This window comes from Colwellia sp. 6_MG-2023, assembly GCF_030547765.1.
GTDB lineage: Bacteria > Pseudomonadota > Gammaproteobacteria > Enterobacterales > Alteromonadaceae > Colwellia.
Map to the genome: position 1 here is coordinate 115,343 of NZ_JAUOPP010000003.1, position 57,671 is coordinate 173,013.

A 57,671-nucleotide genomic window follows, 5' to 3' on the forward strand; every position below is an offset into this window, starting at 1 on the left:
AGCCCCTTAGTTAACTTAATCTCGAACCCTGACATTATGCCTGTGCTAGGTGATGATCCTCGTCATTTAAATAAACAAAAAATATTCTCAGCCGCACCAATCTATCGTGGTGATAATTTACAAGGATATTTATATATTATTATAGGCGGAGAAATATACGACTCTATTTTTAGCCAAGTGAAAAGTGATGAACATTTACAGCAGTTTGGTGCAATTTTTATTGGTTCCTTATTACTGCTTCTACTTATTCTTTTAGCAGTATTTCGTTACTTCACAGCACCAATAAAACAACTAGCAAATGAGATGAAAGCCATTAACGAAGTTAAATTTGATCAATCTAAGGTTAAATTAACACATTGGAAAAAACCTCAAAGCAATGAAGTTCATATGCTTGGGTCAAGCTTTAATGCCATGGTTAATCAAATTAACCAACAACTATCACAACTTACTGAAAATGATCGTGTTAGAAGTGAGCTATTAGCCCATTTATCTCATGACTTGCGTACACCATTAGCGACTATGCAAGGATATATAGAAACAATAGTCATAAAGGGTGACAAATTAACAGAATCTGCTCGTGCTGATTATATGGCAACAGCTCAACGAAATGGTATGCAATTAAAACGCTTGATTGATCAAATCTTTGAATTAGCACATTTAGAAGATGGTCAAGTAACCGTGAGTCTTGAGACCTTTGCTGTTGGTGAATTACTACATGACATTATTGCTAAGTTCTCACTCAAAGCACAAGAGAAAGGTATTCGTTTAAGCCTGCAGCCGCAACAATGCCGTTTTGTAGTTTATTCTGATATCGCCAAACTTGAACGTATAATCACAAACTTATTGGAAAACGCGATAAGACATACTACAGAGAATGGAGAAGTTGCAATTATTGTTAATCAGTTAGCAGACAAAATAAAAATTGCAGTAACCGATAACGGCTCGGGCATTAGTAAAGAAGATATTGCCTATATTTTTGATGCTAGGTATCGAGCAAGTAATGCTATTGAAGATAATACAACGCATGCCGGCTTAGGCTTAGCCATTAGTCAAAAACTGAGCAAGATATTAAATTCTGAACTAGTTGTTGAGAGTGAATTAGGCCAAGGCAGCTGTTTTTCTTTGTCTTTACAGCAAGTACATCATTCATAATAAACGGCTAGCAATATCAGGGCAAAGGGACGCTAGCTCCCTTTGCCTTCCAAAACTTATTTTTTAATCCATTGTCCTGAAGTATTTTTTATAAAATGACCAGGCTTTGTTTTAGCTAATGCTTTCTTTCCCGCCAACGTCGTCACTTGCTCCATAGTAATTTTATTTTTACGTGCTAAATCCATATAAATTTGTTTACGTTTTTGATTAACACTATTAACTAAGCTTTTAGCTTCAGGGCTATTCACAACAACACCTAAATAACCATTAGACATTTCACCCACTAAACCTTGCTGCTTTGCTGCACCTAGCGATATAGCCCAAGCAGAGAAAGTGATTGTTGAAATAAAAAGAACACCACTTAATTTTTTTATTAATTTTTTCGTTACATTATTCATAATATCTCCCTAAAAAACATCGCTTTCATCACTAAAAATGTCATCTAATTCTTTATCTACTTTGACTTTTATTTCATGATCTATTTTTAAATTTAAATTTATAGTAATTGGCTCTTTTGCGCTAACTTCTACTTTATGTGTACAAGCACTCATAGTGAAAACAATGGATACTGCTATTAGTATTTTACGCATACTTACTCCTTATTTTTTTGTAAACCTTTGATAATTATTTCTTCAAAACGTTGTGTTATTGACAAGGATTCAAGCAAGCCTAACAAGTCGTAAGTTAAATTCAAATTCAAGTTTACATCGTTATCAATATCAGGATTTCGACCTTTTATTATTGTATCTAACTGCATATAACCATCATCTAACATTGAAACTGTAGAGGAAAGCTGATGATAATGCAGGTTTTGCAGTGCATCAAATGCTAATTGTAACTGACTATTATTAGCTTTTAACTCTGCTACTGCAGGATTGTTAATCACTTGTATTAAGCCATTACTAACATTGTATAGTTCGCCTGCTTCAATAATGAGTTTATCACCATCAAACATAACAGGAATTTGCCCTGAAATATCACCTGTAACAACAATACCTTGCTTTTTATCTAATGCCAACACTTGCGCTAAGTCTATACTATCTAGCTGAACATTAGCTGAATGCCCTTTGACAAAAGGCCAGTGCATATCAGGAACAAAAATGCTTCCGCTAAAAGCATCAGCTTTAAGATTGTTAACAGCAAGTTTGAAGTTATTATCACTAAACGACCAACGAGTATTAACAGAAAGATTTGAAATAGGCGTAAATGACTCAATTAACGCTATCGTTATATTCTCTTTATCATTAGCGTTTGTAGTTATATTTCCTGATTCTATGGTGAATTGTTGCTGCCAATTTAGGTCCTGTAGCCAAATACCATCAACTTCGCCACTAAGTGATTTAATACCTACATTGGCATCAAAGTGAGTTTGAGTAATATGATTTAAGTCTGGTAGTTGACCCGATACATTGTAGTTTAATGTCCCCTCAATAAGCTCAACACTAATAGGCAATTTAATATTTAATGAGAGTAAATCAGTCAGCGGTAAACCTGTTCCGATTACTTCTATTGCCGGCGATTGTACTGTGCCAGTAATAAAAATATTACCCAAATCCACACCATCAGCATTAGTACTGGTTTTAATACTTATATCATCCAAAGAGCCTTTTACCTCACTAAACAACTCAAAAGAGTTCACTTGTATGGCCTTAGGTACATTCATTTGTTTCGCTTTATTTAGAACGGATATATTCATATGAAGCTTATTATCTTCTAACAATGCCACATGTCCCTTCAGTTCTGTTGATAATGCTTTTACACTGAATAATGTTTGACTACCTTGTTCTGAGTTCCCTACCACCTTTATATTGTTAAGCTCGATCACAGAGTTTTCCGCTAAGTTTAGCCTTGCTTGATTATTTAGTGACTGCAATGACCCTGCCAAATGTATATTAATTGGCGTAGTTGTTAGCTTTGCTATACTAGGTATACTTATCAAGTTAACTTCACTATCAAGAACAAAATCTTCAACAGTAAATGCATTAAACCTTTCGGTGTTAGCCAAGGCTACTGCACTATTATCTAATACAACTTGATGTGTGACTTCATCATTACCCGCATTCATTTCTAGATAGCTAAGCTTTAGTTCATCTTTGATAAAGTTAACTACTGCATCGCCTTGGAGCTTAAGTGCTAATCGCGGTATTGGGTTATCTTTCATTACCGACATGATTATTGGAGAAACTTGAATTCTTTCGAGTAGCGCCAACAGCGATACTTGCTGATACTCCAACAGTAATTCATTTTGTTCTATAAATTGGAGAGTCAGTGCCTCATTATTGTTATTCGATGATGTATTATTATTCTTTTTAAAGGTTTCATTGTTTTTACTGTTCACCTCGTTGGAATCTAAATCAAACTGATTATTAAAATTAAGCTCCCCTGAGAGTTTAAATGCACCACTATCACCTATACCAGTAGCGGAGTTTAATACAAAGCCGGTAATATGATTTTCCATACTGAGCTTATCAGCTTGATACTTTATTAATGAACTAATACTTCCTGTGACTTCATGAGCATTTAAATCCTGTTGTAATCTAGTGCTGATCGGTAACCGGTGCTCACTAACAAATGTTTTTAATGGCTCTAACTCACTTGAAAACGTAATAGAAAAACCTGCTAACTCATGAACTAATGTAAGGTTCGCAAAGGCAATATTGTCTTGGTTTTTCAATGAAAATAACCAGGTATTATCTAGGCTTGAGATCTGAGCAATATAAGGTGATTGAGCTTTTTCTAAAGTCACCCCTTTTGCTATTGTAGTTTTATCTTGTGCAGTAAAAGGTAAATAAGAAATTTGTTCCACATTCAAGTTTAACGGCAATTGAAGTTGCTTAATCTGCTCGACATACGTTCTTAGTGTCGTCGATAATAAGTCGTTAATACTTTCATTAGTAGTACTTTCTTTCTTATTTAAAGAAACCTGATTGATATTTGAAAAAAAATGCTCTTTAGCGTTTATTTCAAGCAGATTCACATCAATATTAGTGATATTAAAAGGAGAGTACTGCCACTGAATAATGGTATCAACAATGTTTATATCCGCCTTTGGGCTTTGTAAACATAAATTATCCACAGCAATTGACAGATCACTTGTCAGACTAAATTCAAAACATGTAGCTTTTACGGGAACTAAACTAAATTGGTTTTGTGCGATGTTATTTATAATTGAAATGCGAGCATTATAAATACCGGCAAAAATGACAGTAACAATGATAAATAAGGAAACAAGCGTTATCGTAATCAACTTGAAAAATCGCACTTACGTTTCCTTACTCTAAATATCGCCTATTTAATTAATAAGAATACACTAATTAGTAATAAAAGGCTTTAAAATCAGTGATACGTTATGAATAACTCACCGAGACAGGGATCGTTAACACCTTACGTCCCTTATGTTTAAGCCAAAAATATATCCCAGTAAAACTCAGTAATACAGCAATAATATAGAGGCTGGCAATTAAAGGCGCAGCGAAAAAGTTTCCGACTTGAAAACATAAAGTTGCTATTAAATAAGCCAAGGTAAAACTCCACAGGCCGGCAAAACCTGCCCAACGGCTTCCAACTTCATTTTTTATTGCTCCCATTGCAGCAACACAGGGCGTATATAAAAGAATAAAGAGTAAATAACTAAATGCTCCTAACTGACCAACAAATGCAGCTTGCATTACTTGATAAGTACTTAACTCTACTCCTTGCTCTTGAGCAACAGCTTCTATATCCGTCAAGTCACCTACATTAATACCTAAAGGATCATCTGGCGCAATACCTAGCAGGTTTTCTTTAATACTGGCTGTTGCTGCTTGCCAACTCGCCTCAAAAGAAGGTTCACCTTTATCCGGCACATTTTGTGGGGAATATAAACTATTAAAGGTGGCAACAAGTACTTCTTTTGCGAAAATACCAGTAATAATACCAACGCCAGCTTGCCAATTTTCTTCTTCAATTCCCATAGGAGCTAATACGGGCATCACTACTTGTGCACTTCGGCTTAAAATAGATTGCTCGCTATCTTGATGACCAAAGCTACCATCAGTACCAATAGAGTTAAAAAAGGTTAATAAACACACAACAATAACAATTGTTTTACCAGCCCCAGTAACAAAACTATAAGTTCGTTGCCATACGCGTTTACTAATAGCACGAATATGCGGAACTTCGTATGGTGGTAGCTCCATAATATTAAGTGAACTGGTACCCGACAACACCGTTTTTTTCAGTAAAAAACCTGTAAAAATAGCAGCGGCGATACCAATTAAATATAAAAGAAATACCAAGTTTTGACCACTATCAGGGAAGAAAGCTGCGGCAAATAAAGCATAGACAGGCAAACGAGCCCCACATGACATAAAAGGGGACATCATAACCGTAGTGATACGCTCTCTTTCACTATCCAGCACTCTAGCCGACATCACTGCAGGGACAGTACAACCAAAGCCAACAATTAGTGGTACAAACGCTTTACCCGGCAAACCAATTTTTTGCATTACGCTATCAACCACAAAAGCAGCCCGCGCTAAATAGCCTGAATTTTCAAGTAAAGATAAACCAATAAATAAGCAAGCGATAACAGGAATAAAAGTAGCAACCGTTTGCATACCACTTCCCACCCCTTCAATGATAGTTAAAATCCATGGCGGTAAATTTAAAGGCTCAAGGAGATGGAGCGGGTAAGTAACAAAAACGGTACCACTAAGAATATCAAAAAAATCAATAAACGCACTTCCTACATTAATAGCAAACATAAAAAGTAAATACATCATACCTAAAAATATTGGTACACCAGTAAGTGGATGTAATGCAACATTATCTAAGTAATCAGAAAAGCTTGCGCCACCACCAGTTACACTAACTCTAGCGATGATATCAGATGCAAAATCTTGCCTCGCCTGAATTGATGATAAACTTTCTGGTTGAAGACTTTCTTGACTTGGTGCTGATTTTTCTTGTGTAGAGCAAACAAGTAGTTTTCTTTCTATAATATCAAATGTGCTTTTATTTTGAGCGCTTACAGCAACAACAGGACAGCCTAATTCTTCACTTAACTTATCAATATCAACCCAAGCATGCTTTTTTCTATCGGTTTTATTTAATACAAGCATCATGGGTATACCCAATTCAAGCAATTGGGTAGTAAGGTACAGCTGTCGGCTTAATTGATTAATATCAACAACATTAATAATGCAATCGATATCTTTTTGCTGAATAAATTGCTGTGAGATAGATAAATCTTTACCTTGTTCGCCACGTTGAGAAAGTGAACTTAAACCAGGTAAATCAGAAAGGTAAGCATCAACATTATTTAATTGTAGTGAGGCTTTTTTAGCAGATACTGTAATACCAGAAAAATTACCAACGTTTTGCTTAGACGATTTATTATGGCGAGATGTTAAAAGGTTAAATAACGTACTTTTACCTGAATTAGCAAAACCAACCAAAGCGTAATGTAGATCTTTAGAGGGTGATACCTCCTCGGAACAGGATGAAGAATTAGAACAACAACTCATGAAAAAAAACTCATATAAGATTTACTGAAAACAGTTTTATTTAAAACTGATAACCCTAAGTTTAATTAGATAGACTTAAACGGCAGTAACTTGAATTTGTGCAGCTACAGAACGTTGAATACATATTTTGGTGTTGTGTAAACGATAAGCTAATGGGCCATTAAAAGGTGCTTTATGAGCTAAAGCCACTTCAGTTCGTAACGTAAAACCTTGCTCTAAAAGTTGAGCGGATAATGTTTCATCAAGTGGGAGTGCACTAATTTTAACTACTTGGTTTCTTGCTACATCAACTAAAGTCATTGGTTATGCCTTATAGCTACACTTATCACACAAACTATAAAATAAAGTGATCAGTAAGGTAAAAATGGAATATTCTCTGCTTTTAGATATGCGTTAAGCACAGTGAAAATATCTAAAACTAAACTTAAGATTAAGGTTAATGAGAATTACTATTGTTAAAATGATACTCCTAAATCAGAGATTAAACAATGAAAACAATTGTTATTTACACTTTAGTTAATTGCGCTTAAATAAAGCTTTTAAGAGAGATCCTCCCCCCTTAAAAGCTTTATTTACTATGGCTATTCTGTTGGTGTGCTATCGTTATTATTATCAGGCTCTAACGCTGATTCTTGTACAAGATTAGCATTAACAGGTTCAATTTCTACATAATCAACTCGTTGTAAACCTCGTGGCAGCTTATTACCTCGACGCCCTCTTTCACCACGATAATGATCAATATCAATTGATTTTAAAGTTAACTTACGACGACCAGCATGAATTGTTACCGAAGCGCCATCTGGCACTATTGCCAATACCGTTACAAACTCTTCTCTAGATTTTGCTCTAGCAGTTGGAATATTTATAATTTTATTCCCCTTACCTTTACTCAGTATCGGTAGATTTTGTACAGGAAAGACTAACATTCGTCCTTCGGTTGTAATAGCAAGACATGAATCACTATCAATATTTTCAATTAATTGTGGTGCTAATACTTTTGCCGCTTGCGGTAAGGAGATCATCGCTTTACCATTTTTATTACGACTAATCATATCACTAAAGCTACTAACAAAACCGTAACCAGCATCACTCACTAATAAATATTTAGCGTCATCTTCAGCCATAACACAATGAACGAAGTTTTCGCCTGCCGCCAAACTAAACCGTCCAGTTAGTGGTTCACCTTGGCTTCGCGCTGTCGGTAATGTATGAGCATCCGTAGTAAAAGCTCGTCCTGACGAGTCAATAAAGGCAACAGGTCGATTACTCCGTCCCTTAGCTGAACATAAATAAGAATCACCCGATTTATAACTTAACGCAGTAGCATCTATGTCATGGCCTTTGGCACAACGAGCCCAACCTTTATCTGACACAACAACAGTTACAGCTTCACTTGGCACAAGATCTTTCTCAGTTAATGCTTTTGATTCACTGCGCTCTACTAATTTAGAACGGCGATCATCACCATATTCTTTAGACGCGGCTAATATTTCTTTTTTCATTAACGTATTCATACGTGCTTTTGAGTTAAGAATTTTTTCTAAATAATCTTGCTCTTTACGTAACTCGTCTTGCTCTGCACGAATTTTTACTTCTTCTAATTTAGCTAATTGTCTTAATTTAATTTCTAAAATAGCATGTGCTTGTATTTCAGATAGCGCAAAGCGTGACATTAATTCTGCTTTGGGATCATCATAACCACGGATGATCTCAATCACTTCATCAATATTCAAATAAGCAACGAGTAAGCCATCTAAGATATGTAACCGTGCAAGTACTTTGTCTAAACGGTATTGTAAGCGTCGGCGTACTGTTTCCCGGCGATACTCAAGCCACTCAGATAATATTTCCCTTAGGTTTTTAACTGCTGGACGGTTATCTAAGCCAATCATGTTGATATTAACACGATAACTTTTTTCTAAATCTGTGCTGGCAAATAGGTGCTGCATTAATTGTTCAATATCAACTCGGTTTGAGCGAGGAACAATAACCAAACGAACAGGATTTTCATGATCAGACTCATCACGAAGATCAATAACCATAGGCAATTTCTTCGCCGTCATTTGTCCTGCTATTTGTTCTAATATTTTGCCGCCTGATGCTTGGTGAGGTAAAGCTGTAATAACAACTTCTCCATGCTCAATATCATAAACGGCTCGCATTTTGATACTACCTCGCCCAGTTTGATATATTTTTTCAATATCAGCCTTAGGTGTTATGATTTCAGCATCTGTCGGGTAATCAGGGCCTTTAACAAAGGTTAATAAATCTGAGACTTCAGCTTTAGGCTCATCAATTAAATGCACACAAGCATCCGCTATTTCACGTACATTATGCGGTGGAATATCTGTCGCCATACCAACGGCAATACCTGTTATACCGTTAAGCATAATATGTGGTAAACGAGCAGGCAAAGTTTTAGGCTCTTCCATAGTGCCATCAAAGTTTGGCACCCAGTCAACCGTTCCTTGCCCTAATTCAGCCAGTAAAATTTCACTAAAGCGTGATAAACGAGATTCTGTATAACGCATTGCCGCGAATGATTTAGGATCATCTGGCGCCCCCCAGTTCCCTTGACCATCAACCAACGGATAACGATAAGAAAATGGTTGGGCCATTAACACCATAGCTTCATAGCAGGCGCTATCACCATGCGGGTGAAATTTACCTAGTACATCACCAACAGTACGCGCAGATTTTTTATACTTTGCCGTCGCCGATAAACCAAGCTCTGACATCGCATAAACAATACGACGTTGTACTGGCTTTAAGCCATCACCGATATGCGGTAAGGCTCTATCCATAATAACGTACATTGAGTAGTTTAAATAAGCTTCTTCTGTAAAACGTCGTAGAGGAACTTGTTCTACCCCGTCTGGACTATATTCGAGCACATCAGACATGAAATGATTTTCCTATTCCCATAAACATTAGTATCGCAAAAGTTAATGCGATTAATTTCTCTTGTAACAATTAATAAACGCCAATATTAACTACAGCTTATATGATTTTGATAGCCAAGTGAATTCAAATAGTTAGTCTAATTGTTAGAACGCCTTTCTCTGTCCCTAACAATAGCTTCATAACTAACCATTTGGTTTCTTCCTTCGGCTTTTGCTTGATACATAGCTAAATCAGCTGCATGTAAAATATCATCAAATTCAGGGTTAGTATCTTTCAGATTAGCCACACCGATACTTACCGTTATATTCTCGTTAACGCCTAGTTCATTAAAATTATATTGTGCTATTTTCTCTATTACACGCATAGCAATTGCTTTGGCATGATCAAGATTAGTATTAGGTAAAAGAGAAACAAACTCTTCTCCCCCTAAACGAGAAAAAACGTCTCGGGCTCTCATGGTTTCACTTACAAGGCTGGCTATTTTTTCTAACACTAAATCGCCAACAGAGTGACCATATTTATCATTTATCAATTTAAAATGATCAATATCTAACAGTAATACACTCAGCTCTAAACCTTGCTCTTTGGTGTCTTGAACTAGTTTATGCCCCTGATTAAATAGCTCGGTTCTATTCAATAAGCCGGTAAGACTGTCTGTTTTCGCTAATACTAACAGTTTCTTTCTAACTTTAAGTTTCCTTAACAGTAATAAAATAAACAATAAAATAGCACAAAAAATGAACAAAAATCGTCTTTGTTGATCTTCTTGCTGGGCATGTACATCGGCAATACGCAATTCTTTTAACTTGTTTTGATTTGCCAGTAATTTATTTTCTGATATTTTTTGTGCAACTTCAGAGTTCTCAGTTAATTTCTCAATATTTTTTTGGCGTGTCTTATCGCGATACTCGTTATATTTATCGACAAAAATCTTCTTGTTTTTATAAGCATTATCATAATCTTTAACTTCAGCGTAGCTATCAGCGAGAACCAAATAAGCGTTTGCAAAGAGCGGGCGAATTAACTGCTCTTTAGTAATATATTTTGATAATAATTTAGCTTGTTCTATTAACAAAATCGCCTCGTTATGTTGCTGAGCTTGTTGCTTTACCTTTGCTTTAATCAATAAAATCAAATACTGTTCAGCATAGTTAACAGCACTATTTAATATTGATATATCATTCAATAAAGCACTTACATTCTCCGGTAAAGGGACGGATTGTTCAGCTAAATCGACAATATCCTTACGAAGTTTAAACTCTTTAGCTGGTATCACTTTATTATGCTCACCTGGTAAGCCTTCTGCCGCCACAGCAGCATTTAACAAAATAGATGCAATAAAAAATAAGAACAGAGCCCAACGCATAATCATTAGCTACACACCCTATTTCGGCCTTGCTCTTTTGCCTGATAAAGTAGCTCGTCCGCTTTTTTAATTAAGGTGGAGAGATCAGTCGACTCGCCATTAGTAAAGTCGATACTATTAGCGACACCAATACTAATAGTGACATGCAATGATTCCGGTAATGAACCATTACTATCCCAAATATATGCTTCAACAGCGACCCGAAAACGTTCGGCAATAATATTAGCTTGAGATTTAGACGTATTTGGTAAAAGTGCAACGAATTCCTCGCCACCAAAACGACCAAAAACATCTGTTTTGCGCATTAATGCTTTGCCAAGTTCTACCACTTTTTTCAGCACTAGGTCGCCACACTCATGACCAAATTGATCATTTATCTTTTTAAAATAATCAATATCAATCATTAGCGCGCTAAATTCTGTATTGCTGGTTTTCGATTGTTGAAATAGTTTTTTACCTTTCTTCATCAATTCACGGCGATTTGAAATACCTGTAAGCATATCAATACTCGATACTTGATATAACCTATGTTGACCTTGTACTAACTTAACTAATAACCATGCAAATATTAAGGCAACAACGGCGATATAAAGTAAATAAAGCTTCTGTCTTTTCTGCTTTTGCTCTGCTTCTAACAACGATATTTGTTGCAAGGCCTGTTTATTTTCTAATACTTTTTTGTGTAGGTCCGCCTCTTTAGCTTCAAGCGCTAAGCGTACTGCTGCAATTGACTGTGTCTCTTTTTCATCACGTAATAACCGAGTTAGCACTAAGCGGTGTTCTTGTAACTCATAAGCTTTTTGATAATCACCTAATTCAAAATATGTTTTAGATTGTAAATCAACAATATTGATACGTGTTTGAATTTTTAAGTGACCTAACGGCATTTGACTTACTAAAATTTTATCAATTCGATTAATACTATCAATAACTTCATTAAAGCGTTTAAGTTCAAACAATATAAAAGCTTCATCAACATAATATTGTAATTCAATATCATATTGTTCAATATTCCCTATATACTGCTTAGACAGTAATAAATATTGATAACTTGCTTCAGGGTTAGGATTATTTTTCTTTAAATTAGCCCATGATAATCCCAAATAAGCGCTGTACATAATTTTATTAACTTCAGCACTATCTGGTTCATTAATAATGGTTTCATAGGCAATTATCGCTTGTTCATACTCATTTTCAGAAACATGATTCATACCAATATTCACTAACGCGTTCAGTGATAATATTGCTTGATTAGAACGTTTATAATGTTCGTAAGACTGCTGATAATAAACCATTGCTTGCTTATTTCTATTTAGGTGAGTATATAAAGTACCTAACTCAAAATTCACAGCTCCCTTGAGCTTTTCGTCATCGGTTTGCTTAGCAATACTGTAAGCATCATTTAAGACGAGTAACGAATTTTCATATCGATCAGTTAAATAATATATTCCCCCTAATTTCATCAACCCCGTTGAGATTAAAACATTATCATGCAGTGATTTAGCTAATGCTAAACCACTTTCATAATCTTTAGCCGCCAGCTCAGTTTCACCAATATTTTCATAGGCTAAACCGCGGTTATAAAGTAATTCAGAAATTAATAAACTAGGGCTAGAAAGTTGTAAGGTTAGTGATAGGCCGTCGGTGGCACTTTGTTTTGCTAAATGAAACTTCCCTTGCAAAATATAAATATCAGTCAACAAGTGCTGATAGGTAATTTGTTGCTCTAAAGGTAATTTACCAATTAATTTAGCATATTTTTCTAATTCAAATTTCGCTAAAGGTATATTGTTATCAATTAATTGTTCTATTTTTATTGCGGCTTCATCAAAGCCAACAACACTATCTTCTTTCTTTGGTATAGCTACAGCTAAGCTCGTTGCAATATACACAAAAGAAAATAGTAAAATCAAACACTGTGAAATACGCTTAAATAACAATACAATTGGCCTATAAACGTGATAATTATCAAACTAGTATAAAGTGAATTTTTTAAACAAATGCTATTCAAGCTAAACGAAGTTAAATTTAATATTTAATAACATCAACTTCGAGTAACATCGATATATTTATTTACACAAAAGATCATTGGCATTGAAGAGTATAAGTTGCCATAAATTATCGCTTAAAAATAGTAAGAAAATAGCATAAACACTTATTATTAATTACAGGTTTATGTACTAAATTTGTCAATTTATGGCTAAAACATTATTGTACTACAGCCATATCGCCTTTAGTTTGGAGCCATTCTTTACGATCTCCTGAGCGTTTTTTGGATAGAAGCATGTCCATCATTTCAATGGTTTCGCTGTGTTCTTCATCTAACGCAGTCAGTTGTACTAAACGACGAGTATTGGCATCCATCGTCGTTTCTCTAAGCTGAAGAGGATTCATTTCACCCAAACCTTTAAAGCGTTGTACGTTAACTTTACCACGCTTTTTCTCTGCAGCTATTCGATCAAGAATACTATCTTTTTCCGCTTCATCTAGGGCATAAAATACTTCTTTCCCAACATCAATACGATACAAGGGCGGCATAGCAACATAAACATGTCCGGCTTGTACTAAAGGTAAAAAGTGTTGTGTAAATAAGGCACAAAGCAATGTCGCTATATGAAGTCCATCCGAGTCAGCATCGGCCAAGATACACACTTTACCGTAGCGTAATTCTGATAAGTCATTACTATCAGGGTCAATTCCTAAAGCAACAGAAATATCATGTACTTCTTGTGAAGCAAGAATTTGCCCAGATTCTACTTCCCAAGTATTAAGAATTTTCCCTCGCAATGGCATTATCGCTTGTGTTTCACGGTCACGTGCTTGCTTGGCACTACCACCAGCAGAGTCACCTTCAACTAAAAATAATTCCGTACGAGATAAATCTTGGCTACCACAATCAGTTAACTTGCCTGGTAGCGCAGGACCTTGTGTTATTTTTTTACGCACTACTTTTTTACTAGCACGCATACGTTTTTGGGCGTTACTAATACAAAATTCAGCTAACGATTCAGCTATATCGGTATGTTCATTTAACCATAAGCTAAAAGCGTCTTTTACAACGCCAGTTACAAAGCCTGCACATTGACGAGAAGATAAACGCTCTTTAGTTTGACCTGCAAATTGCGGATCTTGCATTTTTATGGATAAAATATAACTACATTTATCCCAAATATCGTCAGGCGTAAGTTTGATACCACGCGGAATTAAATTACGAAACTCGCAAAATTCACGCATAGATTCTAATAAACCTTGGCGCAAACCATTAACATGTGTACCACCAGCGACTGTTGGGATTAAGTTTACATAACTTTCGCCAACACTTTCACCACCTTCAGGTAACCAAGTTACAGCCCAGTTTGCTGCTTCGGTTTGCGTAGTAAAGTCACCCACAAAAGGCTGTTCAGGTAAGCTTTCATAGCCTTTAACTGATTCTTTTAGGTAGTCAGTTAATCCGTCTTCATAACACCATTCATGCTTTTTATTTTCAATTTTATCATGAAACTTAATCGTTAAGCCTGGGCATAATACTGCTTTAGCTTTTAATAAGTGTGTTAATTTTAATACCGAAAATTTTGCTGAATCGAAGTATTTAGGATCAGGCCAAAACTTAACACGCGTTCCGGTATTACGTTTTCCTACTGTACCTGTTTCAGCTAGCTCTTCAACTTTATAACCATTCTCAAACGCCATTTCATAAACTTTACTGTCGCGCCTAATCGTTACATCAACCCGGGTTGATAAAGCATTAACAACCGAAATACCTACACCATGTAAACCACCAGAAAATTGGTAGTTTTTATTGGAAAATTTTCCACCTGCATGTAATTTACAAAAAATAAGCTCAACACCTGATACCCCTTCTTCAGGGTGAATATCTATTGGCATACCTCGACCGTCATCAGTTATTTCAAGTGACTGATCGGTATCTAAAATAACACTAATATTTTGAGCGTGCCCAGCGAGAGCTTCATCCACTGAGTTATCAATAACTTCTTGACCCAAGTGATTAGGACGCGTGGTATCAGTATACATTCCAGGGCGGTGGCGTACAGGATCTAAGCCGCTAAGTACTTCAATGGAATCTGAATTATATTGGTCGGTCATGGTTTATTTTCTATCTATGTAAGTATATGTATCGTTTTTATTTTCCCAACTTGGCTTATAGTTGAAAAAATTCTGCAATCATTGGAAGTTTTTTATCAAATCCAACAAAACTATGATTACCGCCCTGTTCAATGATAAGACGGCTATATTTAAATTTCTCAACTGCTTGTTGATAATCTAACACTTCATCACCTGTTTGTACCATAATTAGGTAATTATTTTTTTTCTCATCACTATCCATTGGAGCACTTTGTTCAATCGCTTTAAGATCAAGCATATGTTGCTCTGTTACTTGATAAACTGTATTGGTATAAGGGTTTATTTGTTCACCAATATAGTGCTCTAATAAACTATAAGGCTTAATTGCTGGATTGATCAATACCGCAGAAAGTTGATATTTATTTGCTAAATAATGAGAGAAGTAACCACCTAATGATGAGCCGATTAAAAACCAAGTGCTATTATTTACACCCATTAAGCTATCTGATTTAAGAATGTGCTCTAACTGCAACAATACTTCCGTAGGTGAATTAGCTAACTGAGGACAAATAAAATTAATATCTGGAAAATTATCCTGAAAATACTGGCGAGCTTGCTCCGCTTTTGATGAATAAGGAGATGAATTAAAACCATGTAGATAAAGAATATTTTTTTTCATATTGTTATATATTTCATCCTAAATAATATTTCCCTATCTTCAATAGTCTTTTATATAAAAAAGCTATATTAAAACACAATAATTTCACGACTCATTGTACCATCTCTTTCAAGATAAAGGAGTTGATAACTTGGTAAAATAGAGCCTATTTCTTCTTTTGTATCACCAAACTGCACAGAAGTTGCCGGGCAAGTATAGACATCAACATTTTGTTTAGATAAATGCACTCCTCGATGAACATGTCCACATGCAATCCCTTTAATTTTAGCGTTTTTTTCATTTAACTCTGCAATTTTATTCCAAAAATCCTCTTGTGCTAATAATCCATGCTTATCAATATAGTAGCCGACATCAATAGGATGGTGGTGCATCATTAACAATTGAAATTTAGTACGATCCATTTGCTGCGATACTCTTTGTAATTTTTGTGCGGAAATTAAGCCTGACGGTGTATCACTTTTACTATCTAATAATTGTATTTGCCAAAAATCATTATCAAGTGTTTTATTGGTTTGAAAAGTAGGCGCTATTAAATGTTGCGTCAATAAATCACGATCATCATGGTTACCCGCTAAGAAATATACCGGCATAGAGAATTTTGCTTGCTTAACAGCATGCACAAAATGTTGATAAGAATTTTCACTATGATCTTGAGTAAGGTCACCAGTAAAAACAATACTATCAATATTTGTTCGTTGAGCAATATCAGTTAATACTCGACTCAAATTTTGCCAAACATTGGCACCTAGATGCTTAGCTTGCTTATCGGAAAATAAATGACAATCACTAAATTGAGCGATAATAAAAGTTTTTTTTGAATTGTTCATGTGTTTATTATCCGTTCGTTTTTAGCGCTAAATGAACCTGACCATGCTCTAGACAAAGATGTAACCACTCGTTTAAAAATTGATTGATTTGTTGTTTTTCATCTTGTTGATGCATATCTTTATTTGGGTAATCATAACGAGGTTGCACTTGAAAAACATCTTGATTACTAATGACTTCAGCCATACGAGCATCGTGGTATAAACGAATACTCATACGAGGTTGAAGCGACTGAGTATATGTTTTACTTTTATTGGCCGTTTGAGTAAACATTTTTTGTTCAAATGTAATCAGTGATGTATAGCGAGTGACTTCATTCACCGTAACCACATAAGTAAGATGCTCATTAATAAAAAAATGGCGTTGTTGATTAAGTGCTGTTTGATCAGCTTGTACTTTCAATAATAAAAAATAATTGTTAGCACACAAGGTCATCAAGCTAACTAAGTTAGGTTGATACCTTGTTCTTCTATTTACTGTGCTATTTGGGAAAAAACTCACTAATATCCTATGCTGGGCTATGCTGTTGTATTTTTTATACAGTTAGTTGTACTGCGTGTACTATATGTATGTCATTTATTAAAACCGAGGAATAGTTGATCTTGAAGCATATGCCTCATAAATTCAACCTACAGGTTGGGATAATTCATCGCTAACCATTGCAAACCAATAATGGTGGATGCGTTAATAATTTTTCCCTCTTTTAATAGTGCTAAAGCCTCTGTCCGCGAAATAATATGAAGTAATATATCTTCGTTTTCATCATCTAAACCATAAATACTACCCGGTGATACTTTATTGCTATCGAACTTAGCCCAATATAGATGAATACATTCACTCATTCCGCCAGGGCTCGAAAGGTATTTCATTATAGGCCTCACAGCGCTAGCTTCTAAGCTAATACCCGCTTCTTCTTTCGTTTCCCGTATCGCCACATCAATTGGGTCCTCGTCACTTTCAAACATCCCAGCGACAAACTCAAGTAACCAAGGAGTTTGTTCTGTACGTAATGCACCTGCTCTAAATTGTTCTAAAAATAATAAATTATCTTCGATAGCATCATAAAGCATCACTACAACTGCATCACCACGTTCAAATACTTCACGTGTAATGCTTTCACTGAATTTTTGTGAAAACAGTTTATGCTTAAGCTGATATTCATCTACTTTAAAAAAACCTTGATACTTAGTATTAATTGCTGCTATTGATACGTCATTTTGGTTATATTGCAACATAGGTATTGATTTACTTTGATTATCTTGCATAAACACTCTCTTTTTAATCATAATTTGTTACACTATCAATTATTGATTTTATTTGGTTAGTTTTAAAACCCCTGTAACATAATCTTGTATATATAACGATATTTCATTATATCACTATAAACGGGAACTCATATCCCAAGGAAAGCTCGACTCATGAAAAAAACTTTAAGTACAATAATTATAGCTCTTGTAGGTTCAATTACAGCAACTAATACTCAAGCCGAAGACTTATTATCGGTTTATCAACAAGCTTTATTAAACGACACCGTTGTTTTAAAAGCTCGAGCTCAATTTGAAATAGTCAAAGAAGATATCACACTGGCACGTTCAGTATTATTACCACAAATTTATGCCTATGCTAATTATACTGATGGTGAAACAGAAAGTTATAATTACAGTATTAATGATATATTAACTTCTGAGTATAATACTTTAGGTTATGGTGCTCAATTAAACATGGAGCTTTATCACCATGATAGCTGGCTAAGTTTAGATACTGCAGAAAAAGCAGCCCATCGTAGTGATTTAACTTATCAAGTAGCAAAACAAGATTTAATTGTACGTGTTGCACAAGCTTACTTTTCTTTATTAAGCACTAAAGATGATTTGGTTTTTGCTCAAGCAGAAAAAGCGGCTATTGCTCGACAACTTGAACAAACTAAACAACGATTTTCTGTTGGTTTAACTGCAATTACTGATGTACACGAAGCACAAGCCCAATATGATACAGCAGTAACTGAAGTCATTCGCGCTGAAAATGCAATATTTAGTGCTGAAGAAGAATTACGTGTAATCACTAATACTTACCCTAAAGCCATAAACACATTAAATACTGAACGTTTCAGTACTTCATTACCTACCCCAAATAGCGCTGATGCATGGCAAAAGACAGCGGAAGCAAAAAATTTAGAGTTAATCGCTTCACAAGTTGGTGTTGAAATTGCGAAACAATCTATTAATTCTGCCAGAGCAGGCCATTACCCAACATTAGATCTTGATGCTAGTTACAGTACTAGCGACAGTGAAACAACAGCAAATTCGGTGAATTTAAGCACACCAGCGACAGACAATTACTCTATTGGTTTAACGCTTAATGTACCTATTTATTCAGGTGGCGCGATAGAAAGTAGTGTGCGTAAAGCACAAAATAATTTTGTATTGGCTAGCCAAGATTTAATGCAAACACACCGTTCTGTCGTTCGTACTACTCGTAATGCATACAATACAGTAATAGCCAGTATTTCTAGTATTAAAGCGTTTGAACAATCAGTACTAAGTGCGACAAAAGCGCTAGAAGCAACCGAAGCAGGTTTTGAAGTCGGTACTCGTACTATTGTAGATGTATTAGATAGCACACGTAATCTATATAATGCAAAACGTAACTTATCTTCTACACGTTATGCATATATCCAAAATATATTATTATTAAAACGTGCTGGCGGTACTATTACCGATGAAGACATTACAGCTATTAATACAGGATTAATGGCTGCAAAGTAATATTCAACAATAAAGTAACTAAGGGGACCTATTTAATACGTCCCCTTTTTTATAATAAAAGCACCTTAATTACTAATACCGTTTTACTTAAAATACATTGAACAATTAGATTACAACTAAAAGTAACCGCACTTTTAATAAAACCGTCAGTTCTTCTTTCACATAACTGCCGTTAATCGATATAATCAACATCAAATAATCTCCTTAATCCTATCAAGAGAAAACACTGTGAGTAAAAATAAAGTTTTACAGCCTGATTTTAAACTAGCCTTTTTATTGCCTAAATACTGGTTAACTTGGCTAGGGGTTTTTATTCTTTATAGTATTTCCTGGCTCCCTTACAAGTGGCAATTAGGCTTAGGTCGAATGCTAGGACGTCTACTTTATAAAATAGGATCCAAAAGAAAACATATTGCGGATGTTAACTTAAAGTTGTGCTTTCCAGAAATGAGCGAGCAAGAAAGAGAAGTAATATTAAAGAAAAACTTCGAAAACACGGGCATTGCATTATTTGAGACTGGCATGGGTTGGTGGTGGCCGGATTGGCGTATTAAACGAAAGTTTAATGTGATTGGATTAGAGCATATAGAAAAAGCACAAAGTGAAGGTAAAGGCATTCTGCTGCTTGCAATGCATTACTTAAGTGTAGAAATCAATGCTCGTGGAATAGGCTATGGACACCCAATGGTAGTGTTTTATCGACCACATAATAATCCTTTAATGGAGTTTTTCCAATTTCGTGGACGTGGGCGTTCAAATAAATATATGTTGGGTAAAAAAGATGTTAAAGGCCTTATAAAAGCGTTGAAAGATAAAGAAGCTTGTATTTACCTACCCGATCAAGATTACGGTAGAAACCGTAGCTTGTTTGTACCCTTTTTTGGCGTTAAAAAAACCGCGACAACAACAGGTACATTAATTTTTGCTCGACAAAAAAATGTTGAAACAATGATGATTGTTCCCATTAGAAATGAAGATGACAGTGGCTATACTTTAACAATTTCACCACCATTCGATAACTTTCCAAGTAAAGATGACGAAGCTGATTTAATTCGTGTAAACCAAGAATTAGAAAAAGCGATATCTCAAAGACCAGAACAGTATATGTGGTTGCATCGACGATTTAAAACTCGCCCAAATCCAGATGAACCTTCTTTTTACAAATAACTCTTACTACAAGTAATGAATAATCAATGACACTATATACGATTATTCTTTGATAATTTTTTAACTATTTTGTATGGTATAGCCTTATATTATATTTAACATTATAGCAATTGGAAGTGTACCTATATGGGGTTTTGGATTCGAAGTGCTATTATTGCAGCTATCTTAATTGGGCTTGCTATTGCTTTTTTTCTCAATAAGGATTTACTGCTTTCGTCAAATCAAGATGATGCACAATCATTAACAGCTGAAGCTAGTGACGCGATAAAAAAGCAACTAAAATCTAAAAGGCCAAATGCTGCAGCGGAAGGACTATCTAATTTTTATGCTAAAGTGTATGGCGATAAAGAAGACAGAAAAATAGTAAATAATGTTATCTTTTTGCCTGAGCCCGAAGGTGATTTAGTTAAAATATTACAAGCTAAACAGATAAGTACCCGTTCTTACCCTAGAAACTGGCGTGGCACTGAAGAAAATCGTCCTTTTAGAAAAGGGGAAACACTTTATCAAAAACTTTCTGAATATTCATCGATCGAAGGCTTAGATATTATGTGGCGTCTCAACAAAGATTTTATTATAAAGCACCCTTTTCGTATTGATAACGACATCATAAATACAGCAAAGAAAATAGGTAATACCATATCTGGGCATTTTCCTGAAGGTATTAATAGCTATTTTTGTTATCGCCAGCGAACTTTAGTGTTTGTTAATGAGTCTATGGAATACCTGAATGATGAATGTCTTCACTTAAAAAACTAGTAGCAAGTTATATAAATACCATTTATATAACTGATAAAAAAGGGATTAACTTAGTAATCCCTTTTTTGGTTGTCAATGTAGCCAAACGTTAACTAAAGAGTGACTTTACTTATTCAACAAGAATTCAATATACCAAGGCATTGCTTTATCAATGCCTTGTTGAATTTTAAATTCAGGCTCAAAACCTATCATTGATTTTGCTTTTGAAATATCAGCCTGCGAATGACGCACATCACCCGCCCTAAAATCACGATATACTGGTGACTTTAGATATTTGACTCCATTAGTTTGTAACGCACTCTTTAAACTGTCAAATAAGGTGTTTAACGTGGTTCTATCACCTAAAGCAACGTTATAAACTTGGTTTTTGCCACTGTCAGGTGCTGTTGCCGCTAAAATATTTGCCTGTACTGCATTTTCGATAAAACAAAAATCTCGGCTTGTTTCACCATCGCCGTTAACTTGAACGTCTTGATTTTCAATCATAGCAGCAGTCCATTTAGGAATAACAGCTGCGTAAGCTCCATCCGGATCTTGTCGTTTCCCAAAAACATTAAAGTAACGTAACCCCGTAGCATTGAGTCCGTAAGTTTTGTTAAAAACATCCGCATAGAGTTCATTTACATACTTAGTAACAGCATAAGGTGATAATGGTTTACCAATATTTTCTTCTATTTTGGGTAATGCAGGATGATCACCATAAGTTGAACTAGAAGCTGCATAAACAAAGCTACTCACCATAGCTTCTTTAGCTGCAACTAACATATTTAAAAAGCCTGTAATATTAGCTGAGTTAGTTAAAATAGGGTCAGCAATAGAACGTGGTACAGATCCTAATGCGGCTTGGTGAAGAATATAATCAACTTTTTTATCAATGGTACCAACAGCTTTTTTACAATCATCAAGACTACGTATATCACCTTCAATAAAGGTAAAGTTTTGCCATTGCTCAGCAGAAACTTGTCCTTTAACTTCGTCTAAATTATGTTGGTGCCCTGTAGCAAAATTATCTAACCCTACTACCTTCTGATTTAATAGTAATAAAGTTTCTAATAAGTTAGAGCCGATAAAGCCTGCACAACCAGTGACTAACCATGTTTTAGGTGCAGATGTTAATTGTATTTTTATTTCTTGATAACGAGTCATAAAGTAAACCTGAAATTAATAAAGTTGATTGTTAAATTTCGCATTAAACACATACGAAATGACGAAAATAAGATGGTAAAGACGTGATTATTATTCAGTAAGTTTAATGTACAACACCTTTATTCTGCACTTGATTCAGGATCTTATTATTCATATTATTCATCTTTAAATGCTTCGAATTAACTACCTTATTAAAGAAGGAACGAAACATCTAAAGAATGAAAATTTATCTAGTTTATAAACGAATATCGGCTAATTGAGGATCAAGCATATATTTCAAATCATAAATAACATGATCTGTTTTCATTAAACCTTTAATATTATCATTTGATAATGCTTTAAATTCATTATGAGCGACAGCGAAAATAACAGCATCATAATGAGATACTTTAGGCTTATCTATTAGCTCTACGCCGTATTCCTCTTTTGCTTCACTTGGGTTAACCCAAGGATCATAAACATCAACATTAGTATCGTATTCTGCCAGTTCAGATAAAATATCAACAATTTTAGTATTACGAACGTCTGGACAATTCTCTTTAAACGTTAAGCCCATGACTAACACATTGGCGCCATTAACACCGATATTACGTTTAATCATTGTTTTAACTAATTGTGAAACGACATAAGCGCCCATACCATCGTTAATACGACGACCTGCCAGAATAACTTCTGGATTGTATCCTATCGATTGTGCTTTATGTGTTAAATAATAAGGATCAACACCAATACAATGCCCACCAACTAAACCAGGACGGAAAGGTAAAAAGTTCCATTTCGTTCCTGCTGCTTTTAATACTTCTTCAGTGTCAATATTCAGCTTATTAAAAATAACCGCAAGTTCATTTATTAACGCTATATTTAAATCACGTTGAGTGTTTTCAATAACTTTTGCAGCTTCTGCAACTTGAATACTTGATGCTTTATATGTGCCTGCAGTAATAATTGAGCCATATAACTGATCGATAAACTCAGCAATTTCATTTGTTGAACCAGAGGTCACTTTTAAGATATTTGTTACTCTGTGTTCTTTATCACCTGGGTTAATACGCTCAGGTGAATAACCTGCAAAAAAGTCTTTATTAAACACTAACCCTGAATTCTTTTCTATTTGTGGAATACAAACATCTTCAGTAGCGCCGGGATAAACTGTTGACTCATATATAACAACATCTCCTTTCTTGATAACAGTCGCAAGCATTTGACTTGCCTTAACAAGCGGTGTTAAATCAGGCTGTTTATGTTCATCAATCGGTGTTGGTACTGTAACAATATAAACATTACTCGATTTTAATGCTTCTACATCACAAGAGTATGAAATAAAAGCTGAGTCAGCTAATTCATCTGTTGATACTTCTAAAGTGAAGTCGTGACCTTGCTTTAATTCTTCTACACGCTTGGTGTTAATATCAAAGCCTAGAGTTGGGTATTTTTTCCCAAACTCTACAGCTAAGGGTAAGCCGACATAGCCCAAACCAATAATTGCTATTTTTACTTCACTTGATGTAAGTGACATTGAATTATTCCATTTAAAATTGTATTAAATTCCACTAACTAGCAACTATAAAGGGTTGCTAGTGCTGAAACTATGCCCAATGATGCTTAATAAACTTATTTCACATTTCATTACGCGTAATAATAACAAAAGTTTAACAGTATATTTATAGTCAAACAACTTCAAACTCATGCATGTTACTGCTTAAACTCCACATGATTGAAATATTGTTAACAAGTAGTAAGCGATTCCCTTTTAAATAGTTTACTCTGTATTCTAGGAAAGATTTCGCTACACAACACCGATTAAGAAGTGCTTTGTTCGCAGTACAAACTTGCCTTTAAACTAAAGCACAGGTATAAAAGCACATTGTACACTTTTTTTGCCGTTTATATTTTTAAGGCAGCGTGTACATTTACGCAAGTATCTCTACTTAATATAATAATGAAAATTAGGACAATTTTATGTCATCAAAACCAGCAAAAGATTTTTTTGGTCAGCCTAGTGGCCTTAAAACGCTTTTTTTTACAGAAATGTGGGAGCGTATGAGTTATTACGGCATGCGCATGCTACTTGTTTTATTTATGACGGCAACGTTACAAGAAGGTGGTCTAAGCTTAACCGTTGCTTCTGCAGCCGCAATTTATGGGTTATATACAGGTTGTGTATATTTTATGGGGCTTCCTGGTGGCTGGCTTGCTGATAGGTTAATGGGCGGACAAAAAGCCGTATGGTATGGCGGCATTATTATTATGATCGGCCACATTATTTTAGCTATTCCTAACGATTATTCATTCTTTATTGGTTTGATTTTTGTTGTATTGGGAACCGGACTATTAAAACCGAATATTGGCGCTATGGTTGGTCAGCTATATTCTGACAAAGATGTTCGTCGTGATGGTGGCTACGCTATCTACTACATGGGCATTAACATAGGATCAATTATAGGCTACGGTGTTTGTGGCTATTTAATGGAAAATCAAGGTTGGCACTGGGCATTTGGTGCTGCAGCTGTTGGTATGGCTATAGGCTTAATTCAATACAAAATTACCACACCTAACCTTAATGGTGTTGGCGCAAGTCCAGTGTATCCTTTATCAAAAAAAGCACAGAAATTAAGCTGGACAATTATCGCCATATTCTTAGCTAGCTTGGCTGCATTAACTTATGCAGTATTTCAAGGTATTGTTACTATTGTACCGGTAACTATTGCACAATATGTTGCGGTTGCCTTTTCTGCTATTTTCGTTATTTACTATGCTACTATTTATTTCGGGGGCTCTTTAACTGTTGCGGAGAAGAAAAAACTCATAGCGCTACTTATTATTTGTGTCGCTTCAGCTTGTTTTTGGTCTGGTTTTGAGCAAGCAGGCTCTTCAATGAACTTGTTTACACGTGATTATACTGATCGTATTGTTGGTTCATTTGAAATACCAACAGGATGGTTTCAATCGTTAAACTCTATCTTTATCGTATTATTATCTCCTTTCTTCGCTGCCTTATGGATTAATTTAGGAAAAAGGCTTGTAAGCCCTTCTTACGGCATAAAATGTGCTGTAGGTTTAATTATTATGGGTAGTGGCTTTATTGTTATGTTTTTTGCAGCACAATATGCAGCGTCAGGAATGAAAATTGCGCCTTATTGGTTAGTTGCCACTTATTTCTTACATACTGTTGGTGAACTATGTTTAAGCCCTGTAGCTTTGAGCGCGGTAAGTAAATTATCACCAAAACGCTTTGCAGGACAAATGATGGGTATTTTTGTGTTAACTTACTCTATCGGAAATATTATTTCAGGTTTATTAGCGGGTAATTACGATCCAAATAATGTATCTCAAATACCTGCGTTATACATACAGATTAGCTTGTTTACTATTAGTATTGGTTTGATTGTTTTATTAATAGGTTTTAAATCTAGATTCTGGGAAAATGCATCAGATGAAAATGAAGTAAAACACAACGCTAATGTAGCAAGTAATAATGCTTAATTAACTTTTATTTAGCATTCAGTGGGTGTTTAAATACACCCACTTTTATTTTCAATTAAGAAATATAAGATGACTAAATCTTTATTAATCTCCCCCTCAAATGACACTAGAAACTCGATTCGAAAAATAATACGCGATAGAAGAAAAGAACTGACTAGTTCATTTCAAGAAAGTGCCGCACTAGCTTTATTATCAACACTCAAAAATAGTGTTTTTGTAAAAGAGTCTCAACATATTGCTTTGTATTTAGCCAATGACGGTGAGTTAGACTTACAGCCTTTTATTCATTGGTGCTGGCAGAAAAAAAAGCACATTTATTTACCCGTTTTACATCCCTTTTGTTCTGGTCATTTGCTATTCCTATTGTATGAAGAAAATAGCACAATGATACAAAATAGCTATGGTATTTTGGAGCCCAAACTAGCAGTCGATAAAATTTGCCCATTAGCCCAACTTGATCTTTTATTCACACCGTTAGTTGCCTTTGATAATAAAGGCGCTCGGTTAGGTATGGGTGGAGGTTTTTACGATAGAACACTTGCTAATTGGCAACAACATCAGCTCTCTCCAATTGGGCTTGCTCATGATTGCCAGCAAGTCGACACCATTCCTGTAGAGGCTTGGGATATTCCATTACCCAAAATAATTACCCCCACCCGAGCTTTCAATTTTACAACTGCCGCACAGAGTAAAAAACCAAATAAGTAAGTTCAATTTAAGGCTACCAACTTAGTATAGGTTGCTATTACTGTCTTTTTAACAAGCGACTGCTATAATCTGCGCATTAATGAAATACTAAAATAGCTATACTCCTATAAGGCAAACTCATGACACAAGATGAAATGAAAAAAGCAGCAGCATATAAAGCATTAGAATTTATTAAAGAAGGCACTATTGTTGGTGTTGGTACTGGCTCTACTGTTAATTACTTCATTGACGCTTTAGCAACGATTAAAGATGATATTGAAGGTGCAGTTTCCAGCTCTGATGAGTCGACTAAACGTTTGGAAGCACATGGCATTGAGGTATTTGATCTTAATAATGTAGGCGTTTTAGATGTTTATGTTGATGGCGCTGATGAAGTTAACAAGTATTTAACCATGATCAAAGGTGGTGGTGCTGCACTCACAAGAGAAAAAATTGTTGCCGCTGTTGCCAATCAATTTATTTGCATCGCTGACGATTCAAAGTTAGTTGACATATTAGGTACCTTCCCATTACCAGTTGAAGTGATTCCTATGGCGCGTAGCTATGTTGCTCGACAACTAGTAAAGCTAGGCGGCGACCCCGAATATCGTCAAGGTGTTATTACCGATAATGGCAATGTTATTCTTGATGTACATAACTTAAAAATTACTGATGCTAAAAAGTTAGAAGCTGATATTAATGCTATTGTCGGTGTTGTATCTAACGGTTTATTCGCAGCACGAGGTGCTGATGTACTGATCCTTGGTAGTAATGGCGGAATTGAAATTATCAAATAATATCATACACTTAAGGCCTGGTTTATTAGTTTTAATGTAATAATAAAAATAGTATCCACAAGCTTAATTAGTCATTCATCTAACTAATTAAGCTAAGTAACCAGATAAATAAACATAATAATCAAACACTTAATTTGTTTACTCAAATATTTTCTTTAGAGTTTATACGCTATATGTTATCTTATTGGAATTATAGATATCTAGCCATCTAAACGTTTTATTTAGCTGACTTTTATTTAACTGACTTTTTTACTAACAATGTAATTCTAACTTAAATAAGTGAAGCCATACCTTATGACAACAAGCAAAAAATCATTAGCAAAAGACAAAATAAAAATCCTTTTACTTGAAGGTGTGCATCAAAGCGCACTTGATGAGTTAAAGGAGAAAGGTTATTCGAATATTGAGTATATTAAAACATCACTTTCGAATGATGATTTAATTGCCAAAATAGCTGATGTGCATTTTATTGGTATCCGTTCTCGTACTCAGTTGACTGCTGAAGTTATCACCCACGCTAAAAAGCTTGTTGCTATTGGCTGCTTTTGTATCGGCACAAACCAAGTTGACGTCAAAGCAGCTAAAAAACGTGGCATTCCAGTATTTAATGCGCCTTTTTCTAATACCCGTTCTGTTGCAGAATTAGTATTAGGTGAAGCCTTATTATTGCTACGTGGTATTCCTGAAAAAAGTGCAAAAGCACACCGTGGTGAATGGTTGAAGTCTGCGGTAGGGTCTTTTGAAGCTCGCGGAAAAACACTCGGTATCATTGGCTATGGCCATATTGGAACTCAGCTTGGTATTCTGGCTGAAACGTTAGGTATGCGTGTTAAGTTTTATGATATAGAAACTAAATTACCTTTAGGCAATGCAAGCCAATCATCTTCCTTAAAGTCATTGTTAAGTGAAGCTGATGTTGTTAGTTTACATGTGCCAGAAACACCCCAAACACAGTATATGATAGGTACAGAACAGTTTACTGCGATGAAAAAAGGCGCGATTTTTATTAATGCTTCTCGCGGTACCGTTGTAGATATAGAGTCACTTGCACAAGCATTAACAGACAAAAAAATAGCAGGTGCTGCCATTGACGTATTCCCTGTTGAGCCTAAAGGTAATGATGATGAATTCGTATCACCATTACGTGGTTTTGATAATGTAATTCTTACACCACATATTGGTGGTAGTACAAAAGAAGCACAAGAAAACATTGGTTTAGAAGTAGCAAGTAAATTAGCGAAATATTCTGACAATGGTTCAAGTTTATCGGCAGTTAACTTCCCTGAAGTATCACTACCGGAGCATTCTTTACCTGGAGAAACAGGTACAAGCCGCTTACTACACATTCATCATAATCAACCAGGCGTTTTAACAAAAATTAACCAAGCCTTTGCTGAAAATAATATAAATATTGCTGCACAATATTTACAAACAGATTCAGAAATTGGTTATGTAGTTATTGATATTGAATCATCTGATAGTGCACAAGCATTAAAAGCATTAAAAGCGATTGATGGCACAATTAAAGCAAGAATATTGCATTAATTTATCAAGTTGGATTCTAATCTCGTTAACCACGATTAGAATCCAACCATTATCAGTATAATCCCTTTAAAAAATACAAATAGAGTTACTAGGCTTTTCTTTCGTTAATCATTATTTCACTAAACTCATTAAGCCGACTATCAATTTAAAGTAACATACTTAGCATGCTGCAGATGACTCAACATCATAAACAGCATCATAGCTGTGCATCAGCCTGATTTTCAGGTAATGCTAATTGAAAGGCTTCAAGTTTACTGCAATTATCTACTACTCGGTTTATATAGGGAAAATGATTCATATCAATATTAAAACGATTAGCGTTATACACTTGTGGTATTAAACAAATATCAGCTACAGTTATTTGATCTTTAAAACAATAGCAACCCGACGTATGGATAAGCTGCTTTTCTATCGCATTAAAGCCAATAACCATCCAATGCTTAATCCACGCTAATTTAGCATCACTTAGTAAGTTAAGTTCATCCACTAAATATTGTTGAACACGTAAATTATTTAATGGGTGAATTTCACAAGCAATATTTAATGCAAAAGCCCTCACTTTAGCCACATCTTTTATGCAATCAGGATATAATGATAACCCTGATTTTGCCGATTCAAGATAATCGATAATTGCTAATGATTGATGTAAAGTCAAATCATCATCAATTAAGGTAGGCACTAATTGGTTAGGGTTAATGGCAGTATAATCATCCTTATATTGCTCTCCACCATTTTTAACTAAATGTACTGGCACAGATTCAAAATCAATTCCTTTTAAGTACAAAGCTATTCGTACCCTATAAGCTGCCGTTGAACGCCAATAACCATAAAGCTTCATAATACCCCCTACTTTCTAATGCCTTTATTTATGACATTTTGTATTCGACAACCTTTTGATTAATAGCCCCAAAGATACTATCACCATTGTCATCAAACATTTCAATACGTACCTTATCGCCAAACTTCATAAATTCAGTACTAGCAACTCCATTGGCAACAATTTCTAACATACGTTTTTCCGCTAAACAGCTTGAACCAGCCGAACGATCGTAATTAGAAATAGTACCTGAGCCTACGATACAGCCCGCAGACAAAGGCCGAGTTTTTGCAGCATGAGCAACAATGGTAGGAAAATCAAACGTCATATCAACACCGCAACTTGGTTTCCCAAATAATGTGTCATTCAAATGGGTGATTAAAGGTAAGTGTAGTTTTTTACCATCCCATGCAGCCCCTAATTCATCAGGTGTAATCGCAACAGGAGAAAAGGCACTTGAAGGTTTTGAGCTAAAGAAGCCAAATCCTTTAGCTAATTCACCGGGAATTAAATTACGCAAGGATACATCATTCACCAGCATTAATAACTTAATATGGCTTGCAGCTTGTTCTGACGAAATTCCCATTGGAACATCATCAGTGATGACTGCTACTTCCGATTCAAAATCAATTCCATAGCTTTCAGATGCAACATTAATATCATCATAAGGCCCAATAAAAGCATCTGAGCCCCCTTGATACATTAAAGGGTCTGTCCAAAAGGTTTCTGGCATTTCGGCATTACGTGCTTTACGAACTAGCTCTACATGATTTACATAGGCACTGCCATCAGCCCATTGATAAGCACGAGGTAATGGTGACTCACAATTAGCTTGTTCAAAATCAATCATACCTGTCATATCACTATTGAATACAGCTTCATTTAAGCGGCGATAAACTAATGCTAATTTAGGTGCTATCTCTTGCCAGTTATCTAGTGCATTTTGCAATGTAACAGCAATATTAGGTACCGCAATCGCTTTAGTCAGATTACGGCTGACGACAACGAGTTGGCCGTCGCGCGTATTATTTTTAAGAGTAGCTAATTTCATGGAAAACCTTTTCGTAAAAAGACAATGATCAGAGAAGACTAATTCTATGAATATTTAGCTAAAATCGACAAGTAATTATAAAAGAGAGCGCGGCAAGCTTTGGAAGAAATTCTTTACAGGTATTTTGCCACTTGCATGGCAACGCGGTATTTTCTATTCATCGCGGTTAAATGAGCTTAATGAGAAGGTTATATATCATTAATATAAGATCGATTATCCTTTGTCAGTATACAATTCCTTACGTTTGCTTATATGCTGACAAAGGTATTTCACTATTTTTGTTATGTTATTAAGGCTAAATTTTTACTGTTTTTTTATTGATGTCATATTCACGTAATTTATTAGCAATGGCTGTGTGACTTAAACCTAATTTCTTCGCTAACTGTCTTGTGCTTGGGTAAGCAGGGTATAGCTTACGCAATAGATCAGCTTCAAACCCTTTTACTGCAGCATCAAGTGTCCCTTCAAATTCTTGTTCTAAATAACCATGTTCACGTGTATATGCTGGCAACTGAAGGTGACTTATTTCGATTTCATCACCTTCTAGCAATGAAGTTGCTCGGGTTAACACATTTTCTAACTGCCTCACATTACCTGGCCATGGATAATGTTCAATAAAATCTCGACATTCTGGCGTTAATTTTAAATTTACTCGACCAATACGCTGCCCAGCATGAGCAATAAAAAACTCGGTCAATGGTAAAATATCACTTCTTCGTTCACGTAGTGGTGGAATATTTAAACCAAAAACATTTAAACGATAATAAAGATCTTCTCTAAATTCTCCAAGCGACACTAAATGAAGCAGATCTTTGTTGGTAGAACTAATAATACGAACATTGACGGTAACCTCTTGTTCTGAATTGACCCTTCTGAAGCTACCATTTTGAATAACACGTAATAACTTACTTTGTAGCTTGGTTGACATTTCTCCCACTTCATCAAGAAAAACACTTCCATTATCAGCAAGCTCAAAAATTCCACGTTTGCCCTGAACTTGATCTTTTTCACCAACACCAAATAATTCAGACTCAGCGACATCATCCGGTAAAGCAGCACAATTTAAAGTCATAAAAGGTTGATCAGCACGTTCACTCGCAGCATGGCATGCTCTTGCTAATAACTCTTTACCTGTACCTGTTTCACCAATGATAAGAATAGAAGAATCAAGTAAAGACATGCGCTTAGCTTCTCTAATCACTTTTCTCATACTCGTGCTTCTAGCTTGTATTCCTGAAAAGGTATTTTCGCTCGGCTGTTTAAATGCATTAATCTGCTGACCTAAACGAGCTTCTGACTTTAATATTAATACTGCCCCGGCTAAAATCTGCTTGTTGTGTTCAGTATCGTCCTCGCTAGCAACATTAATTGGCATTATATCTGCCACGAAGTCCTCACCTTGAAATTTCAAACGGCAAGTTTGTGCTAACACATCGTCACTGTCTAACCAGCGAGTAAAGTTAAAACCTTTCAGCCATTGACTTACATGCTGACCTTTAACACTTTCATCATTATCACAGCCCATAATAGTAGCTGCAATATTGTTTACTATACGAATGTTTCCTTTAATATCTAAGGAAATAAAGGGATCGGGAAAAGTTTTGATGAGTGTTACTAATTCATTCCTTTCACGCTCTGATGGCATATAAGGTGCTGTTCGTACGTCCCCTACTCCTTCTAGTAAACGCAATTGTGGCATAAATTTTTGTAAATCTGAAAAGTCTAAATCAGGTATATTGATAAAGATTCTGCCTGGCTGCTTTAATTCAATACCTCGCACATTAATTCCATGTTCAACAAAAATCCCTAATACTTTTTGCCCCATACCAACACGGTCATGGCACGTAATTTCCAAGCGCATTTATACAACCTTTTCAAATACAAAAAACTTATTGTAAACTATTTTTTACAATATAAAAGCCTTAATAATAGATATTATTAAGGCTTTTATATATCACAAGGCTCCACTTTATATCAAAGAGGAATAATATTTGGAATTTAAGATATGAAAAATAAATTTAATCTGATAATAATTGATCAGTTTTTGCTGCACAAATAAAATCATTCTTATGCAAACCGCCAATAGCATGTGTCCACCAAGTTACTTTCACTTTACCCCACTCAAGTAAAATAGCAGGATGGTGAAATTCAGATTCAGCTAATTCACTCACCTTATTAGCAAATGCCCACGCCAATTTATAGTTTTTAAACTTGTATTCACGCTCTAACATCATCACTTTATTATGCACTTGAGGTACCCAATCAGGAATTTGCTTTAATAAGCTCTTCAATTCATCGTCACTAACTTGAGGTGCGCTACTGTGACATGCTTCGCATTGCTGTATTGATAATTCATTACTCATTTTATATTCCTTAATTGTTTACTATTATTTAACTATTTTGAAACTATATTTGTTAGCTAGACGCAAACTATCAATTAACTAGCCAATTAATAGTTACTTAACTGACCAATATATACTAAGCCATTTCTTTGGGTGGGAATTTAGCTTCGAATAAACCAAGTGATTTAGCTTCTTCAATTAACTGGAAAATTTCATCGACATCCAATTCTCTAATGCGATCTAAATCACTTACGCTATTTAGCATAAAATAAACTGGCTGCATAATATCAATACGATATGGTGTTCTTAAAACGTCGAGTACTTTATTCTTACTAAGCGCTCTTCGCTCCACATTTTCATTGGTCAATGCATACTGAGTTTCACTAGGTGAAGATAAAATTCCACCACCATAAATTTTTAAGCCTTGAGATGTACTAAGCAAACCAAACTCAATAGTAAACCAATACAAGCGAGCTAAATATAGCCGTTGTTCTTTCGTCGCGTTTAACCCCATCTTGCCATAGGCTTGAGTATAATTTGCAAATGATGGATTAGTTAGCAAAGGACAGTGTCCAAATATTTCATGAAAAATATCAGGCTCTTGTATATAGTCTAAATCTTCACTTTTACGAATAAAGGTTGCCACTGGGAATTTTTTTTCTGATAAAAGCTTAAAAAACTCACCAAAACCAATTAACGCTGGAACGGGATAACATTGCCAGCCGGTTGTTTCTAATAACACTTTAGAAACCTCACCTAATTGCGGAATTCTGTCTAATGGTAATTGCAGCTTTTCTAACCCGATCAAATACTCATCACAAGCCTTACCCTTTATATGTACAAGTTGTCGGGTAATTAGTGTGTTCCATATTTTATTTTCTTTTGCAGACCAATGAATCATCCCCTGTTCGTCAGCATCTTTCGAAGTATACCTTGTGGATTTTGTCATTGTTATTACCTTCTTTTCTATACGGGAGCCCCTTTAGTTATATTCATCTTAAGGCATGATATTAGAGAAAGGGAAGTGGTATAAACTTAACAAAAAACACCTATCTGTTTAAAATGTAAACTAATTATTACAAATATAATGACTTTAAGTATAAAACAGCCATAAATAGTGGCTATAGATAACTGAAACAGTACTAGTTACAGAGTTTAAGCTAAGTAAAGGATTCGGCGAACGCAAGCCGACAGAGTAACCTTAGGCACCTCAATTAGAATTTTACCTTACTATCCTTCTAACATGGTTAGAATTGACATTAAACAAAAGGTAAGGTGGAGTTAGATAGTCAATGACATTAATTTGACCATGATTAGCTCACGGTTAATGCACTAACACTTACAAATTAAACTTTTTGGCTAATAAGGTTTTTAATCGTCGTCAGCATTTCTTTTCGAACATGCGAAAGTTTAGGCTTGTCTTCGAAAGGAATTGGGCGACATAACTGCATAGTTTTAACACCTAATCGAGCTGTTAGCATACCTGCACCGAGTCCTTGTGCTAAACGCCCTGAAAGTTTTCCAAGTAAATCAGCACCTATCATATCACTGCCAAAATCAGCAATTAATTCACTAGCTCCAGCATAGACCATGTTAATAAACACTTGTTTAATCAACTTAATACGGCTCCAATATCCTAATTTTAAACCATACAAACCTGCGACTTTATTTATCATCCTAAAGTTTCGCCATACAATAATTAACATATCTATAATAGCAACAGGGCTAAGAGCAACTAAAACCACAGCTTCAGTTGAAAATCGTGCAATTTCAGCCATCGCTTTCTCATCAACTTTTGACAATACTGACCGTGAATAAAGTTGTAATAATTCGCTATCTGAATATTGATCATTTAATGCATCTTGCCAAACCTGATCTTTTTCATTTTCCAAGGTAAGATCGCAGGGTAAACTGTTGGTTATTTTTTGACAAAAGTGTTGAACATTTAGCTGTGCTGGTGAAGAGCTTGCCATGCTATCACTGCTTAACAGTAACTGATTTGCTTCTTTCTTTAATATCTCTCTTCGTTTAAATTGCCTTAATTTAGACCATTCACTGAAAATAGTAGTAGAAGTAATAATCACTAAACAAGATAAAATAACAGCATAAATACTGGTAATAATAGGCGATTGTTCAAAACCATTAATAAAAAAATCAACCGCCTCCACTCCAATAATGACAGTAAGTAGAGTAAAAACTATGCGCCATAACCAACGAGGGCGGCTTTTGTTATTTTCTAAAGAAAGACTATCTGATGAGCTATTTTTCAGCACTGTCGGCAGTTCACTAACCTCATCGATAGGTAAATAATCTTGATTATCAAAAATGACCTGTGCGCCACTTTCAGTTTCTTTTGCCTCTTGAGAGCTCTGTTGTTCTGATAATTCGCTCTCAGAAAAAAGAATTTGTTGCTGATGATTTTCTTCATCAGTTCTATTATTTATTTGGGTCATATCATTTTATCTGCTAACAAAAATTGTAATACTTGATCCATACGAATATGCGGTAAAGGCTGGTTTTTTTTCAAACCATTCATAGGGAGAAAATTGATAAAGTTAAAAGCACACGCTTGCCAAAATTCTTTTTTTGGTAAATGTTCTGGAACAGAGCCAGGAAATAATGTAATTTTTTCCCTCGTTTTTAGCGTAATTTCGTCATTTAATGAGCTTTGATTAGTGCTGCTATGATCTGTATAGCCTTGAATAACGGAAACCTGCTGTCCTTTATGGAAACTTTTACCTGAAGTGGTACTTTTCACTGATGCTATCGCGAGCGTTTTCATTTCAATAGCTTCAAAATTTAGGTTATGTTTACTTTGAAAAATCAACTCATTAAATAGCGACACCATAGGTGCATGTTGTTCACCCGTTACGTGATCTGCCTTGGTCGCGGCAAAAAGTAACTTATCAATTTTTGGAGAAAATAAACGCGAAAACAAACCTGATTTACCATAACTATAACTTTCTAAAATCATATCAATGGCTAGTTGTAAATCTGAAAAGCCTTCTGCGCCACCATTATTAGAGCATGAATTTAATGGCGTCAAACAATCAGCTAAAACAATTTGTCGATCAAATCGTAAAAAATGCTGACGATAGAATTTTTTAACAACTTCTTCTTTATACTCAATAAATCGGGCTCTTAACATCCCAATAAAACTATTATCACTGGCATTCTGATAATCATTTCCATCAATATTTGTTAAGTTTGGAAAAGGAAAAAATTCTAAAATAGGTGCTCCAGCTAATTCAGCAGGTAAAATAAATCGTCCTGGTTGAATAACACTAAGCCCTAATTGATAACGAAATGCGTGCAGTAAGTCAGTATACTCTTTAGATAATTGCGCTAATAACTCCTCATCAGCTTCATCAAACGGATCTATACTAGCAACCTTGGTTAGAAAGCCCTGAGAGAACTCTAGACGCGGTGACGCTGTTAATAAGGCATGCGTTTGTTCAGACCATTGCTCATAAGTTTGTTTGAGCATAGGTAAGTCAAGTAACCACTCACCAGGATAATCAGTTATATCAAGCGTTAATGTCGCCATATCAGCGGCATATTTTAGTAATGATTTCTGAGGCTGATAGCGAATAGCAAGGCGCAGTTCACTAATACCATGGGTTGGCTCGGGCCATGTTGGATGCTCATTGGTCAGGGAAGCTATGGCTTTATCATAATCAAAACGTGGAATAGATAAATTTTTTTGCGGCACACGTTTAGCTGCTATAAAATTTCCATTATGTACAGGATCAAAAAAACTTAGTTTACTGCTATTTCCTTCGGTAATTAGCTGATTAACTAACGACGTTATAAAGGCTGTTTTACCACTTCGACTTAAGCCAGTAACCGCTAAGTTGATATGTTGATCAAACGTACGGTTGAGTATTTCACCGGCTTTATTTTTTAATTTATCTAATCTCTTGATAAAGCTTCTCCGCATATGCACGAATAATTTTCTAAGGTAATGGTCAAAGTAGAAACCATAAAAGTAATTTTATCATAATTACTTTTTTTCAAAAACAACAGCTAAATATTTGTATTTTTAGTTGCTTGAATTGCCCAGCATAATTTACCTAAATCATGATCAATTGACGTCATATTAAACGAACTGAAGTTATCTTGTGTCGAGGTTTGGATTTGATTAACATCAGTCATCGACCAAGCAGCTGCAACTTGATCTTCTAAGCGTTGCCTAAAGAATAGTGTATTGGCTATGATAGTCGCAACACTTTCCCTATTAATATGCTTCCAGTTCATAATGACAGGTACTAACTCTTTGGCTAGTAAGTTGAACCAATCTAATTGTACTTCGTTATTACAAGCTCTCTGCAGCTCTTTAAATAAGTTTAATAAATCCTTATTTTTGCGCTGAAATTGAGTTTGCTGTTCTAATGTTGGATTATTTTTATCTTTAATTGTTTCACATAAGTTTGCAAAATCTTGTAACCCATCTAATAAGCCGTTGTTTGCTGATAATCTATTAATGATATTAATACCAACTTTACAATCGTCGGTAATAAATGAAGACTCATGATGAATTAAAGCGATAAAACTGCCATTAGGTTTTAGAATTCGGTTTATTTCTAATACTGCGGCACTTGGTTCGGCATACTCAAAACCAAATTGACTAATAACAGCATCAAACACTTGGTCTTTAAAAGCTAACTTTTCTGTCGGCATTTCACCATAAAATTTAACACTTTTAAGCGTATTATAAATAGGATCTGAAGGTTTAAACTTGGAAAGAGGATTAATAGCTGCTGCGTCTGAGCCATAAACATTAAGATAAGGATTAAATTTTTTAGCTAAAACAGCAAGTCCGCCATTACCTGTGGCTACATCTAATATTTTTGCTGAGTTAGAAAATTGTTGAAATTCTTTATGCCAAAAATCTGCTATTTGTCCAACATAGCCTTGCTTATGTTCTCCTTCTGCAAAACTATTAAGTGACTTTGTTGATGACCAATAAGTACTCCAATGTTGCATTTTCTCTACCTATTAAAAAAGAAAAGGTGGGTATAATACCCACCTTTATTTTGTACAACTTTCAGTTAACTAAAAGTTCATGCTAACTTATCTTTAGAAAGTTTGAGATAAACGAACATAAGTAATACGTCCGTATGCATCATAAAGATCAAAGTTATAGTTACGACCATCGAAGCTGCTTAACTGTGGCTCTTTTTCAAACGCATTTTGCATACCAATAGAGATCTTAGTACCTGTTGATAAGCTATAAGTTGCTTGAAGATCGTGTGTGATCCAAGTAGCAATATTACCAGTACGCTCAACACCACCACCATCTACTTGTGTTACATCTTCATACTGAGAACCAATCATGTTCATGTTCCATGTTAGGTCTAAGTTATCCCAAGAGTAGCTGTTGCTTAGCGTAGCACGTTGCTGTGGTTCACCTGTATCTTTAATTGTGTTACGGCCACCATCAATGATGCTATCGAACTGATGGCTAAACTGTAATGTTTGTCTTAAAGTACCTGCATTACCAAAATCAAATGTAGTATTTAGGTTTAAATCAAGACCACTAATTTCCCATTTACCTTCATTCGCGTAACCTTGGGTAATTAAATCAATACCACCATTAGCTAAACGAGTTACACCTAAACCAGCAGGAATTGGGTCACCTGTTTGCTCACGAGTAAGAATTGTTTCAGAACCGAAGAAACGGATCATGTTTTCAATTTCAATCTCATAATAATCAGCAGAGAAGTTTAACCAATCTGTTGGCTGGTAAGCTAAACCTAAAGAGATTTGCTTAGAAGACTCAGATCCCATTTCAGCATTAGCTAAAGTGATTGCACTAACTTGAACATCACAACCTTCAGCTAAACCTAAGTTAAGACATGACGGATCATCTGAAACACTTGGGTTATCAGGAGCCGGTTTAGCAGTAAGAATATCTAATGTCGGTGCACGGAAACCTTCACCGTATGATGCACGTAATACTAAGTTATCAGTTGCATCATATTTTACAGAAACTTTAGGAGAGAAATCACTACCGTAATCAGAGTAGTTATCATAACGACCAGCGATTGTGAACTCTAAACCTTCCTTAACAGGAAATAATGCTTCAAAATAAGCACTTTTAAGGTTACGACCACCACCAGCACTATTACCAGCAGAACCACCAACTTGACCAGCTTCAGACAAAGAGTCATAAGTATCAGAGTAATCTTCTTTACGGTATTCAGCACCAACAACAGCTTGTAATGTACCGCCATCCATTTCCATTACATCAAATGCAACAGAGCCGAAAACTTCTTCTTGTTCAAACGTACCAATACGTGATGTAGTTACATTTAAACCAGATAATAATGTAGCATACTCACTTTTCTCTGCATCAGTAGTAAAGCGAGTGCCGAACGGGTCATTGATCATATATGCGCCACTATCAATAGCAACACGAGCATTAGAACCCATTAAGTAACCACGACCAATTTCATAAGTCTTAGTTTTGTTTTTACGTACACCGAAATCAACAAAAACATCACCAATGTTACCTTCAACACCAACTAAAAAGTCAGTTGACCAGTTGTCAACTTCACTATCACGGTTACCTAATGCAGCAAAACGATGACGGAAACCAACTTCTTGAGCACCTTGTCCTGAAGTAGACTCTTCATAAAATGGGCTATCTGGATTAGTTGGGTTATTTGGGCTATCAGCAGACATAAATGCGCCAACACCAGCATCATTCAATGTTGGTGCATAACGACCAAACGACTTAGTTTTTGAAATCAATGTATGAGAGAATATTTTCCAGTCATCATTAATTTCATATTCAGCTTTCAAGAAACCAGACGTGTTACCTGTTGATGCTTCATTAGCATTTGTTGCATTGAAATTATATGCACAAAAATCATCACCAGCCATGAAGAAATCTTGTAAACCATCACATTCTGCAGCAGAAAGAATTGAACTTAATCCACCTGCATCATCTTCACCAAGGTAGCCTCCAGGTCTTACCCAGTTTGCACCAAAACTTGACGCACCAGGTTGAACCCAATCATAAGCATTTTCAAAAATAATGTCACGGTTGTTCCAAGAAACACCACCAATAACAGAGGCTTTATCAGTTGAAGCACCAAATACAGCAGAGCCCTCTTCGCGATCACCACCTTCGTTTGGTAAACTAACCTCTGAAGCGCCTAAACGTAACTCAGCACCAGTAAAGTTTTTTCTAGTGATTATGTTAATAACACCAGCGATAGCATCAGAACCATATACCGCAGAAGCACCATCAGATAATATTTCAATTCTTTCTACCGCTGCCATAGGGATAGAGTTTAAATCTTGTGAGTTACCTGTTGATGGAGATTTAGGTAAACGACGACCATCTACTAAGATTAAAGAACGTTCAGAGCCTAAGCCACGTAAGTTAACTTGAGAAATACCTTGCGCAGAACTACCTGATTGTGGACGGAAAGAACCAGCAGAGTTAAAGCTAGTATTACGTAATAAATCTGAAACTGAAGTTTGACCTGAGAAATCAATCGCCGCACGATCAATAACGGTAACAGGGATTGAACCTTCTAAATCGGTACGTTTAATACGAGAACCTGTTACTGCAATTCGCTCTACTTCTTCAGCGCCATCTTCTGCTGAAAATGCTGACGTTGAAATTGATGCAGTTGCCGCAGCACCAAACATCATAGCTAGACGAATTGCCTTAGCTAATTTGCTATTGTTATACATGTTTACTCCCTGGATCACATTTGTGATTGGTTTGTTATTTGTTTGTTTTTTATACGTTTCGAGACTATTTTGCCCCGTAAACTTTTTTGAACGAGTCGTATGACCTGATCTGTCGCTTATGATATTAAACGGTATCAGCTCATACCGTCAATACCATTTATAACCATTTGGTAAGGTTTTTCACATTCAGACATATTAAGTAACATAAAAAAAAACAGGAAAAACAGAGAATTCAACAATAAATCACTATAAAACAGTTGCTTAATGGTGTTTGCTTTTATTATTGTTTTAACTGAACCTTTTCATAAAAAGATAAATATTATTTTAAATTTTAAAAATAATATTTATCACCAAGAACAAATAACAACTTAAAAACAACAACTTAAAACAATGCCATTTATTTATACCTAATTAATCAATTCCAAATATTTCCATCCAAAACAAAAAATAACATAATAAAATCAACAACTAAAAATAATAAAACACCCAACTGTAAACATATAATTACAAAAGCCGATTTTTTCTTCTTAGCTTTTATAAGGGTTAGTAATATAAAAGACTTATTTTTATAAAATCATTCCTATTTCAAGTGCTACAATGACAATGAAATTTGCTGCGGCTCTTACATTAGGTTAAATAATGAACTCTATTGAGCGTTTGTCTGTGTTACTAGAAACACTCGAAGCGAAAGCTAAACAAACAGATATACAAAATACACAACGCAAAGCACACTGTTTAATTGAAAATAACAATTTATTTTCATCAACGCTATTTGTTAGTCAAAGTGATCAATTTATTCCATATATAAAAGAAACTAAACGAAAAATATCAGAATTTTCTCGTTTAGTTGCAGCCAATAAAGTAGAGCTTTCAAGATTAGTGTTACTACAAATCGAACAGCAAATATCTGCTATATCTATTGCATTACAATCAAATGCTGTGATGCACCAGGCTGCCACCTTAAGTTTTGATGCAAACAAAAAAGTTCGTATAAAAAAAGCAAAAGAAAAACAAACGAACAAATACAGCGCACTCACTAAAAACATTATGTTAAATAGCCATCAGCTGTATCAAAAATTAAACGAACATCATGAATTTGAACGACGTTTAATGGATATGCTTAGTGAGCGAGAAAATGCGCGGTTACGGTGTAAAAACCATGAAAGCGAAAAAATATCAATGGAAGTACTTGCTTTACATCAACGCCTTGGCCGTTGTCGTCAAGCAATTTCAGCAATTGAACGTGATATAGAGTTTGCTGAAAAACGTTAAAATTTATTACCTTATTTCATACGAATAAGAATGGCATATAAATAAATCTAAGGTTAATATTAGAAACTAATAAATTAATAATAAGAAGGCAACTATGAAAATATCTGATGACATCCATAATTATTATGAAAAATTAGTAATGCAACATTTTACTTTATCTAAGTTTGATGAAAAATATGATGAAGATTTTATTGCAGATCTTACATGCGTTGTATTAAATCAACTACCTACTCGTTATATTCGTCATGAAGTTGATATGGCTTTTTACTTGCCTGCATCTGAGCGCTTTGAAATGGAATCAAAAGTAAAAGTGGCCATAACAAAATCTCTTGAATTTATGAATATGCAACACTCAAATAATGATTAAATTTAAAAATATTAATATAAGGAAGCGAATCTAGGTATTGACGATATAAATATGATCCTTTATTAAATTAAAGTTAGCTCAAAGATTTAACGCTCTTATATCTGTAAAATCCCCACTATAACCTAATGTTTAATAACACTTCTAGCTCTGAATTAATTAAAGCATCAACCTAGCCAGTTGTTAATTCTTAGGTTTAAAGGTTTTTTCCCACAAGCTAACTTGATTGCGTCCTAGAGATTTTGATTTAAAGAGTGCTAAATCTGCTTGTTCAATTAATTCTGATGGTGTTTTAGCATTAAATTTAATGGAGGCAACACCAAAACTACAGGTAACAGAAATATTGTTAAAGCTACTAGCCTCAACCTTTTGACGAATATTTTCAGCAATATCCATTGCTTGCTCTTTTGGAGCTCCAGGTAAAACAATACAGAACTCTTCTCCACCAAAACGTGCAACAATGTCATTTTGACGCACACTATTTTGTAGAATATTAGCGACAGCACTAAGCACAGAATCTCCCGCACTGTGTCCATAACTATCATTTACTTCCTTAAAATGATCGATATCTACCATAAGAATGCAATACTCACTAAGCCTTGTAGTATCGACAAAATCTCTATTCATAAAATCAAATAAAATTCGACGATTATAGCAATTAGTCAACGGGTCGCGAGCTGCTAAATAATCTAGTTCTTTATTTCGTTTGTTTGAATCGACAAACCTTTTATATATAAATAATACGGCAAGCAAGCAAATAACCAATAACGAAGCTAATGCAACACTGGCATATTTATTTTTAGTAAGCTCTAATTCAGAAATAATTCTTGCTTGCGCAGCTATTTCAATTTCAGTATTTTTCTTAAGTAATTGAAGCTGATCAAGTCTTACTTTTTCCTTTAACGATTTCAGCTCTTCTTCCATTTTATGTGAATACAAATTCGCTTTAGCTAAAACTAATTCTTCTTCCTCTCTTTCATCTTGAATAACTTTAGATAGTGCTATTTCATTTTCAGCATAACCTAATGACTCTGCAATATTCCCTCTTCTCTTTTCTAATTTTCTAAGCTCTCGATAGGCATATAACGTCTGATATTTTGTGTTGATTTTAGTCGACAATTCTAATGATTTTTTTAGTAAACTAACAGCTTCATCACTATTCATATCACTAAGCAGCGCTGCCAATGGTGTTTGCGCTTTAATTTGATATAACTCATTACCTCCTTTAATCGCTTGCGCCAACGATTCTCTATAATACGCTATAGCCTGACTATTCTCTTGCTGTGCTCGATAAATATTGCCGATGATGCGTGCCGAAGTAGAGCCTTTTAGGTAATCATTTTCCTTTTGGTAAATTTTATAAGCTTTTTTCGCCATAACATGAGCAGATTGATACTTTTCGTCATTTAAATCAATCACTGCCAACTCTCTTAATGCTGAAGCAAGCGTTTTTGTCTCAATCTGTTCTTCAGGCAAATCAATAGTAAACTGATAAAACGAACGGGCTTGTCCGAATTGCTTCAATCGAGTGTATATAAGACCCATTTGATTGGATGCTTTTCCCATACTGCTAAAATCTTTAATTTTAGTGAAGTACAGGTAAGCCTCATAAATAGCGGTCAACGACTTTTCATATTGACCAATATTGCGATAAATTATGCCCGCGCCTATCAGCGCTTTGGCACGCCCAGCAGGATCCTCGATTTGATCATGTATTTCTAAACCACGGACTGAATATTCTAACGCAACAACGTAGTTTTCAAGGTAGCGCTCCGCCTCTGCAAGTGTATTCAACGTACGTGCCATTAATTTTTTATCTTGTAAAGCAGTAAATACATCTAACGCTTTTCTATAAAAAAATGCCGTTTTTTCTCTATTCCTCAGTCGTTTGTACGACTGAGCTAGATTTTTATAGGTTTCGCCAAGATGTCTTTGTACAATTTTATCATCTGCTTTAAGATACTTTAGCGCTTGAGAATATTGCTCAATAGCATCGTTATAGTGCTTTTTTTCATAATAACCAGCTCCTTTGGTTATGAGAATAAGCGCTATGGATAAATCTTGTTTGGATTTTTCAGCTAAAGGAAGTAATTCATCAAGTATTTTATTTGCTTCATCATATCGTCTAGCCAAAATAAGCATAGTAGCATAATCAACCGAAGAACTAATTAAGCGCTTATTCTCATTAATTTTTTTGTAAAGAATAGTAGCTTCTAAAAAATGATATAACGACTGTTCAATATCTTTTGAGTCGCGCGCCAGTTCGCCTAATAAATAATGTGAATGTGCACTCAAACGATGATTTTTATTATTTTGCGATAACAAGAGTGCTTCGTTAGCTAATGCCGTGCTTTGTTTTTTATCTTTATATTTAAGTGATTTGGCTTGCTTTAAAAGCGCTAATTCCGGTGAGTTATCAGTATATTTATCAACAGTAGAAATCGATGAGTTTTTTTCTGCTGAGTAAGCTGTATTAGAACAAAAAGGTAGAATACCAACTAAAAATAAACATATTGTGTACTTACAAATTAAACAATAATGTTTTTTAAAAATCATTAAAATATAAAAAGACTCACTCTGCCAAGTAAAAATAACCGAAGGTAATCGATTTAAAGTAGAGAACAACATCATATATGATCGCCTAAATCTTACCCGTTAACAGGGCTATCCATAATTATGTTAATCGATAAAGTATATATTGTGTGATGTCGAATTAACACTCTAAAAATAAAAATGCTTATATAAATTTTATTTTTATTCATGAAATTGAACTAATTACGAATATAGTTTCACTACTTATGAATTGTGAATAAGCAACTTCAGTGACTTTTACCACTTAATGATGAGGAGTTGATATTACTTATGAGTTATTTGAAATTGAATTTCTCGATTTAACCTGAATATTTTTGCCTCTTGCTTCATACCTCCTCATTATTTAAACGCATAATACTAACTTACCTGAGCTCAGCTTAAAAAATTTATTTATTGAAACTCAACATTTAAAATACAGCATCAAACAAAATATGACTGACTTTTCTAAAGGCTTCTTTTTTACAACGTGTTCTTAAAGACTTCCAAGAGGAATTATTTCGATAGTAATAAATACCATTGCGGATGTATAAATGAGGGATATTTGCTGACTTCATTGTAGCACCAATTGTAGCAGTTACGCTTTTTTGTGGTGTAAGTCATTGATAATAAAATATTGGGTGGCAACCCTAATAGCCACACCTCGGCACATGAGTCGTCTGCTGCGGTTGCTTCCTTCCGGACCTGGCCGAGTTCACAGAGTATCATTGCGAGGGGACCAAAAGGGTCACCATAATGATCTTAAACAAAGATAAATATTTAGATTGCTTAAGTGGCGCGAATTATCGCTAATCAAATCGATGTATGCAAGCACTACTTAGTTATTTTCTAAGAACCTTATACTGCTTGGGTGTTTTTTGTGCAAACATCTAAATATTAACCTTAAACACTCTCTTTTTAGTAAAGTAATTGCTATTAATGTAAATTGATTTTTTACTTCCTAATTAACACCATTTTTTTGTTGAGCCAACTTCTCATGTATCTCTAATAAAATAGATTTTATTACTAAAAGGTTTTCCTTACCTAAGCGCAATAATAATTTATCCGAGTCAGGTAGTGCTTCAAGCTCAGGATCTGCAAATTTATACATAACACTTGGGTGAACCAAGGCCATTGATGATTTAGGTAACTCCATATCCAAAACCCGTGTAATGGCGTCTTGTAAGGTATTAGTAAAGTCATCTTCATAGCCTAATTCACTGTAGGCTTCATTTACCAATGGTTTTATTTCTTCATACCACTGAACTAAGGTGTCACTGTCCATCGAACGAAGTAAATCAACATACAAACTAAAACGTTCGCTAGAGCTCTCGCTCCATTGCAAAACATCTTGTGGTGCTGCTACCACCCCTCCATTTATATTTTGTAAACTAGCGCTATCAGCTTCAGGTGAAAACTTTATCTTAGGCAATATAAATGGGCTATGCTCGTAAGCAACGATTCCCTGCGCAAAGTTATCGGTAAAGACAACAAAACGACGAATCATATCTTCACCAACAATAAGAGTAAGTAACTCTTTTCGCCAAGTAATTTCTGGTAATTTCACTTTTAACCAGTCATCACTCTTATCCAAAGATGGTAATTGCACTTCTACTGGCGCGACCTCTTCAACTATCTCTTCAATTTCAAATGGCTCTGGCTCTTGTACTGGTTCAGTTACTATCATTTCAGGCTCTGGCTCAATAACGGGTGTTGGCATCGGCTTTTCAACAACGACAACAGGCGCCGGTTTATTGCCGGTATATTGCCATGCAAAGCCAATAGCAATAATGACAAGGATAATAAAAACGATAAGAGTCCAAGGTGTTTTTTTGAAAGTACCTTGAGAGTTGTCACCTGGAGATTGATTTGAGTTGTCCATGTTCACCTTTACTTATTTGTTATTTACTTAGACTATTAGCTCATTCTGGCATAAGCAATTGTTTATTTTGTTGTGCTAATACTTTCAAATATTTCCACACTGTTTCTACCTGAGATAAACGTTTACTTTCTGGGTGTGTTACTAGATAAAAGCTACGCACTAATTTAATTTCATCACTACAAAGTTTAACTAAGCTAGCATCTTGTTCAGCCAGAAAGCAAGGTAAAATACCAATACCTAGTCCGCTTTTTATTGCACTATACTGACTCGTAATACTTGTACTTTGAAAACTAGGTTTAATATCTGCACTTAACTCTTTTAAATAAGAGAGTTGTTTAGTAAATAAAAGGTTATCAACATAACTAACCCATTGATATTTAGATAGTTGACTAAATTCTACATTTCCTTCTATTTCTTTAAGATAGCTTGCATGCCCGTATAATTGCAACTGATAGTCACAAAGTTTTGTAATAATTGTTGAAGTGCTCTTTGGCTTTTCAACAGCGATTGCAATATCTGCTTCATTTCGGCTTATTTTTACGTAGCGGGCAAAGTGTACTAGCTCTATTTGAATATTAGGGAATTCATGTTTAAGTTTTGTTAAATTAGGCGCAATAAAACAATTACCAAACGCTTCAGTGACACCAATACGAACACGACCGCTATTTAAATCTTTTTGCTCTTTTATTTCATCGAATGCCTGAACAGCATCAAGCTCCATTCGTCGAGCAAATTGTAATAGCTTTTTACCATCATGCGTTAAGACATGCCCATCTACAGTTCGTTCAAATAATTTTGTGGCTAAATTTTCTTCTAGCTTATGCACACGTCTAGAGAGCGTTGATGCATCAATCATCAAACGCTTAGCCGCTATAGATAAACGCTCGCTACGCGCGACCTCTAAAAATAATTTTATATCATCCCAGTTCATTATTTGATCATAACAACAAAAACAACTGCTTGCAAAAATGCAATAGCTACTGCATTTATGCGTATTGCTCAGTAAATGTTAAAAGATTACTTTAGTACCAATTAAAATAAATTACTTGAAAAAAGGACTGTCATGACTGTTAAAGAGATTCCACTGATCATCAATGGTGAAAAAGTTCGTTCTACTACAGATACTTGGTTAGACGTTTTAAATCCTGCTACACAAGAAGTAGTTGCCCGAGTACCTATAGCAACCAAAAAAGAGGTTGCCGCTGCAGTTGCAAGTGCTGCTGAAGCTTTTAAAAGTTGGTCTAAGGTTTCTTTAACTAACCGTATGCGTATCATGTTGAATTTTCAACAATTAGTGAGAGAGAATACTCAAGAGCTTGCTGCGTTAGTTACTTTAGAGCATGGTAAAACACTCCCAGATGCTGAAGGCGAAGTTGGTCGTTCATTAGAGGCTATTGAAAATGCCTGCTCAATTACCCGTTTACAATTAGGTGAAATTGCGAATAACGCAGCATCAGGCGTAGATACTTATACATTGAATAAGCCAATTGGTGTTGGTTTAGGCATTACCGCATTTAATTTTCCATTAATGCTGCCATCGTTTATGTTCCCACCTGCTATTGCTTGTGGTAATACGTTTATTTTAAAACCATCAGAACAAGCACCTTCATCAACAATTCTACTTGTTGAATTAGCACTTCAAGCAGGTATTCCAGCCGGTGTATTGAATGTTGTTCATGGTGATGCTGATGTCGTTAATCAATTAATTGAAGCTGAGCCAGTAAAAGCAGTGTCATTCATTGGTTCAACTGGTGTTGGTACACACGTATATAACCATGCGACTAAACACGGTAAACGTGCCCAATCTATGATGGGTGCTAAAAACCATATGGTCATTATGCCTGACGCAAATAAAGATCGTGCTATTAATGATTTACTTGGTTCAGCCTTTGGTGCAGCAGGACAGCGCTGCATGGCTAACCCTGTAACAATTCTAGTAGGTGAAACTCGAAACTGGCTACCTGAAATTGTTGAACGAGCAAAACAAATGAAAATTGGCCCAGGTACGCAACGAGATGCCGATTTAGGCCCGGTTGTTTCACCACAAGCTAAAGCTCGTATTATTAGCATACTCGACAGCGGCGTTGAACAAGGTGCTACTATGCTAATTGACGGTAGAAATTGTCAGGTTGAAGGTTATCCAAACGGCAATTTTGTCGGACCAACCTTATTTACTAATGTAACTACCGATATGGACATTTATACTCAAGAAATTTTTGGTCCGGCCTTATGTGTATTAGAAGCTGAAACATTAGATGAAGCGATTGAGATAATTAATGCCAATCCAAATGGTAATGGCACGTCTTTGTTTACTTCTTCTGGCTGGGCAGCACGAAAATTTGAAAATGAAATAGATGTTGGTCAAGTGGGTATTAACGTACCTATTCCTGTACCAGTAGCCTATTTCAGCTTTACCGGCTCACGTGGCTCTAAATTAGGTGATTTAGGACCTAACGGTAAGCAAGTAATCAGCTTTTGGACTTATACAAAATCAGTAACCGCTCGTTGGTTCGAACCAGACCATCAAGATGGCTCTGAAATTCACTCAACGATTAGCATGAAGTAAGTTTCAAACAACTAATAATCAATAATTAATGGGTAACGGGTAACGGGTAACGAAGATAAAGCTTTGTTATCCGTTATTCATTCTACTTTATTAAATATCGCCTTCTTGTAGAAAATTTTGATAGTTCTCAATAGCACTTGAATTACCTTTATTACGTTGGCAAACACTTTTTTGATATTGATAATTAAAAACATCAAACCATAAATCAAGTAAATGTCCGTTATCTTTCTCACCAAACATATCAAGTACTCTAGCGGCAACTTCAGCCGTTGAAAATTGATGCTCTAATTCAGTTTTTCTCACGGTATAACGAGAGTCGTTGCCGACAGGTGATGATAAGTTATCAACCAAGCTTTTGGGATCAAAAGAAACAAGAGGAAACTTATCTAAATAAGGACTCTTTCGAAACATCTTTTTAGCTTCTCGCCAACTGCCATCAAGCATAATAAATAAAGGTTTTTTTCCTTCATCACATACCACAGTATTAGAATTAACTTCGCGGTTATCGTCAGCATATTCTTGAGGAAAAACAACAAAAGGTTGCCATTGCTCATCATCAAGCACTGCTTGTAATTCGTCATTTTTGGTTGTACGTGACCATAAAAAAGCAAAAGTATCAGGAATTAAATCAGCTATCAACTTTCCCGTATTACTTGGTTTTAATACTTCAGTGTCATACATCAACAGTAGGAAGCCTGCATTGGTTTTCACAGTGCCCTTGGCTGGGGCAATAGCGCAAATGCAATATTGCTTAGCTAAGCGGCAGAGTTCACAGCGTATAACTCGCTGTCCTCGTGCTTTATATGTGGTGGTACTTAAGCTTTTTCTAAATAGGTGTAATTGATGAACAGCGTGCATGAAGGATTAAATAAAAATGAAAAGGCTTATTAATGATAACATTACTAAGCCTTGGAAATAATAAATATAAAACGCCTAAAGTTAAAAACGATAATTACATTAACTTTTTCTCTTGCTTATCATCAATTTTTACAGTGTTAACCGTAATAACGTTAATATCAGCTAAAGATGGAATATTCGATCTTAGCTTTTCTTCAAGTTGATCTATTTCAATAGCAGCTGCGCACAAGCTATCAGCTTTACGCTCAATTTTCTCAGCACCTGATTTCATTTCATATTCAATAGTTTCGCCAAAATTTTCCATACGAGTTTCAAAATCATTGCTATCGCCGCCTGAAAGCATCATTTCCTGTCCCAGAGCAACCAGTAAATTTCCCATTGAATTCATCACCGCTTTTTCTACTGCTGACTCAATACGTTGTTCGATATCAGCGCCAAAAAGTTCATCGTCTTTCACGCCATCTTCACCAATAGTAAAACCATTTTTAATGGTAAAGCGCTCAGCGACCTCTGCTTTAAGTGAAGAAAGCTCTTGAGTTAAATCAGCGCCAACTTCATTGCCTTCGCCTAATAGTTGATTAAATGCTAAATCAACACCAGCTAACGCAAGATCAACACCTTCAATAGCAATAAGCCTTACTTGCGGTACTATATTTCGAATATCAGTCGCGTATTTTTTTACTAACGCTTGTTGCTCAGAGTTCAGCGAAATATTTTTTCCACCAACGGTTAAGTTATATTGCTTATCAATAACATATAAAACTTTCTCTTTCTTTTTTGGTTCGAAGAATTCAAGTTTTGTCTCATTAATTGTTAAGCCTGCCTTTAAATCAACATCACAAGAGTCATGCGCATACAGTGCTGTTGATGAAAATAATGAGAGCAATGTTGCAGCAATAAGTGTTTTTGGTGATTTAATTGTTAACAATAATTTATTTATCATGATGATACCTTCTATGCAATTTCAGTTAGTGCTTTAATTAGCATCTGCTATTAGCACATGTTCTAAGCGTTTATTTTTACGTTATTATTTAACGCTTTTCTGTTAGCCTTTATTTTAATACTACAAGAGTGATGCCAAGTTTAATTAATTATTTTTCAATAACATAGAAATATGTGAAAAGTAATTTTTTAATAGAAACAATAATATTTAGTAAAAAAAGCTAAATATTAGCAATTAAATTTTAGTTAACACTTAGCAGACTAATAGCGACAGGAAATCAATAATTTTGCATTTCAAACAACCGTGACTGGCAACGTTGAAATTCAAAACTTAGCTGCTGTCCTTGATAAAGGTCCACTATATCAACATCGGCACTGATAATTAATTGTACTTTTCTATCATAAAATTCATCAACTAGTGCGATAAAGCGACGAGCTTCATCATCTAAGTGTCGTAAACTCCCCATTAATACGCCACTTCGTTGATAACTATCTTCTACGCCTGAAAATACCGCAGGTACCAGTTCACCAGAAAATTGTGGAACATCGCTTATTAATACTGTTGCAAACTTATCTGACAATTGAATGTAGTCTCTTTGGCTTCGAGGCCCAGAGCAAAGATCATAAAAATCGAACCAAATATATTTATCTGCTTTAGCCCGATAACTAATTTTTCGATTATTAATAATAATCTCTTTGTCTAAAAGTGTAGGTAAACCATGACATAATGCCTTAAAACGTTTCGCAAGAAGTTGTTCGCCATCAGCATTGCTAAAATAATAATTTTTGTAGCCTACGACTACAGCATCGGTTAATCGATGATCTGTATCACCATTAACGGATAGTATTTGGCAATATTGATTAATCAAATCGATCGTCGGTAAAAATCGCTCTCGTTGTAAACCATTACGATAAAGTTCTTCCGGCTTGCAGTTAGATGTAAACACCAGTGTTATACCTAAGGAAAATAACTCACGGCATAGCCCTGAAAGTAACATTGCATCACCAATATCACTCACAAAAAACTCATCAAAACACAGTAATTCAATATCAGTTGCCCAAGACTTTGCAATATAGGCGAGTGGATTTACATTCACTTTCTGACCAGAAGATGATTGTTGTGTAGCAAGGTTATTTAGCTGTTGATGAACACTTTCCATAAAACGATGAAAATGAATGCGCTTCTTATGCTTAATAGGAATATTTTGATAAAACATGTCCATTAACATTGTTTTACCTCGACCTACCCTGCCATACAAATATAAACTTTTAAGTTGAGGAATAGCCCCTTCAGAGATTGGTTTATGTCTCAATATTTTATAAAGGGGTAAACGCGTAAATATAGTACTTAAGAAGCTTTGTGGATGACACGATTTTCGTTCATTACTAATTTGCACTAGTTGTTTAGATAACAAATCTAGTGCAGCAACAGCTGAGGATTGTGCTTTGTCTTCACAAAGCACCTGTTGCTTAATTAATTGTTGATATTGTTTGAGCAAAATATAACGGCTATTTTCTATAAGCTTATGTTTATGGGGTAGTTTTCTATACCGTTAAGTGACGTACTTTATAGGTTCGTCCTTTCATTTTCCCCATTGATAACTTTCTTAATGCGCTTTTTAACACTTTTTTATCTACCGCAACATAAGACCTAATATCTAAAACACTGATTTTGCCTACATCTTTGCCAGTAATTTCAACACCGCCATTTTTGCCTTCAGTATTTTTAGCTGTTAATGCGCCTAAAATATCACCTGGGCGAACTTTTTGCTTTTTACCGCCATCAATTTGTATCGTCGCCATTTTAGCTTGTGGCCTAACATTATTTAGCACTTCAGCAGAAGGTAATAAACCTGGTTTGATGACTTGTTCAAGTTCATCTTCAATTAACCCTACTTTGTAGCTTTCTTTATCACTGAACAATGACACCGCTTTACCTTGCGCTCCAGCACGACCTGTACGGCCAATACGGTGAATATGTACTTCACTGTCATGTGCTATATTATAGTTAACAACTAAGTCAAGAGAGTCTATGTCTAACCCCCTAGCTGCAACATCAGTAGCCACTAATATGGCAGCACTTTTATTAGCAAAGCGTAATAAAGTTTGATCTCTGTCTTTTTGCTCTAAATCGCCATGTAATGCTAAAACGCTAAAGCCATCATCATGTAATTTATTGCAAACGGCTTGGGTCTCTTTTTTGGTATTACAAAAAATAACAGTAGACTCTACTGGGTTATCAAGCAGTATTAAGCGTAGTGCTTCAAATCGTTCTATGTCATCTTCAACATGGAAGAACTCTTGCGATATATTAGATTGATCTTCCTCAGTGCTCACTTTTATAATCACTGGTTCAGTCATTATACTTTCACTGATCGCTTGAATTTGTTTCGGAAAAGTTGCGCTAAATAGCAAGGTTTGGCGATCAAGCGGCGTGCGCTCAACAATATTATCAAGTGCTGCTTCAAAGCCCATTTCTAACATACGGTCGGCTTCATCAAGTATTAATAAGTTTAAATCATCTAACTTGAGTGTGCCTTTAATGACATGTTCTTCAATTCGGCCAGGCGTTCCTACAATAATATGAGCACCATGTTCTAATGAGCCAATTTGAGGACCAAATGGTGTGCCACCGCATAGCGTAAGTACTTTTATATTATGTACTGCGCGGGCAAGTTTACGAATTTCTTTTGCTACTTGATCTGCTAATTCGCGCGTAGGGCAAAGTATCATAGACTGAATTCTAAAACGTTTAACTTCTAGTTTTTCTAGTAAAGCTAAACCAAAAGCAGCGGTTTTACCTGAGCCTGTTTTAGCTTGAGCAATAACATCTTTACCCATTAACATTTCAGGTAAACTTTGTGCTTGTATTGGCGTCATTTCTTGATAGCCAAGAGAAGATAAGTTTTGCACTAAATCTTTATGCAGGTTTAGTGAAGAAAAAGCTAATGAGCCTTTGCCGTTAGTAGTTGTTTCGCTCAAGGTTGTGCCTCTGTATTGTTCAAATTGAAATAATTTAAGATATAATAAACTTTCAAGGGAAAGTGAATAAGCGCATAATAACAGCAATCGACCTTTTCAGCTATTTAACACGAAAGAATAAACTATGAATCGTAAAAAGAAAATTAATGACACACTAAAAAAGAAGCAAAAAAAAGCGAATGCTAAATTACATACCAGTAATAAGCCTCGTTATATATCTAAAGCAGAAAGAGAAAAATTGGCATTAGAAGAAGCAGCTTCAAAAGAAACTGAAGAAAGTTAAGCCATCAAAATAGTCAAAAAAAAAGCTATGAATTATTTCACAGCTTTTCTAGTTTTAAATTTATTAATATTACGTTATACGATTATGATAAATTCATCTCTTGCACTTTCTCATGTGCTATTTCTGGCGCTGTACTTTGAGGTTTTTCATGTAAATTAGCTTTTAACTGACCTTTACGATGTTTTAAGGCCGCATCAAGTTTTTTAATTGCACTGGCAATGGCTGGGTACATTACATCATCAATTCCTTTTACTGATATACGTCCACCTTCATAGTTTGTTGTTACTTCAACCTGATGTTGATTATGCTCTTTAGACACGATAACGTCTAAGGCAATTAATGTTGGAAAATGACTTGCAATTTTAGAAAATTTTGCATCGATGTCTTCTTTTACTGAAGCAGAAATTTCAACGTGGTGACCAGAAAGATTTATTTTCATAGGTATTCCTTTTAACATTTACTTTAAACAGTACTGTGAAGTAAAGCTGAGATTAAACGTTGTAAAATGTAACGTCTTAATAAATAGTTGAGGGCATAAAAATAAAAAACAACCTCTGCCTAGTTATTTTTATTTACCCTCTATTTAAAAGTAGCTTAAAATCAGGATAATTGCTATTGATCTAGATTAAGAAATTGTAAGTAAAAACACAGTGTAGAATTAAAAGATTAAATGCATGATAATTAAAGAAAATATACCTGCTAGAATATCATCAAACATGATACCCGCCCCACCTGACATTTTCTTATCAATAAAAGAAATAGGCCAAGGTTTTAAAATATCAAAGACTCGAAATAATAAAAAGCCAACTAAAACAGTTTGCCAACTGACAGGCACCATAAACATTGTTATAAAATAGCCAACAAATTCATCCCATACAATGGCTGGGTGATCATGAACTCCTACATCATTTGCCGCTTTACCACAGATATAAATACCGGCGACACTCATAACAATTACCGCAGCTAAATAGTATGTTGGTGTTAACAATGCTAACAGTAAAAAAAGCGGAACTGCTGCTAAGGTACCAAAAGTACCCGGTGCTTTAGGGGCTAAACCACTACCAAACCCTAAAGCTAAAAACTGAACCGGTTGTTTAATATCAAACAAAACCTTTGATTGGGAATTTTTCATAGTTATGCCGACGCTATTAGAAGTTATTTATTGTGAAGAAAAATGTTGAAAACCTGAGCTTTTAATTGCTACTGGTTTATTATTCAATGTAGTAGAAATAGTTTGCGATGCATTTATTTGTCCTATACAAGTGACCGAAGTACTTGTATGAGATAACGCAGTTTCTAATCCGACTTTTTTATCTTCAGAAACGGTAAACAATAATTCATAATCATCGCCACCATTAAGTGCTAACTCCACCGCATCTTCAAACAATTGTGATTTTTTCATAGTTTCAGATAAGGGAATAGCATCTAAAACAACATTTGCACCAACATTTGAAGCTTGGCAGATATGTCCTAGATCAGCAAGTAAGCCATCAGAAATGTCTATTGCCGCTGAAGCATATTCACGTAAAGCTTGACCTGCAAGTACACGTGGCCTTGGATAATCTAATTTTCTTTGAACATGTTCAATAGCTTCGCTATCCGTTAAAACACCTTCTTTGAGATGTAATAACGCTAAAGCAGCATCGCCTAAGTCACCGGTAACATAAAGCCAGTCACCGGCTTTAGCACCAGAGCGCGTTAAATATTGATCTTCAGCCGTTAACCCCTGTGCTGTTATCGTTATACTTAATGGCCCTTGCGTAGTGTCACCACCAATAAGCTCTACATTATAGAATTCACAAAGCTCAAAAACACCTGAGCAAAAATCAGTAAGCCACTCATCATTCACTTCAGGTACAGTAATAGCTAATGATATCCAACTAGGCTTTGCACCCATCGCAGCAATATCTGATAAATTTACCGCAACAGCTTTATGACCAATAGCTCTCGCTGCGGTACCTAAAGGAAAATGAACGCCAGCAACCAACGTATCCGTAGTGACAACAATTTTTTGATTTTTAGTACAAGAAACTACTGCACAATCATCACCTATTCCAAGAAGTACGTCTTTTCTTTGTACTGCTTGCTTGGTGAAGAATTCTTTTATGAGTTCAAATTCTTTCATAGCACTAACTATTTACTCTTTGGCATAAAGATTTATTACTCTTGAGGGCGAATTAATTTTACAGCTTTATCTAAAACGCCATTAATAAATTTATGGCTATCATCAGCAGCAAACAATTTCGCTAATTCAATCGCTTCATTAATGACCACGCGATAAGGTACGTCTTGGCATTCACTTAATTCGTATACAGCAACACGTAATATTGCCTTTTCAACATGATCAATATCATCAATTGGTCTATCAACATGTGGCGAAATGGCAAGATCTAATCCAGCTATATTGCCCGTTACACCACGTAAAAGTTGTTGAAAGTATTCAATATCAAAACGACGTTTGCTATTTTCTGAAATGAAATTAAGTTCCACGTCATTAACTGAGTTTTGACTAATTTGCCATGAATAAACAGCTTGAACCGCTAGTTCACGTGCTTTTCTTCTAGGAGAAGGTTTCACAATATGTATCCTAAATTTGAGAAAGAACGTTAACCATTTCTAATGCGCCAAGAGCTGCTTCTGCACCCTTATTACCCGCTTTAGTTCCAGCACGTTCAATAGCTTGTTCAATGGAATCAGTTGTAATAACACCAAAAGAAACAGGTATTTCTGATTCTAAACAAACTTGTGCTAAACCTTTGTTACACTCACCAGCAACAAAATCAAAGTGTGGCGTACCTCCACGAATAACAGCACCAATGGCGATAATTGCATCAAAATCACCTTTTTTAGCAAGTTTTTTAGCTGCTAATGGTAATTCGTAAGCACCTGGCACACGAACAATAGTAATATCACTATCAGCAACACTACCGTGACGCTTAAGTGCATCAACTGCACCATCAAGTAAGCTATCAACTATAAAGTGATTAAAACGCGACACAACAATGGCAAATTTTTTGCCTTTAGCTTGAAATGAACCTTCAATAATATTCATCTAACTGTTTCCAATAAAGTTTATATCAAATTGACTGTGCTATTTTCTGTTAACAAGAAGCCAATCAAATGATAAGAGTAAAAAATTGCCGCAATTCTAACAAATTACGGCTAACTT

The 57,671-nt window shown here is 35.2% G+C and carries 49 protein-coding genes and 1 other RNA gene (1 of these 50 cut by a window edge); 12 read left to right on the forward strand and 38 right to left on the reverse strand.

Annotated elements, in window-relative coordinates; translation table 11 throughout:
* On the forward strand, positions 1 to 1,152 hold the 3' portion of the coding sequence (locus tag Q4503_RS03210) for a HAMP domain-containing sensor histidine kinase (protein ID WP_303601365.1). The gene continues 330 nt to the left of window position 1, outside the view; only the last 1,152 of its 1,482 coding nucleotides appear in the window; its start codon lies off the left edge, out of view; its stop codon occupies positions 1,150 to 1,152.
* 56 nt (positions 1,153 to 1,208) lie between these two features.
* On the opposite strand, the gene Q4503_RS03215 is transcribed toward Q4503_RS03210, so the two are convergent.
* From Q4503_RS03215 to Q4503_RS03275, 13 genes are all read right to left on the reverse strand, one after another.
* Complete coding sequence (locus Q4503_RS03215; protein WP_303601366.1) at positions 1,209 to 1,550, reverse strand: YdbL family protein; 342 nt, start codon at positions 1,548 to 1,550, stop codon at positions 1,209 to 1,211.
* Positions 1,551 to 1,559: 9 nt separating this feature from the next.
* A complete protein-coding gene (locus tag Q4503_RS03220; RefSeq protein WP_159818498.1) occupies positions 1,560 to 1,742 on the reverse strand; it encodes a YnbE family lipoprotein in 183 nt (60 codons plus the stop codon).
* A gap of 2 nt (positions 1,743 to 1,744) precedes the next feature.
* The gene (locus Q4503_RS03225; RefSeq protein ID WP_303601367.1) at positions 1,745 to 4,414 is read right to left on the reverse strand and encodes a YdbH domain-containing protein; all 2,670 of its coding nucleotides are present in this window, start codon (positions 4,412 to 4,414) and stop codon (positions 1,745 to 1,747) included.
* An 85-nt stretch (positions 4,415 to 4,499) separates the two neighbouring features.
* Positions 4,500 to 6,659 (reverse strand): ferrous iron transport protein B, encoded by a 2,160-nt coding sequence (gene feoB / locus Q4503_RS03230; RefSeq protein ID WP_303601368.1) that lies wholly within the window; start codon positions 6,657 to 6,659, stop codon positions 4,500 to 4,502.
* 75 nt (positions 6,660 to 6,734) lie between these two features.
* Entirely contained in the window at positions 6,735 to 6,959 is a 225-nt protein-coding gene (locus tag Q4503_RS03235; RefSeq protein WP_215973265.1) for a FeoA family protein, read from the reverse strand.
* A 281-nt stretch (positions 6,960 to 7,240) separates the two neighbouring features.
* The gene (parC, locus tag Q4503_RS03240; RefSeq protein ID WP_215973266.1) at positions 7,241 to 9,562 is read right to left on the reverse strand and encodes a DNA topoisomerase IV subunit A; all 2,322 of its coding nucleotides are present in this window, start codon (positions 9,560 to 9,562) and stop codon (positions 7,241 to 7,243) included.
* Between the two features lie 137 nt (positions 9,563 to 9,699).
* Positions 9,700 to 10,935, reverse strand: coding sequence for a GGDEF domain-containing protein (locus tag Q4503_RS03245; protein WP_303601369.1), 1,236 nt, complete (start codon positions 10,933 to 10,935; stop codon positions 9,700 to 9,702).
* On the reverse strand, positions 10,935 to 12,869 hold the full coding sequence (locus Q4503_RS03250) for a GGDEF domain-containing protein (RefSeq protein WP_215973268.1): 1,935 nt from the start codon (positions 12,867 to 12,869) through the stop codon (positions 10,935 to 10,937). Before Q4503_RS03250 ends, Q4503_RS03245 begins: the two co-directional genes overlap by 1 nt.
* A gap of 268 nt (positions 12,870 to 13,137) precedes the next feature.
* Positions 13,138 to 15,033, reverse strand: a complete 1,896-nt coding sequence (gene parE, locus Q4503_RS03255; RefSeq protein WP_215973269.1) for a DNA topoisomerase IV subunit B — start codon at positions 15,031 to 15,033, stop codon at positions 13,138 to 13,140.
* Between the two features lie 55 nt (positions 15,034 to 15,088).
* Complete coding sequence (locus Q4503_RS03260; RefSeq protein ID WP_215973270.1) at positions 15,089 to 15,691, reverse strand: YqiA/YcfP family alpha/beta fold hydrolase; 603 nt, start codon at positions 15,689 to 15,691, stop codon at positions 15,089 to 15,091.
* Positions 15,692 to 15,759: 68 nt separating this feature from the next.
* Positions 15,760 to 16,518, reverse strand: a complete 759-nt coding sequence (locus Q4503_RS03265; RefSeq protein ID WP_303601370.1) for a metallophosphoesterase — start codon at positions 16,516 to 16,518, stop codon at positions 15,760 to 15,762.
* Positions 16,519 to 16,525: 7 nt separating this feature from the next.
* Positions 16,526 to 17,017: a DUF1249 domain-containing protein gene (locus Q4503_RS03270; RefSeq protein WP_215973272.1), complete on the reverse strand. Its 492-nt coding sequence runs from the start codon at positions 17,015 to 17,017 to the stop codon at positions 16,526 to 16,528.
* 128 nt (positions 17,018 to 17,145) lie between these two features.
* Positions 17,146 to 17,781, reverse strand: coding sequence for an NUDIX domain-containing protein (locus Q4503_RS03275; RefSeq protein WP_215973273.1), 636 nt, complete (start codon positions 17,779 to 17,781; stop codon positions 17,146 to 17,148).
* A 153-nt stretch (positions 17,782 to 17,934) separates the two neighbouring features.
* On the opposite strand from Q4503_RS03275, the gene tolC reads away from it, so the two are divergent.
* From tolC to Q4503_RS03290, 3 genes are all read left to right on the forward strand, one after another.
* Positions 17,935 to 19,281 carry an outer membrane channel protein TolC gene (gene tolC / locus Q4503_RS03280; protein WP_303601371.1) on the forward strand — a complete coding sequence of 449 codons (1,347 nt, stop codon included), beginning with the start codon at positions 17,935 to 17,937 and terminating at the stop codon, positions 19,279 to 19,281.
* A 228-nt stretch (positions 19,282 to 19,509) separates the two neighbouring features.
* Positions 19,510 to 20,448, forward strand: coding sequence for an LpxL/LpxP family Kdo(2)-lipid IV(A) lauroyl/palmitoleoyl acyltransferase (gene lpxL, locus Q4503_RS03285; RefSeq protein WP_215973275.1), 939 nt, complete (start codon positions 19,510 to 19,512; stop codon positions 20,446 to 20,448).
* A 126-nt stretch (positions 20,449 to 20,574) separates the two neighbouring features.
* Positions 20,575 to 21,207 (forward strand): TcpQ domain-containing protein, encoded by a 633-nt coding sequence (locus Q4503_RS03290; protein ID WP_303601372.1) that lies wholly within the window; start codon positions 20,575 to 20,577, stop codon positions 21,205 to 21,207.
* 105 nt (positions 21,208 to 21,312) lie between these two features.
* Here Q4503_RS03290 and Q4503_RS03295 read toward each other — a convergent pair whose 3' ends face one another.
* Positions 21,313 to 22,353, reverse strand: a complete 1,041-nt coding sequence (locus Q4503_RS03295; protein WP_215973277.1) for an NAD-dependent epimerase/dehydratase family protein — start codon at positions 22,351 to 22,353, stop codon at positions 21,313 to 21,315.
* 235 nt (positions 22,354 to 22,588) lie between these two features.
* Complete coding sequence (gene tviB / locus Q4503_RS03300) at positions 22,589 to 23,869, reverse strand: Vi polysaccharide biosynthesis UDP-N-acetylglucosamine C-6 dehydrogenase TviB (protein WP_303601373.1); 1,281 nt, start codon at positions 23,867 to 23,869, stop codon at positions 22,589 to 22,591.
* Between the two features lie 443 nt (positions 23,870 to 24,312).
* On the opposite strand from tviB, the gene Q4503_RS03305 reads away from it, so the two are divergent.
* From Q4503_RS03305 to serA, 4 genes are all read left to right on the forward strand, one after another.
* Positions 24,313 to 25,836 carry a peptide MFS transporter gene (locus tag Q4503_RS03305; protein ID WP_215973279.1) on the forward strand — a complete coding sequence of 508 codons (1,524 nt, stop codon included), beginning with the start codon at positions 24,313 to 24,315 and terminating at the stop codon, positions 25,834 to 25,836.
* A 69-nt stretch (positions 25,837 to 25,905) separates the two neighbouring features.
* Positions 25,906 to 26,544: a 5-formyltetrahydrofolate cyclo-ligase gene (locus Q4503_RS03310; protein WP_215973280.1), complete on the forward strand. Its 639-nt coding sequence runs from the start codon at positions 25,906 to 25,908 to the stop codon at positions 26,542 to 26,544.
* A 119-nt stretch (positions 26,545 to 26,663) separates the two neighbouring features.
* Complete coding sequence (rpiA, locus tag Q4503_RS03315) at positions 26,664 to 27,320, forward strand: ribose-5-phosphate isomerase RpiA (protein ID WP_303601374.1); 657 nt, start codon at positions 26,664 to 26,666, stop codon at positions 27,318 to 27,320.
* Positions 27,321 to 27,614: 294 nt separating this feature from the next.
* Positions 27,615 to 28,865 (forward strand): phosphoglycerate dehydrogenase, encoded by a 1,251-nt coding sequence (gene serA / locus Q4503_RS03320; RefSeq protein ID WP_215973282.1) that lies wholly within the window; start codon positions 27,615 to 27,617, stop codon positions 28,863 to 28,865.
* A 196-nt stretch (positions 28,866 to 29,061) separates the two neighbouring features.
* Here serA and maiA read toward each other — a convergent pair whose 3' ends face one another.
* The 9 genes from maiA to Q4503_RS03365 form a co-directional block, all read right to left on the reverse strand.
* On the reverse strand, positions 29,062 to 29,703 hold the full coding sequence (gene maiA, locus Q4503_RS03325; RefSeq protein ID WP_215973283.1) for a maleylacetoacetate isomerase: 642 nt from the start codon (positions 29,701 to 29,703) through the stop codon (positions 29,062 to 29,064).
* A gap of 28 nt (positions 29,704 to 29,731) precedes the next feature.
* Positions 29,732 to 30,733 carry a fumarylacetoacetate hydrolase family protein gene (locus Q4503_RS03330; protein ID WP_303601375.1) on the reverse strand — a complete coding sequence of 334 codons (1,002 nt, stop codon included), beginning with the start codon at positions 30,731 to 30,733 and terminating at the stop codon, positions 29,732 to 29,734.
* 295 nt (positions 30,734 to 31,028) lie between these two features.
* A complete protein-coding gene (gene tyrR / locus Q4503_RS03335; protein WP_303601376.1) occupies positions 31,029 to 32,594 on the reverse strand; it encodes a transcriptional regulator TyrR in 1,566 nt (521 codons plus the stop codon).
* A 157-nt stretch (positions 32,595 to 32,751) separates the two neighbouring features.
* On the reverse strand, positions 32,752 to 33,096 hold the full coding sequence (locus tag Q4503_RS03340) for a 4a-hydroxytetrahydrobiopterin dehydratase (RefSeq protein WP_215973286.1): 345 nt from the start codon (positions 33,094 to 33,096) through the stop codon (positions 32,752 to 32,754).
* Between the two features lie 115 nt (positions 33,097 to 33,211).
* On the reverse strand, positions 33,212 to 34,024 hold the full coding sequence (gene phhA / locus Q4503_RS03345) for a phenylalanine 4-monooxygenase (protein ID WP_303601377.1): 813 nt from the start codon (positions 34,022 to 34,024) through the stop codon (positions 33,212 to 33,214).
* A gap of 397 nt (positions 34,025 to 34,421) precedes the next feature.
* On the reverse strand, positions 34,422 to 35,528 hold the full coding sequence (locus Q4503_RS03350; RefSeq protein WP_303601378.1) for a YcjF family protein: 1,107 nt from the start codon (positions 35,526 to 35,528) through the stop codon (positions 34,422 to 34,424).
* The gene (locus Q4503_RS03355; RefSeq protein ID WP_303601400.1) at positions 35,525 to 37,015 is read right to left on the reverse strand and encodes a YcjX family protein; all 1,491 of its coding nucleotides are present in this window, start codon (positions 37,013 to 37,015) and stop codon (positions 35,525 to 35,527) included. The genes Q4503_RS03350 and Q4503_RS03355 overlap by 4 nt, the downstream gene beginning before the upstream one ends.
* A gap of 86 nt (positions 37,016 to 37,101) precedes the next feature.
* On the reverse strand, positions 37,102 to 38,061 hold the full coding sequence (locus Q4503_RS03360) for a class I SAM-dependent methyltransferase (RefSeq protein ID WP_303601379.1): 960 nt from the start codon (positions 38,059 to 38,061) through the stop codon (positions 37,102 to 37,104).
* A gap of 93 nt (positions 38,062 to 38,154) precedes the next feature.
* Positions 38,155 to 40,785: a TonB-dependent siderophore receptor gene (locus Q4503_RS03365; protein WP_303601380.1), complete on the reverse strand. Its 2,631-nt coding sequence runs from the start codon at positions 40,783 to 40,785 to the stop codon at positions 38,155 to 38,157.
* A gap of 639 nt (positions 40,786 to 41,424) precedes the next feature.
* Between Q4503_RS03365 and Q4503_RS03370 the strand changes: the two genes are divergently transcribed.
* Both Q4503_RS03370 and Q4503_RS03375 read left to right on the forward strand, forming a co-directional pair.
* Positions 41,425 to 42,057 (forward strand): primosomal replication protein, encoded by a 633-nt coding sequence (locus Q4503_RS03370; RefSeq protein WP_303601381.1) that lies wholly within the window; start codon positions 41,425 to 41,427, stop codon positions 42,055 to 42,057.
* A 94-nt stretch (positions 42,058 to 42,151) separates the two neighbouring features.
* A complete protein-coding gene (locus Q4503_RS03375) occupies positions 42,152 to 42,424 on the forward strand; it encodes a late competence development ComFB family protein (RefSeq protein WP_215973292.1) in 273 nt (90 codons plus the stop codon).
* A 180-nt stretch (positions 42,425 to 42,604) separates the two neighbouring features.
* Here the strand turns inward: Q4503_RS03375 and Q4503_RS03380 are convergent, their stop codons facing one another.
* The 5 genes from Q4503_RS03380 to Q4503_RS03400 form a co-directional block, all read right to left on the reverse strand.
* Complete coding sequence (locus Q4503_RS03380) at positions 42,605 to 45,052, reverse strand: diguanylate cyclase (protein WP_303601382.1); 2,448 nt, start codon at positions 45,050 to 45,052, stop codon at positions 42,605 to 42,607.
* Positions 45,053 to 45,420: 368 nt separating this feature from the next.
* Complete coding sequence (locus tag Q4503_RS03385; RefSeq protein ID WP_303601383.1) at positions 45,421 to 45,567, reverse strand: hypothetical protein; 147 nt, start codon at positions 45,565 to 45,567, stop codon at positions 45,421 to 45,423.
* A gap of 70 nt (positions 45,568 to 45,637) precedes the next feature.
* Positions 45,638 to 45,734, reverse strand: an RNA gene (ffs, locus tag Q4503_RS03390) — signal recognition particle sRNA small type.
* A gap of 216 nt (positions 45,735 to 45,950) precedes the next feature.
* Positions 45,951 to 46,871 (reverse strand): DUF3014 domain-containing protein, encoded by a 921-nt coding sequence (locus Q4503_RS03395; RefSeq protein ID WP_215973320.1) that lies wholly within the window; start codon positions 46,869 to 46,871, stop codon positions 45,951 to 45,953.
* Between the two features lie 40 nt (positions 46,872 to 46,911).
* Positions 46,912 to 47,802, reverse strand: coding sequence for a LysR family transcriptional regulator (locus tag Q4503_RS03400; RefSeq protein WP_303601384.1), 891 nt, complete (start codon positions 47,800 to 47,802; stop codon positions 46,912 to 46,914).
* A 132-nt stretch (positions 47,803 to 47,934) separates the two neighbouring features.
* Here Q4503_RS03400 and Q4503_RS03405 point away from each other — a divergent pair, with 132 nt between their 5' ends.
* Positions 47,935 to 49,437 carry a CoA-acylating methylmalonate-semialdehyde dehydrogenase gene (locus Q4503_RS03405; RefSeq protein WP_215973322.1) on the forward strand — a complete coding sequence of 501 codons (1,503 nt, stop codon included), beginning with the start codon at positions 47,935 to 47,937 and terminating at the stop codon, positions 49,435 to 49,437.
* A 90-nt stretch (positions 49,438 to 49,527) separates the two neighbouring features.
* Here the strand turns inward: Q4503_RS03405 and Q4503_RS03410 are convergent, their stop codons facing one another.
* From Q4503_RS03410 to dbpA, 4 genes are all read right to left on the reverse strand, one after another.
* A complete protein-coding gene (locus Q4503_RS03410) occupies positions 49,528 to 50,295 on the reverse strand; it encodes a tRNA-uridine aminocarboxypropyltransferase (RefSeq protein ID WP_303601385.1) in 768 nt (255 codons plus the stop codon).
* A 94-nt stretch (positions 50,296 to 50,389) separates the two neighbouring features.
* Complete coding sequence (locus Q4503_RS03415; protein WP_215973324.1) at positions 50,390 to 51,238, reverse strand: DUF2884 family protein; 849 nt, start codon at positions 51,236 to 51,238, stop codon at positions 50,390 to 50,392.
* Between the two features lie 277 nt (positions 51,239 to 51,515).
* Positions 51,516 to 52,736 (reverse strand): cell division protein ZapE, encoded by a 1,221-nt coding sequence (gene zapE, locus Q4503_RS03420; protein WP_215973325.1) that lies wholly within the window; start codon positions 52,734 to 52,736, stop codon positions 51,516 to 51,518.
* Between the two features lie 46 nt (positions 52,737 to 52,782).
* Complete coding sequence (gene dbpA, locus Q4503_RS03425) at positions 52,783 to 54,219, reverse strand: ATP-dependent RNA helicase DbpA (RefSeq protein WP_215973326.1); 1,437 nt, start codon at positions 54,217 to 54,219, stop codon at positions 52,783 to 52,785.
* 124 nt (positions 54,220 to 54,343) lie between these two features.
* Between dbpA and Q4503_RS03430 the strand changes: the two genes are divergently transcribed.
* The gene (locus tag Q4503_RS03430) at positions 54,344 to 54,502 is read left to right on the forward strand and encodes a DUF2986 domain-containing protein (protein WP_215973327.1); all 159 of its coding nucleotides are present in this window, start codon (positions 54,344 to 54,346) and stop codon (positions 54,500 to 54,502) included.
* Between the two features lie 82 nt (positions 54,503 to 54,584).
* Here Q4503_RS03430 and raiA read toward each other — a convergent pair whose 3' ends face one another.
* The 5 genes from raiA to ribE form a co-directional block, all read right to left on the reverse strand.
* On the reverse strand, positions 54,585 to 54,941 hold the full coding sequence (gene raiA / locus Q4503_RS03435) for a ribosome-associated translation inhibitor RaiA (protein WP_215973328.1): 357 nt from the start codon (positions 54,939 to 54,941) through the stop codon (positions 54,585 to 54,587).
* A 219-nt stretch (positions 54,942 to 55,160) separates the two neighbouring features.
* Complete coding sequence (locus Q4503_RS03440) at positions 55,161 to 55,634, reverse strand: phosphatidylglycerophosphatase A (RefSeq protein ID WP_303601386.1); 474 nt, start codon at positions 55,632 to 55,634, stop codon at positions 55,161 to 55,163.
* 27 nt (positions 55,635 to 55,661) lie between these two features.
* A complete protein-coding gene (gene thiL / locus Q4503_RS03445; RefSeq protein ID WP_215973330.1) occupies positions 55,662 to 56,627 on the reverse strand; it encodes a thiamine-phosphate kinase in 966 nt (321 codons plus the stop codon).
* Positions 56,628 to 56,662: 35 nt separating this feature from the next.
* Entirely contained in the window at positions 56,663 to 57,079 is a 417-nt protein-coding gene (gene nusB / locus Q4503_RS03450) for a transcription antitermination factor NusB (RefSeq protein WP_215973331.1), read from the reverse strand.
* Between the two features lie 10 nt (positions 57,080 to 57,089).
* Positions 57,090 to 57,554 (reverse strand): 6,7-dimethyl-8-ribityllumazine synthase, encoded by a 465-nt coding sequence (ribE, locus tag Q4503_RS03455; protein ID WP_159818403.1) that lies wholly within the window; start codon positions 57,552 to 57,554, stop codon positions 57,090 to 57,092.
* Positions 57,555 to 57,671 lie beyond the last annotated feature (117 nt).

What these genes read in the sequence shown, in the direction of transcription:
- Q4503_RS03215 (WP_303601366.1), bottom strand. Translation starts at nt 1,550, where the DNA reads ATGAATAATGTAACGAAAAAATTAATAAAAAAATTAAGTGGTGTTCTT.
- Q4503_RS03220 (WP_159818498.1), bottom strand. Translation starts at nt 1,742, where the DNA reads ATGCGTAAAATACTAATAGCAGTATCCATTGTTTTCACTATGAGTGCT.
- feoB (WP_303601368.1), bottom strand. Translation starts at nt 6,659, where the DNA reads ATGAGTTGTTGTTCTAATTCTTCATCCTGTTCCGAGGAGGTATCACCC.
- Q4503_RS03235 (WP_215973265.1), bottom strand. Translation starts at nt 6,959, where the DNA reads ATGACTTTAGTTGATGTAGCAAGAAACCAAGTAGTTAAAATTAGTGCA.
- parC (WP_215973266.1), bottom strand. Translation starts at nt 9,562, where the DNA reads ATGTCTGATGTGCTCGAATATAGTCCAGACGGGGTAGAACAAGTTCCT.
- Q4503_RS03245 (WP_303601369.1), bottom strand. Translation starts at nt 10,935, where the DNA reads ATGATTATGCGTTGGGCTCTGTTCTTATTTTTTATTGCATCTATTTTG.
- parE (WP_215973269.1), bottom strand. Translation starts at nt 15,033, where the DNA reads ATGACCGACCAATATAATTCAGATTCCATTGAAGTACTTAGCGGCTTA.
- Q4503_RS03260 (WP_215973270.1), bottom strand. Translation starts at nt 15,691, where the DNA reads ATGAAAAAAAATATTCTTTATCTACATGGTTTTAATTCATCTCCTTAT.
- Q4503_RS03265 (WP_303601370.1), bottom strand. Translation starts at nt 16,518, where the DNA reads ATGAACAATTCAAAAAAAACTTTTATTATCGCTCAATTTAGTGATTGT.
- Q4503_RS03275 (WP_215973273.1), bottom strand. Translation starts at nt 17,781, where the DNA reads ATGCAAGATAATCAAAGTAAATCAATACCTATGTTGCAATATAACCAA.
- tolC (WP_303601371.1), top strand. Translation starts at nt 17,935, where the DNA reads ATGAAAAAAACTTTAAGTACAATAATTATAGCTCTTGTAGGTTCAATT.
- Q4503_RS03290 (WP_303601372.1), top strand. Translation starts at nt 20,575, where the DNA reads ATGGGGTTTTGGATTCGAAGTGCTATTATTGCAGCTATCTTAATTGGG.
- Q4503_RS03295 (WP_215973277.1), bottom strand. Translation starts at nt 22,353, where the DNA reads ATGACTCGTTATCAAGAAATAAAAATACAATTAACATCTGCACCTAAA.
- tviB (WP_303601373.1), bottom strand. Translation starts at nt 23,869, where the DNA reads ATGTCACTTACATCAAGTGAAGTAAAAATAGCAATTATTGGTTTGGGC.
- Q4503_RS03305 (WP_215973279.1), top strand. Translation starts at nt 24,313, where the DNA reads ATGTCATCAAAACCAGCAAAAGATTTTTTTGGTCAGCCTAGTGGCCTT.
- Q4503_RS03310 (WP_215973280.1), top strand. Translation starts at nt 25,906, where the DNA reads ATGACTAAATCTTTATTAATCTCCCCCTCAAATGACACTAGAAACTCG.
- rpiA (WP_303601374.1), top strand. Translation starts at nt 26,664, where the DNA reads ATGACACAAGATGAAATGAAAAAAGCAGCAGCATATAAAGCATTAGAA.
- serA (WP_215973282.1), top strand. Translation starts at nt 27,615, where the DNA reads ATGACAACAAGCAAAAAATCATTAGCAAAAGACAAAATAAAAATCCTT.
- maiA (WP_215973283.1), bottom strand. Translation starts at nt 29,703, where the DNA reads ATGAAGCTTTATGGTTATTGGCGTTCAACGGCAGCTTATAGGGTACGA.
- Q4503_RS03330 (WP_303601375.1), bottom strand. Translation starts at nt 30,733, where the DNA reads ATGAAATTAGCTACTCTTAAAAATAATACGCGCGACGGCCAACTCGTT.
- tyrR (WP_303601376.1), bottom strand. Translation starts at nt 32,594, where the DNA reads ATGCGCTTGGAAATTACGTGCCATGACCGTGTTGGTATGGGGCAAAAA.
- Q4503_RS03340 (WP_215973286.1), bottom strand. Translation starts at nt 33,096, where the DNA reads ATGAGTAATGAATTATCAATACAGCAATGCGAAGCATGTCACAGTAGC.
- phhA (WP_303601377.1), bottom strand. Translation starts at nt 34,024, where the DNA reads ATGACAAAATCCACAAGGTATACTTCGAAAGATGCTGACGAACAGGGG.
- Q4503_RS03350 (WP_303601378.1), bottom strand. Translation starts at nt 35,528, where the DNA reads ATGACCCAAATAAATAATAGAACTGATGAAGAAAATCATCAGCAACAA.
- Q4503_RS03355 (WP_303601400.1), bottom strand. Translation starts at nt 37,015, where the DNA reads ATGCGGAGAAGCTTTATCAAGAGATTAGATAAATTAAAAAATAAAGCC.
- Q4503_RS03360 (WP_303601379.1), bottom strand. Translation starts at nt 38,061, where the DNA reads ATGCAACATTGGAGTACTTATTGGTCATCAACAAAGTCACTTAATAGT.
- Q4503_RS03365 (WP_303601380.1), bottom strand. Translation starts at nt 40,785, where the DNA reads ATGTATAACAATAGCAAATTAGCTAAGGCAATTCGTCTAGCTATGATG.
- Q4503_RS03370 (WP_303601381.1), top strand. Translation starts at nt 41,425, where the DNA reads ATGAACTCTATTGAGCGTTTGTCTGTGTTACTAGAAACACTCGAAGCG.
- Q4503_RS03375 (WP_215973292.1), top strand. Translation starts at nt 42,152, where the DNA reads ATGAAAATATCTGATGACATCCATAATTATTATGAAAAATTAGTAATG.
- Q4503_RS03380 (WP_303601382.1), bottom strand. Translation starts at nt 45,052, where the DNA reads ATGATGTTGTTCTCTACTTTAAATCGATTACCTTCGGTTATTTTTACT.
- Q4503_RS03385 (WP_303601383.1), bottom strand. Translation starts at nt 45,567, where the DNA reads ATGAAGTCAGCAAATATCCCTCATTTATACATCCGCAATGGTATTTAT.
- Q4503_RS03395 (WP_215973320.1), bottom strand. Translation starts at nt 46,871, where the DNA reads ATGGACAACTCAAATCAATCTCCAGGTGACAACTCTCAAGGTACTTTC.
- Q4503_RS03400 (WP_303601384.1), bottom strand. Translation starts at nt 47,802, where the DNA reads ATGAACTGGGATGATATAAAATTATTTTTAGAGGTCGCGCGTAGCGAG.
- Q4503_RS03405 (WP_215973322.1), top strand. Translation starts at nt 47,935, where the DNA reads ATGACTGTTAAAGAGATTCCACTGATCATCAATGGTGAAAAAGTTCGT.
- Q4503_RS03410 (WP_303601385.1), bottom strand. Translation starts at nt 50,295, where the DNA reads ATGCACGCTGTTCATCAATTACACCTATTTAGAAAAAGCTTAAGTACC.
- Q4503_RS03415 (WP_215973324.1), bottom strand. Translation starts at nt 51,238, where the DNA reads ATGATAAATAAATTATTGTTAACAATTAAATCACCAAAAACACTTATT.
- Q4503_RS03430 (WP_215973327.1), top strand. Translation starts at nt 54,344, where the DNA reads ATGAATCGTAAAAAGAAAATTAATGACACACTAAAAAAGAAGCAAAAA.
- raiA (WP_215973328.1), bottom strand. Translation starts at nt 54,941, where the DNA reads ATGAAAATAAATCTTTCTGGTCACCACGTTGAAATTTCTGCTTCAGTA.
- Q4503_RS03440 (WP_303601386.1), bottom strand. Translation starts at nt 55,634, where the DNA reads ATGAAAAATTCCCAATCAAAGGTTTTGTTTGATATTAAACAACCGGTT.
- thiL (WP_215973330.1), bottom strand. Translation starts at nt 56,627, where the DNA reads ATGAAAGAATTTGAACTCATAAAAGAATTCTTCACCAAGCAAGCAGTA.
- ribE (WP_159818403.1), bottom strand. Translation starts at nt 57,554, where the DNA reads ATGAATATTATTGAAGGTTCATTTCAAGCTAAAGGCAAAAAATTTGCC.